Raw genomic sequence first — 57,671 nt, forward strand, 5'->3', positions numbered from 1 at the left:
TCCGCTATTTCGCGAATGGAATCATGCTGCTTAATTTGCCGGCAGGGGCTGAGGGAGCGGCAAGCATCGGCAGATCCTCTTCCATATCCTGTCCGTATAAAAGCACACTCATGGCAATGCCCATGCTGGCCATATTAATCAGAATCGAGGTTCCTCCATAGCTGATGAAGGGCAGGGTAATTCCCGTCAGCGGCATTAAACCGATATAAGCCCCGATATTCTCCAGAATCTGATACAGCAGCATGGCTACAATCCCTACGATGAGAAACGGCCCTGCCCGGTCCCTGCTGACAAGGGCTATCAGAATCAACCGGTGAATCAGGATAAAATAGAGCAGCAGCAGTACAGCCGATCCAACAAATCCAAATTCCTCCGCGATCTGCACAAAAATCGATTCCGAATACAAATAAGGCACCATATTGTTCTGCACGGAGCTTCCCTCAAGGTACCCCTCTCCGTTCATCCCTCCGGAAGCAATGGCAATCTTGGCATTCCGGGTCTGATAACTCGCATCCTTGCTAGCCACATCGGGAACGAGCCAAGGATCGAAGCGTCTGATAAAATGATCGCGCCCCAGGGTTTCTTTAATAAAAACTACTGCTTGATCATGATAGTTAATATAGGTCAAAATAAAACCGGTCGCCGAGCCTCCGATAATAAGCAGCCCAATCAGGGCATGTGAAAATTTAATATGGCCAATCCACAGGACGCCTAACAGAATTATGAGATAGCTCAGCGCATTGCCAAGGTCGTTCTGGCTGATGACGAGAAGAAAGGGGACCAGTGCGATCAGACTGAGCGGCACGACATCCCGCCAGAACAGCAGCTGATTTTTATTTTTGCGTACCAGCACAGCAGCCAGAAAAATAATTAAAATCAGCTTGAACAGCTCGGCCGGCTGAAAGCTTAATTCACCGACTCCGATCCACCCCTGGCCCCCGTTCTTCACCTTGCCAAAGAAGCTGACCATCAGCAGGATTCCAATGCCTATAATATAAATAAACAGCGCATATTTAACGAGCAGGCGGTAATCAAATATCATCAGCACGGCAAAGCCAACAAAACCCACCCCATAATATTTGATCATTCGAATATGCATTCCGCCCATGCCTTCTCTTCCCTGGGTGACACTATATATAGAAAAGATACTGATACACATCAACAAGAGCAGAATAACAATGATAACGCCGTCAATTTTTTTGAGCCTTTGCAGCATAGGGCGAACTCCTTAAGTTATCCGGATTTTGGACTTATGTACAACATAACCACACAGTAAAGCAGCCACTTATTCCCATTGTAAAACATTTTACAGCCCGGATACAATTTTATAGTTTAGGCCCATAATCTTCCTGATCACTCACACTCCCATTTCAAAGCTAATCATAGAAAAAAACCGCCGGAGTTCATCTGCATAGATGTTCTCCAGCGGTTTGTTATTTAGCAGTGAAACTATCCCTGCTTGGCAGGGGGAGGGTATAAAGTAGATGTCGGCAAATCCTCCTCAACATCCTGTCCATGCAGCCGCACGCTCATAACGAGGCCAATACTGGCCATATTAATCATAAGCGAGGTCCCTCCGTAGCTGACGAACGGCAATGTGATACCGGTAAGCGGCATTAAACCAATAAAAGCCCCGATATTCTCGAAGATTTGATACAGCATCATTGCGACAATCCCTACAATCAGGAAAGGCCCGCCCCGGTCTTTGCACTCCAGCGCAATCAGGATCATCCGGTGAATCAGAATAAAATAAAGCAGCAGCAGCAGCGCCGAGCCGACAAAGCCGAATTCCTCGGCAATCGCGACAAAGATAGAGTCGGAATAGGTGTACGGCACACGGTCCGTCTGTACGGAAGTCCCCTTCATATACCCTTCGCCGCTCATACCGCCCGAGGCAATTGCCAATTTGGCGTTTTTGGTATGATAACTCGCTTTGGCCGTTGCTTTATCGGGCACAAGCCAAGGATCAAACCGTTCAATCCAGTGTGAACGCCCAATATCGTCAAGGAACCCTTTAATCTCATCGTGATAGTGAATATAGCTCATAATCCCTGCGGTAGCAGCGCTGGCTATTACGAGCAGTCCAATAAGCGCATGTGAGAATTTGATATTGCCGATCCATAGCAGCCCCACCAGAATCACAAGATAAGAGAGCGCGTTACCCAGGTCATTCTGGCTGATGACGATCATAAACGGCAGCAAAGTAAGCAGGCCCAATGGTACGACATCACTCCAGAAGCGGAGTTTGTTTCTGTTCTTGCGGACAAGCACGGCTGCTAGAAAAAGAATCAGGATCAGTTTGAACAGCTCCGCGGGCTGTAGACTGAATCCTCCGAACTTAATCCAGCCCTGGGCGCCATTCTGCTCTGCGCCCACAAAGCTGACCAGAACCAGAATTCCGATCCCTGTAATATAAATATACAAAGCGTATTTAACGAGTATCCGGTAATCCACAAACGTCAGTCCGACAAAAGCAATAATGCCGAGCACATAAAATTTGATCATCCGGAGATGTGCACCGTCCAGTTTTTCCCTTCCATGCGTGACGCTGTATATGGAAAAAATGCTGACGACCATCAACAGCACTAGAATCATTACGATGACGCCGTCAATCTTTTTAATCTTCTGAAGCATATTCTGTCTCCTTACTCTGTACTGGTTCTTCCAGATTCATGCCTGCAGGGAAGTTCCGTCAAAATCTATTGTAAAGGAAGGGGCAGCAAAAATAAAATTCCATCTTCTAACACTTAACTTTCCTGCTTCCTATCGTGCGATGCCCAGCACATGGCGCGGAATTCCGGCGAGATCGTCAACGGTCACGATCTCGTTCCAGTGGCCCGCCGCCTCAAGCAGCGCGGCCACCTGCCCGGCCTGGCCTTGGCCGAGCTCAAAACCGACCAGCCGCGGCGGGGCCGGGAGCAGCGGCAGCTGCTCCATCATGCGGCGGTAAGGGTCAAGCCCGTCATCGCCGCCATCCAGCGCGGTGCGCGGCTCATGGTCGCGCACTTCGCGCTGCAGCCCGGCGATGTCGCCGCCGGGAATATACGGCGGGTTGGAGACGAGAATATCCGTCTCCATCCCCGCAAACGGCTCGAGCAGATCGCCGAGCCGCAGGTCCACCGCCGCGCCGTGCCGCACCGCGTTGCGCGCGGCCACCGCCAGTGCGCCCGGCGAGATATCGCCGGCGCAGACCACCCACGCCGGCGCTTCCGCCGCCAGCGTGACGGAGATCGCTCCGCTTCCGGCGCCGATATCGACGGCGGTCAGCGGACGGGCGGCGCGAGCGTCCCCTGCGCCGCTGCCGGGGCTGGCTTCTTTGCCGCCTGCCTCTGCGCTGGGTGCAGCCGCTTCAGCTCCTGCTGCACCGCCTGTATGCACGGAGCTGTCCGCAGCTCCCTGCGTTTCTCCCGCTCCTGCATTCACCATCCCGTCCGGCCACAGCTCCGCAGCGTAACGCAGGATGGCTTCGACGAGCAGTTCTGTCTCCGGCCGGGGGATCAGCACATCGGGCGTCACCTCAAAGGCCCGTCCGTAAAATTCCTGCTCGCCAATAATATACTGCACCGGTTCCCCCGCCGCGCGGCGGGTAATTCCGGCTTCCCAGGCATCCTTCACCGCTGCCGGAAAAGGATCAGCCAGCGCCATATAATACGCCGCCCCGGTCAGGCCCAGCACATGCTCCAGCAGAAGCTGCGCACTGCGCTGCGGCTCAACACATCCATGTCCGGCCAAAAAAGAAGAAGCCTCCGCAAAGGCTTCCCGGATGCTTTGCACGTAAGGCATGACATAAGAGTCGTGTTTCAAAGCATTATTCTCCTTTTTCCATCAATTCCGCTTGTTCCGCAATAGACAGTGCTGAGATAATCTCGGTAATATCTCCGTTCATTACTTGTTCCAGACGGTGCAGCGTAAGTCCGATCCGGTGATCGGTAACCCGGCTCTGCGGGAAGTTGTACGTACGGATACGCTCACTGCGGTCACCTGTGCCGACCTTGCTCTTCCGCTCGCCGGAATATTTAGCTTCCTCTTCCTGGCGTTTCAGATCTGAGATCCGGGCACGCAACACTTGCAGCGCTTTTTCCTTATTGGAGTTCTGCGATTTACCATCCTGACAGGTAGCCACGATGCCTGTAGGCACATGGGTTACGCGTACGGCAGACTTGGTAGTATTAACGGACTGTCCGCCTGCACCACTGGAGCAGAAGGTGTCGACACGGATGTCTTTATCATGAATCTCGATCTCAAATTCTTCAGCTTCAGGCATAACTGCAACGGTAGAAGTAGACGTATGGATACGTCCCCCTGATTCCGTCGCAGGAATACGCTGCACACGGTGTGCTCCGCTTTCGAATTTCATTTTGCTGTAGGCACCACGGCCGTTAATAAGGAAGATGACCTCCTTGAAGCCGCCCAGGTCATTTGTATTCACATCCATCAGCTCTACGCGCCAGCCTTGTGCGTCTGCATAACGGGTATACATGCGGTAGAGATCGGAGGCAAACAGAGCCGCTTCGTCTCCGCCGGCAGCGCCGCGGATTTCCACAATTACGTTCTTCTCATCATTAGGATCTTTAGGCAGCAGCAGAAGGCGGATCTTCTCCTCCAGCACGGTCTGGCGTGAGGACAGGTCGTCGATTTCCATCTTGACCATTTCCTTCATTTCATCATCGAGCTTCTCAGCCTGCATCATCTTTGCCGCTTCCAGCTCTTCCATTACATTCTTATATTCGGTATAAGCCTCAAAAGCAGGCTGCAAATCAGATTGTTCTTTGGAATAGTCCCTCAGTTTCTTACTGTCGTTTGCAACATCCGGGTCACAAAGCAGTTCACTGAGTTTCTCATAGCGGTCCGCCAGGGATTGCAATCGGTCCAACAAGGGAATTCACCTCTCCTGATTCAATTTCATATTCAATAAATAATGTTTGCATTATTAGATACAATAAAAATAGATATACGACTTTATATTATACCACCGATTATGCCAATTGGCTACAGTGCCCCCGTATAGATTTGAGGGATTTTTTAACACGGAGCTTCCGCACCTTATTATGCAGAACCTGCGGTGAGGTTATTCTCCCGTTCCAGCGAGAAATAGAAGGATAATTTATAGCTTGAAGCATATAAACACTTCTATTTTTTATAAAAAGGAGCCATCCGAAGGTGAACATTCACCCCGAAATGGCTCCCCTTCTTGACGTTTAAACGCAAAGCAAAGACTGTTTATACGTTTTATACGTTGAAACGGAAATGCATGACATCGCCGTCCTGTACCAGATATTCCTTACCTTCCAGACGCAGCTGTCCGCGTTCCTTGGCACCGTTCATCGAACCTGCGGCTACCAGATCAGCATACGCTACAACTTCCGCCCGGATGAAACCGCGCTCGAAGTCGGTATGAATGACACCGGCTGCGCCAGGTGCTTTTGTTCCGCGGCGGATGGTCCAGGCACGAACCTCTTGCACGCCGGCTGTGAAATACGTATACAATCCCAGCAGCTTGTAGGCTGCTTTGATCAGGCGGTTCAGGCCGGATTCCTGCAGGCCCAGCTCTTCAAGGAACATCGCCTTGTCTTCACCTTCCAGCTCGGCAATTTCCGCTTCCACTTTGGCGCTGATAGGCACAACCTCTGCATTCTCGGCAGCGGCAAACTCACGGACCTGTTGGACATACGGGTTATTGTCGGCACTGGACACTTCATCTTCGCCCACATTCGCCGCATACAGCACCGGCTTCAAGGTCAACAGATGCAGATCGCGCACGATCAGGAGCTCATCATCGGATAATTCTACACTGCGTGCTGGTTTATCTTCGTACAAGGCTTCCTTGATTCGTTCCAGCAGTTCAACTTCCTGGGCATACTTCTTGTCGCCGCCCTTGATATTTTTGCGGGACCGCTCAATCCGTTTCTCAAGGCTTTCCAGATCTGCCAGAATCAGTTCCAGGTTAATCGTCTGGATATCGCTGATCGGGTTCACTTTGCCGTCTACATGCGTTACATTCTCATCCACAAAGCAGCGTACGACATGAACAATGGCATCCACTTCACGGATGTGGGCCAGAAACTTGTTGCCAAGACCTTCGCCTTTACTCGCACCGCGCACAAGTCCGGCAATATCCACAAATTCAAAAGCAGTCGGAACTGTCTTGTTCGGCTGCACCAGCTCGGTCAGCTTATCCAGACGTTCATCCGGCACTTCTACAACACCGACGTTAGGGTCAATTGTACAGAAAGGATAGTTAGCGGATTCTGCTCCCGCTTGCGTAATTGCATTAAATAAAGTGGATTTACCAACGTTTGGAAGTCCAACAATTCCAGCTTTCAAAGCCATTTATATGACAACTCCTATTTTCGGTTGTATTGATCGCCCGCATAATTACTGACTTGATCTAAACCATTATATATTAGAACAAAATCTCCAGCAACAGCGGATGTCCGGGGGATGTGTCAGATAAAGGGCGGAGGCGGCAGGCTTTTTACTTGGAAGCAGCCAGCTCCAGTGCCTTCTGGATCGCTTCGTCTTTGTGCCATTCTCTGTTTTTTCCGGCATTCACAACAGCATCAGGCAAGGTCTTGAATTCATCATTTGGTGATCCATCTGCAGTCAGACCGAGCACCACCGGAAAGTTGAGCACAAATCCGCTATTGGGCAGAGCGGCGATAAGCGGTGTGGCCCCGATCCCGTCCCCGCCCGTTTTCTCGCCCACCAGGGTAGCAAACCCCGTGCTTTTGGCAAAGGTCGCAAAGCTCTCCGATGAGGAGTAAACATTCCTGTCAACGAGCAAATAGATCTCGCCTTTAAACCCTACCGGGTCGGGAGTAATATCATAGGTATTCACAAAATAAGATTTGAAATCCGTCATAGCTTCAGGTGGAAGCTTCGGCAGCTTTTCCTGCTCCAGTCCCTTAACGGGCACCTCCCCAAACCCTCTGCTTGCCAGAAACGGCTGCTCGTAATCCCCGCCTCTGAAGAGCAAATATTCTTTATACGGGAGTTTTTTATCCGTAAGCTTTGCTACAATATTGCTCATCCAGTACCACTGATCTCCACCACCGTTGCCCCGTATGTCGAGGATAAGCGTTGGATAGTCCTTGATCTCGCTTAAAAAATCCGCAATGGCCGGCCCATCCTGTTCTGTGTATTCCGTCCCGAAACTTTCCACCTGCAAATAAGCCGATTTCCCGGGTTCAAGGATTCGGTGGAAAAGGTTTAAGGATTGTGTGAGTTCAGCCTGACTTCCACGGCTGCTCTCCCCAGGTGTGGCCGCAGCTTCGACAGCTCCGTAACGATCCTTTACCTGTTTCTGCTCCAAGATATCGCTCCATGGTTTATAGACAGGATTGCCATCAAAGATCTGCCGGTAATACTGGTACATTTCTCTTTCCAGCATATAGGTATGTCCATTGTGCAAATCCGCGAGGATTTCATTTAATGCCCCATAGAACTGAAGGTCCGTCGGAGTTTCTTCAACTTTCTCCAAATACTTATCTTTGTCCGCCAGCCAATCTACACCATTTGCCCGCTTGTTCACTTCAAAAAACGGATAGTTTTCCTGCAGAATCTTGTACATGTATTCAAAATCCTCATGCTTCTGCTCCCTGGTCAAGGTGGATTCGGCCGAAAGTGCGGTTGCCGGAACTGCAGAAGGTGTAGCCGCAACCTCTGCCGCAGCGGTCCCGGAACCGGATCCTGAATCAGGATACGCGGCAGCACCATCCGGATTGCCCGAATTCCCGCCATTACAGCCGGTCAAGGCCAATAAGAGAATAAGGCTTGAACATACCGTTGCTCTGTTAGAATGAATTGTCTTTTGCATAATTTATCTCTCCTTAATAAAGACAATCATATTTTCCTTTTCATCCGAATTAAATCAGATAAGTCACATTTTTCTAATCCAAAGCGTTCTGGAGAACGCCAAAAAGACCCCTTTACGAGGTCTCTGTGTGCTGCGATGAGCCGGGCTTCTTAAAGCGTTTTGGACATGGTGATGTCCGTAACGAGGTAGCCCATCTTTTTGTACAACTCGAAAGCGCGGTTGTTCTGTCCGAAGACATGCAGGCCGATTTTGGAAACACCCAACTCCCGGGCGGACTCATCAAGCGCAAGCAGGGCCTGTTTGCCATAACCTTTGCCCTGATACGGCTCAAAAATATAAATATCATAGATGAAAGCTTCCCGTCCCGTGCGTGCTTCCGTTACATTAAACCAGATATAACCGGCCTGAGTATTACTTTCTGTTTCCATAACAGAATACAGGTAGGCCCCGTCGGTGTGAAGTCCTTTGGGCAGGAAACGCACCATCTCTTCCTGAGACTGCCTGAGCGCAGTCTCGGCATCCCATGCCCCCGCTTTGATCTTATCCTCCGCATAATCACGGGTCGATTGACTCCAGAAAAATTGAAAAGCAATTTCGTCCATTTGGACTAATTTAATCATGATTTGTAATCCTTCCTTACTCCATAATCTTCGCTCGCCCCTACTTGCGTATCAGGCGCGGGTTGCTGCGCAGAGCTGCAAGATCCGGCGCGCCAATACCGAACATCGCCGTCCTTAGCTCCAGCTCCACCTGTGCCAGCGCATGGTCCAGCGCTTCCTCAGACTGTACTGCCGGGCCCAGCAGATTCCGGCCGAAGCCGGCCAGATCAGCGCCAAGCGCCAGCGCCTTCGCCGCATCTACTCCATGCCTCAGCCCGCCGCTGCCGATAAGCGCGCCCTGCGGTGAAGCCGCCCGCACCTCGGCAATGCATTCGGCGGTAGGAATTCCCCAGTCGGCAAAGGCCTCCGCCGCCGCGCGCCGCACCGGATCGCTGCTGCGGAACTTCTCGACCTGGCTCCAGGAGGTGCCGCCTGCACCGGCCACATCGATAAAAGCCGCTCCGGCATTGTACAGCCTGACCGCTGTCTCGCCGTCGATGCCCCAGCCGACTTCTTTCACGCCTACCGGCACCTCAAGCGTCCGGCATACCTTCTCGATCTCTTGAAGCAGTGCAGCAAAACCCGTGTTGCCTTCCGGCTGAAACACCTCCTGCAGCCCGTTCAGGTGCAGCACCAGCCAGTCGGCGCCGGCAATCTCCACCGCCCGGCGGCATTCTTCCACGCCAAAGCCATAGCTTAGCTGCACAGCGCCAATATTGGCAATGACCGGAATTCCCGGGGCCATGCTGCGCACATGAAAGGTCTCGGCCAGCTCGGAGCGTTCCACAGCCGCACGCACCGAACCTACACCAAGCGCCCAGCCCCGGCGCTCGGCTGCTTCCGCCAGCCGGGCATTGATTGCCCCGGTAGCCTTGCTCCCGCCGGTCATGGAGCTGATCAGCAGCGGTGTGCGCAGCTCCCTCCCCAAGAAGGTCGTACGCAGCGCGATATCGTCAAAGTTCAGCTCCGGAAGCGCATTATGCCGGAACCGGTAATGCTCGAACCCGCTCGTTATCCCGGTGCCGCCGACCTCCTCGTTCAGGCAGAGGCGTACATGCTCAATTTTGCGCTCACCCGTTGTGGATGAAGGCAGCAGAGATGTATGCCCTGCACTGTCTGCAGTCTGCGGATCTCCGCCAGGCTCCGGGCTGAAACATTCCTTTACTTGCCGGTGCCCTTCATCCTGCGGCATATGATTCATCCTGACTCCCTCCATTTCCATAGCATGCTTCATTATAGCATCGCCGCAGAGCAATTTACAGAAAGGGGGCCCCCTTGTATCACGTCAGGACAATGGCATAAGGTATCAGAGGTTCAGCCAAACTATAGATTGGTCGATTTCGCAGCTGCTGCTTCACTTCTCCCCCACGGGCGTTAATAGGTTGTTACAATGCCAACGCAGGCTACAAGAACTGGCTTGACACTGCGGCACACTCAGGAGGATTAACCCATGAATCGACGCAAACATCCCATTATGCCCGGAACCCTTCAATCTACTTGTAATATGGAACTGGACTCATCCTTTGCTGCAAAAAAACGCCTCTTCCCACGCCGCCGCTTATGGCTGCTTGCTGCTGTGCTAGTGTTATGGTTAGCCGGTGTAATGATTTACCAGACCCATAAACCGTTGCCTCCGGGCCTTTCTTCTGAAAGCCCGGTGTACAAGGTTCAAAATGTGCACTTTTGGCATGATTTGACCTACCAGGGCGACAACGGGTCGCAGCACCGGGAAGAGCAGATCCTGCCGAGGATGCTGCAAATTATCGAAGAGTCGCGGGAGTTTCTGGTCGTTGACTTATTTCTGTTCAATGGGTATACCCATAAGGATCAGCAGTTTCCTGCGGTCAGCCGGGAGCTTTCCGATAAGCTTATCGCGCAGAAAATAGCGTACCCCGCTATGGATGTTGTCTTTATCACCGATGAGGTCAACACTAATTACGGCTCTGCCCCCAATCCTCTGCTGGAAGAGATGAGAGCCGCGGGAATCAAAGTCATTCTGACTGATGTAGACGCGCTGCGCGACTCTACTCCTGCCTACTCAGCCGTATGGCGGACCTTTATCCAGTGGTTTGGGCAGACCGGTACAGGCTGGATTCCTAATCTTATGGCCAGCGGAGGGCCTGATATCACAGCCCGCTCATATATGAAGCTGCTGAATGTAAAGGCCAATCACCGCAAAGTTGTAGTCAGCGAGAATACAGCTTTGGTATCCTCCGGCAATGTCCATGATGCCAGTGCTTATCATTCCAATATCGCGCTGGAGGTAAGCGGTCCCGTTATCGCTGATATCCTGAAGACTGAGCAGGCCGCAGCAGACCTGTCCGGAGCAGGTCCGCTGCTTGGCAAAGACCCAATACTCACGGGGAGCGAAACTGCAGCAGACGGTCCGCTGGAGGTACGATATTTAACCGAGGGCAAGGTAAACAAATACGCCCTTGAAGGAATCCGTGCGGCCCAGAAGGGCGACATCCTCTGGATGGGCATGTTCTATCTTGCCGACGACACCATTATTGATGCACTGCAGGAAGCATCCGCACGCGGCGCAGAGGTGCGCCTCCTGCTGGACCCGAACCAAAACGCCTTCGGCCGTGATAAAATCGGCATCCCGAACCGTCCGGTGGCCTGGGAACTGAACCGGCGTTCGGATGGCAACATTGCCATCCGCTGGTACAATACGGGCAAGGAGCAGTATCATACCAAACTCTTGTTCATTGCCAAAGCGACCGGCAACTCAATCGTCCTGGGCGGCTCCACCAACTTCACGGCCCGCAACCTGGACGACTACAATCTGGAGAATAATCTCTGGGTATCCGTGCCGCAGGATCAGCCGCTCTATGCGGAGATGGAGAGCTACTTCAACACACTTTGGAACAACGAGGGGGCGGAATACAGCCTGCCCTTGGAGGATTACCAAAGCGAGGTGACCTGGCTCAAATATATTATTTACCGTATGCAGACCCGCTTGGGTCTGACAACATTCTGATCTACAGAAACATCAAGCAGTTCCTGTTTCTTATATTTTCAAAAAAACGCCGGAAAGCTGCACTCAGCTTCTTCCGGCGTTTTTTTACTTGTCCGTGATCATTCCGTACTCAGAGCAGCGGCGACATCAGCCGGGCTGCAGATTCCAGCATCCGCTCAAGGAGACGTTTATTCATGAAGGTCTCATGCACAATCTGGCGGGTAGACAGCAGATCCCGTTCAAAATCAGCAACGATCCGGGAGACGCTCTCTGTCTGCAGCAGCAGCGCATTGACCTCGAAGTTCAAGTGAAAGCTGCGCATGTCCATGTTTGCAGTACCAATTGTGGCTATCTCGCCATCGGTAATCAGCAGCTTGGAGTGAATGAAGCCCTTCTCGTATTCGTAGATCTTCACACCCGATTCCAGCAAGGCCGGGAAGTAGGAATGCGACGCCAGAAACGGCAGCCATTTATCCGGTTTGGCGGGGAACAGCAGCCGCACATCAAGTCCGGACATTGCCGCTACACGCAGTGCGGTCAAGATATCCTCATCCGGAATAAAGTACGGGCTGGCAATCCAGACCGATTTCTCGGCGGAGGTAATCATGGAGAAAAAGATATTCTTCAGCGCACGCCGTTCGTTATCCGGTCCGCTGGCAATAATCTGCACAGCTCCATCCCCGGCTGTGAACCGCAGCTGTGGCGAGAGATAGTCCTGCTCCAGTATTTTCTCACCCGTTGTATGCATCCAGTCCTGCAGGAAGATAATCTGCATCGTACGTACTGCCTCACCTCTAAGCAGCATGTGGGTATCGCGCCAGAAGCCGTACGTCTTGCTGCGGCTTAAGTATTCATCACCAACATTAAGCCCGCCCATAAATCCGACATCGCCGTCTATGACAACAATTTTGCGGTGATTCCGGTAATTAACCCTGCTGGAGAAAAAAGAGGTGGAATTGCCGTATGAGGCAACCTGTACTCCTGCATCGCTTAATTCCTTAAGAAACGCTTTGGAAAGCTGAATACTTCCTACGGCGTCGTACATAAATCTGACCGTAACCCCCGCACGGGCCTTCTCAATCAGAATCTGCTGAATACGGGTGCCGATATGGTCGGCCCGAAAAATATAATATTCCATATGAATATGATGCTGAGCCTGCCGCAGCTCCAGCAGCAGGGTGCCGAAGGTTTCTTCCCCATTGGTAAGAATCCGCGTTTCTGAATTAAAAGAAACCGGCGTCCGAGCGAGCCTTTGTGATAATCCCAGCAGCTTCTGGTGGGCAGGATCAAAGACCGACCAGTCCTGGTGCATGCGCAGGGCATCATTTTCAATCCGTTCATAAGCCATGAGGTCCCGCTGGGCCTTCTTATCATATTTACGCCGTTTGAACACATTTTGTCCGAACAGGAAATAAAAGACGAGTCCCACTACCGGAATCAGCGCAAGCAGCAGAATCCAGGCCATCGTTGTGGAGGGGTTGCGATTCTCCATAAAAATCCCTAGCCCGATCGAGATGACGGTCAACGTGGAGAAAATACTGATGATCGTACCGGCGGTACTTCCAAGTAAACCAAAACCAAAATAATAAAATGCCAGCAAAGCCCCGATAATGATTATCGCCTGCAATCCTCTTCTCATATGCAACCTACCTTCTCTTTCTTCCGTACATCACTAAAATGACACATTTATATATTACATGAATAATCTCTTTCTTCCTACTGGAATCGTCTGCAAAACACAAATTACAATAATAAGCTAGACTCTCCATACAGAAATTTGTATTGCCGCAAAATATATAATATAATCGGCTTGACCTTAGAGTCATTTACAGAACCCAATAGTCAGGAAAGGAGTTATACCTCTTTGTGAATGACAAAAACGCAAACAAAAAAGAACAGATTATCAAAACAGCCATGCAGCTATTCGCTGTAAAAGGCTCATCCTCCACCTCCATGCAGGAAATTGCTGAACTATGCGGAATCTCCAAGGGCAGCCTGTACCTGGTGTTCAAGTCCAAGGAAGAGCTGGAACGCAGCATTTACATATATTGCTTCCGCATGATTCGTGATCCCCTGCAGCGCGAGGAATTGGAGAGCCGGAGAAGCCCACGGGAGAAGCTGCGCAACCAGGTCGAGATCCTGCTTAATCATGTATACGAGCTTCGCGAGTTTTTGCAGCGTCAAATTCAGGAATTTGCCGGAAAAGACGTAATGGAAGTGCCGGAATGGCTGCGAAAGAGCAACGCTCCCCTGCTGACCTGGTTCCAGAATAAACTGGAAACCCTGTACGGGCCCGATATTCTGGCTTACACAGGAGACCTAAGCCTGCTTGGGAGCGGGATGATCCACTCCTATATCCGGGTTATTTTCAATCAAGGGTCACCTGTATCAATCGCACGTATGGCCGACCATCTAGTGGATCTGCTGGACATCGTCGTCTCGGGCCTGCTCGCTGATAAGCCTGATCCACTGATCTCCTCTGCCTACCTCACACAGTGGCTCGAGGAACATGGGGACACCCCGCGCAAAAGTCCGCTGCAGCTGATTAAAGAAATGAAGGTCTTGCTAAGCGCTACTCCCGCCGTAGATACGCAAAGTCTGGAAGAAGGGCTTGAATCTCTGGGGATTCTGGAAAGTGAGATTCTCATGCCACATCCACGTAAGGCAATTGTCCGGGGAATGCTGGCCAACCTGCAGAGCTACCCTGCACTGGACAAGGAACTGCAGGATTTGAATAAGCTGATTTCTCCTTACATGCAGAACACATGCGGTTTATATTAGCCCATAAGACCAAAGGAAGTGGAAACAGAGAGAGGAAGTCCGGATAGGCAGTACCAGTAAATTATAAATAGAGGCTTTCCATAGGAAAGTCCGAGAGGAGCAGAAACACTACTTATGAAAAGCTTAATTAATTTCTCGCTTAAGAACAAATTCGCGATATGGCTGCTAACCATTATTATCGTATTCGCCGGTTTGTACAGCGGCCTGACCATGAAGCAGGAAACCCTGCCTAATATCAGTATTCCTTATCTCAGTGTAACAACGATTTATCCAGGTGCGGCACCGGAGGGTGTTGTGAATGATGTCAGCAAGCCGCTGGAGCAGAAACTCCGCAATGTGGATGGCGTCAAGATGATCACTTCCACCTCGCTCGAGAATGCTTCCAACATCCAAATCGAGTTTGATTACGGTGCGAATCTGGATAATGCCACAGCTGCCGTTCGTGAAGCCCTGAACGATGTCGCTCTGCCGGATGATGCCCAGAAGCCGACCATTTCCCGCTTCAGCCTTAGCTCACTGCCGGTTATCTCGCTCAGTCTGTCCGATGACAAATCCGGGGATCTGGAAGAGCTGACCCGCATCGCGGAGAATGATATCCGTCCTGCCCTGGAGGATATCGAAGGTGTTGCTTCCGTGCAGATTTCCGGACAATACGTCAAGGAAGTCTCCCTGAAATTCAACCAGGACAAACTGAAGCAATACGGGCTGACAGAGGATACCATTAAAGGCCTCGTTCAAGCCTCCTCTCTGCGTGTTCCGCTGGGACTATTCGAAATGGAGAAATCACAAAAGGCCGTTGTTGTAGACGGCAATATTACCACAGTAGACGATCTTAAGAATTTGACAATTCCGCTTGTGCCTTCAGCTGCGGGCGCACAAGCAGGTGCTGGTGGTGCTGCTAGTGCCGGCGGTGGTGCTGTTGCCGGTGGTGCTGGTGCAGCCAGTACTGGTACTGCTGGTACTGGTGCCGCTGGAACAGGCGCGGGCGCAGGTGCTGCAGTACCAACAGGCCTGCCGACGGTGAAGCTGGGTGAGCTTGCCTCCATTGAGGTTATCGGCAAGTCCGAATCCATCTCCCGTACCAACGGCAAAGAATCTATCGGGATTCAAATTGTTAAGTCCAATGACGCCAACACCGTTGAAGTTGTAAACAGCGTTAAAGATACAACGAAAGAATTGAAGCAACAGTATAAATCTATGGATCTTACGGTTCTGCTCGACCAAGGCAAGCCGATTGAGGATTCCGTAAACACTATGCTGTCCAAGGCAGTCTTTGGCGCTTTGTTCGCCGTACTGATCATTCTGCTGTTCCTGCGGAATATCCGTTCAACTATCATCTCGATCATTTCTATTCCCTTGTCGCTGCTTATCGCTGTTCTATGCCTGCGTCAAATGGATATCACGCTCAACATGATGACGCTAGGCGCGATGACCGTCGCCATCGGGCGGGTTGTCGATGACTCGATTGTCGTCATTGAGAATATATACCGGCGTATGACGTTGTCGGGTGAGAAGCTGCGCGGCCGGGAGCTGATAAGCGCGGCTACAAGCGAAATGTTCGTGCCGATTATGTCTTCTACAATTGTAACGATCGCCGTATTCCTTCCGCTTGCTTTTGTCAGCGGCATGGTGGGCGAACTGTTCCTGCCGTTTGCACTGACCATGGTATTCTCCCTGCTCGCTTCTCTGGTTGTGGCGATTACACTTGTGCCGGCACTGGCGCATACGCTGTTCCGTAACGGACTGAAGAAAGGCAAGAAAAACCATGAAGAGAAACCGGGCAAAATGGCTCTGGGTTATCAGAAGATTCTGAACTGGTGCCTTTCCCATAAGCTGGTTACTTTCGGGGTTGCGGTTCTGTTGCTGGTTGGCAGCTTGTTCCTGATCAAACCAATCGGGGTAAGCTTCATGCCTTCACAGGAAGATAAGAGTGTCATCATGACCTATGCACCTAAAGCCGGACAAACCGCTGAAGATGTCCAGGAACAAGGACTGAAGGCTGAGAAGTACATTCTGGCCCAAGAGCATATCGACAACATGCAATATTCCATCGGTGGCGGTGGATTTATGGGAATGGGCTCCAGCAATTCAGGTCTCTTCTATATTACCTATGACAGTGATACTCCAGATTTCGACACAGTTAAGGAAAATCTGATTGAAGGGCTGACCAAAGAGGTGCCGGAAGGCGTGTGGGGCGATATGTCCGGCATGATGGGCGGAGGCCTTGGCGGCAATACGCTGACCGTGAATATTTTTGGCGACACCCTGGATCAGTTGAAACCGGTAGCCGATGAGATAGCAGGCATCGTGAATGCAGATACCGCTAATTTCAAGGATGGGGAAACCAGCCTTGCTGAAGGTTACGAACAATACACCGTGGTTGCCGATCAAGCGAAGCTAAGTTCGCTTGGCCTCACTGCCGGACAGATTGCCATGAAGCTGAGTCCGGTTAATGCCCGCCCTGTAATGACAGAGGTGGAAGTGGATGGCAAAAACTATAATGTCTATATTGAAGCCGACACTCATACGTACAGCAGTATTCAGGAAATGGAAGAGGCTACGCTAACCTCACCGCTGGGCTTTACAGTGCCGATCGGCGAAGTAGCGAAGATTGAGAACGGTACATCGCCGGACTCGATTACCCGCATTGACGGTAAAATGAGCGTTAATGTGACCGCTGAAATCATTGCTACCGATGTAAACAGCGCTTCAAATGACGTGAAGGAAAAGATCGAAGCCCTGGAGCTGCCTGACGGAGTTACCATCTCCTTCGGCGGCGTTACCGAACAAATCAATGAAACCTTCGGCCAGCTCGGACTTGCGATGGCGGCCGCTATTGCCATTGTATATTTTGTGCTTGTTGTTACTTTCGGCGGCGGTCTGGCACCGTTCGCGATCCTGTTCTCACTGCCATTCACTGTGATCGGAGCACTCGTCGCTCTGTTGCTGGCAGGAGAAACCCTGAACGTCTCTTCACTGATGGGGGCACTGATGCTGATCGGTATCGTCGTAACGAATGCGATCGTACTGATTGACCGGGTTATTCACAAGGAAAAAGAAGGAATGTCTACCCGTCAGGCACTGCTTGAAGCCGGAGGCACCCGCTTGCGTCCAATTCTAATGACGGCACTCGCCACGATCGGCGCTCTGCTGCCGCTGGTTACAGGACTTGAGAACAGTGCCGGCATTATCTCTAAAGGACTTGGTGTGACCGTTATTGGCGGTCTGATCAGCTCCACCCTGCTGACACTGGTCGTTGTACCTGTAGTCTATGAATTCCTGATGAAATTCCGCAGCAAAAAGGTTATTGAATAGAACTTAAGAACACTAACCAAAAGTTCATAAATAAGGCGCCTTTCCACAATTGGAAAGGCGCCTTTTGTTTGTGCTTAATATGAAAGTAAACATAGTCTATAGATAGCGGCCGGTTACCGTTACTTGGTCCAGGCTAAACCATGGCTGCCGCGCTGCTCTCCAGCGAAGACTTCCAGGCGCGCAGCATCTGCAGATCCTGCGGCAGAAATTCCTCCAGCATATGGCTGAGTCCCAGATATAAAGGACTGTCTGTAGCTGCATTCAGTCTTTCGCAGAATTGTGGTGTCCATCTCAGTAAGTGCTCTTCCAGGAAGTTCTCCTGGATTTCCAGCAATTCCATGGCACTTCTCACCGAGAAGCTGTTATACAGCATCCGTTCATGCAGCACGGCCATAAATTCCAGCTCAATAGCGATATGGTCATCGGCTTCGCCGCCGCATTTCTTGAACACTATCCCCGCCGAAGCGTACACATCGGAGAGCACGTTGCAGAATTCCTGCTCACGGCCCAACTGGGCAGCTTCACGCGGCAGTTCGTTCATCAGCCGCTTGTATTCGCGGTTCTCCTTCTCGCAGATCAGCGGAAGCTGGGCAGGCTCCTGGCTACACAGATAACGCTTCAGCTCTCTTCCGCCCTCCGTCATTTCCGCCGCTACGCTCATTTGGCGGTTGCGGCTCCACTGGGCAACCAGCGAAAGCGTTGGTTTTCTCCCGTAAAAATCAACTAAAATCTGATATATTAATCCCCGGCTCTCCAGCCAGCGGCTAAATGCCTCCGGCACGACAAGTGATGGAACTGTTGTTATCGTCATTTTGCAAATCCTCCCTACTTGGTTTGACCGGATGCTGCACCCGTTGTTATTACCACGTGCATGCCCCGGTATCATAGCTGTGAGCTGCGCAAAAGTGAACATAGAATAGAGATGAATCTTTCACACCTAAATTATATCGAAATTGTAAAGCGCTTTCAGTGAGCATTTTATGACCATTCCCCGTAATTGTCGTACTATTGTCAAATTTAGACTTTGCCGTTCCTCTTTTGTCCCCTATTATTTAGGTTGTCCTTTTTGCCTGCCGTACAGCAGTTACTCCCCCGCAGAGCGTACGGAGAGAGAGCTAACAACGTATAGCACCATTGACGGCAGCGAAAGCAATCTTTAAAATTTAAATAAGATACACCAATGAAGGGAGCAACGCTATGGAACCGCTGACGGACCCTTTTGGACGTTTACATGACTATATCCGCATTTCGGTTACAGACCGCTGCAACCTGCGCTGCATTTATTGTATGCCGGCGGAAGGAATGCAATTCCAACCGCAGGACGAGATTATGAGCTATGAAGAAATTACCGCTGTGGTGGAGGCGCTGGCGCCCCTGGGTCTGAGTAAAGTCCGGCTGACCGGGGGAGAACCGCTGGTCCGCAAGGATCTGGAGAAGCTTGTCTCCATGATTTCCGCCATACCGGGTATTAAAGATATATCATTAACCACGAATGGTCTCATGCTTCCGGCTAAAGCTGCCCTGCTAAAACAGGCAGGCTTGTCGCGGGTGAATATCAGCCTCGATTCGCTCAAACAGGAGCGCTTCGCGATGATTACCCGCGGCGGAGATGTCGCCAAGGTGCTGAAGGGAATAGAAGCCGCTGAAGCAGCGGGGCTCTCCCCGATCAAGCTGAATGTTGTGCTGATGAAAGGCATCAATGATGATGAAATTAAGGATTTCATCTCGCTGACCCTGCACAGCCCGCTGAATGTGCGGTTCATCGAATATATGCCGATCGGCAGCGCAAGCGATTCCTGGCGCCAGACTTATTTGCCGCTGGAGACGGTCGTAGAAGCCTGTACCGAAGCAGGCTGGGCAACCGAGGAAGCGGAGTTGCCCTCGGGCAACGGCCCTTCGCAGAACCGGCGGGTGGTCGGAGCGCAGGGAACCTTCGGGCTGATCCACCCGGTCAGCGAGCATTTCTGCGATAACTGCAACCGGCTGCGGCTCACTGCGGACGGTCATATCAAAGCCTGCCTGTATTGGGCGGATGAGTATAACGTACGGCCCCTGACCGCTGATCCGGCGGCGGTGCAAGCCCTGTTCCGCCAGGCGCTCGGCAACAAGCCGCATAACCATGAGATGGCGCTGGCGCTGGAGAAAAAGGCGCAGAGCCATACTCCGACGGTTCGCCGCATGTCGCAAATCGGCGGCTAGCCTTTATGATTGCAAGTCAAAACGGATACCCTGCAGGCAGCAGGGTATCCGTTTTTTCAGGAAAACAACTTACAGCAGCAGATTTGGAGCTAAAAGCTTACCCACAATTGAAAGCCCATATAGAGGGCAATTCCCCAGATCAGCACCGCCGAAGCCTTGTTCATCAGCCTGACCGCCTTGCCGGAGGAGTCGGCTTTCCCGAGCATTCTCCCTGCTGCCGCTAGTCCGATGAACCATACCCAGGATACCCCTGCGGCAGCTGCCGCGAACACCCAGCGTTCACTCCCGGCATATTGCAGTGCATTGGTGCCGATAACACCAACCGTGTCCATCAGAGCATGCGGATTCAGCAGGGATACCGACAAAGCATAACCCACCTGCCCTTTCAGCGATAGCCGTTTTGCTTCTCCTTTTGCCGGAGCGGCGGCCCATATTTTCCAGCCCATAAAACAAAGAAATAAGGTGCCCGCCCCCAAGACGACCGGCGTCAGCCAATCCAGTGAGAGCAGAACCAGCGACACCCCGCCGACAGCAGCAGCAATAAGCAGACTATCGCACAGGGCAGCCGTCAGAATAACGGGCAGGGCACCGCGAAACTGCGGATGCAGCGCCCCTTGGTTAAAGACGAATATATTTTGTACCCCCAGCGGTAAAATAAGCCCAAATGCCAATATTATTCCATGCACTATTGCTTCCGTCATCATCCGGCTCCTTCCAGCCTGCTGTCTATTTCAAATCAACGTATGGCAGCAGCATACACGTCCTTCGCTGCACTATTGATCCTACTCCCCCTAACGGTTCAGGTAACCCTCCAAGTCCAGAGGATACTACCCAACCAAATTAAGAAGCCCGGACGAAGCGTGGTATACTCCAAGTAACAAATCTCTTATTCCATCAGCATTTACACCCTATAAAAAGGAGCTAGTCCTTTGACGCGCCAACGCCGATCAGACCATCCACTTACAGCCTCACCCTCGGCAGTTCCCCCTGTCCAATCCGCTTCCCTTGATGATTCTGCAAGTTTAAGCGGCCATTGGAAGCCGGATCCCTCTTCACCGCTGCCCCTGCACAGACAAATCTCAGCCTATTTCATCGGCAAAATCTCCAGCGGCGCCTGGCCTCCCGGCATGCGGCTTATCCCGCAGCGCGAGCTATGCCGTCAGCTTGGCGTCAACCGCAGCACGGTTGTCACCGCGCTCGGGCAGCTCGCTGCACTCGGCTTGATCGAAGGCAGTCGGGGCGGAGGAACCCGGGTTACCGCTTCAAGCAGGGCTGGAGCCTCCGGGCCGGATGCAGCGGCCCGCTCCACTGGAGCTGCGGGCCAGTTTGGCGGCAACTGGAATGACTACGTGGAGGAAGGCATCCACTACCCTAACCTGCCTGCGGTACAAGCCATCAACAGGCTTGAATATGAAGCGGGGCTGATCCGTCTCGGCACCGGTGAGCCTGCGCCCGGGCTGCTGCCCGGCGAGTCGATGCGCCAGGTGCTGCTCGAGCTGGCACAGAACCCGCTTCCGCCGCTCTCTTACGAAGAGCCGCTTGGCAGCCTTAGTCTTCGCAGAGCGGTCAGCCAGGAGCTGTCGAAGAACGGAATAGCGGCCGATCCGTCTTCCATCCTCATTACCTCGGGCGCGCTGCAGGGTCTGCAGCTCATTGCGCTGGGCCTGCTTCCGCGGGGCTCGACGGTGCTGCTGGAGAAGCCCTCCTACCTGTATTCCATCCACGCCTTCCAGTCGGCGGGGGTGAAATTCAGCGGCCTGCCGATGGACAAAGATGGCCTCTTACCGGATCAGCTGGCAGCCGCAGCCATCCGTAGCAAGGCGGCCATGCTCTACACCATCCCTAGCTTCCATAATCCCACCGGAATTGTAATGGATGCGGGACGGCGGAACGCCTTAATGGACATTGCAGGCGGACTTGGACTGCCCATTCTCGAGGATGGGGCTTATCAGGATCTATGGCTGGATGATCGCCCGCCCAACCCCCTGAAAGCCCGGGACCGCGAGGGAAGAGTGCTCCACCTGGGCACGCTGTCGAAGGCGGCAAGCCCCGGCCTGCGCATCGGCTGGATTGTCGGCCCGGAGCCGGTAGTCCGCCGGCTGGCCGATATCAAGATGCAGACCGATTACGGCGCAAGCTCCCTGTCGCAGCTCGCCGCCGCGCGCTGGCTGGAAGGCGGTTATCATGAGCAGCATCTCATCCTGTTACGCGGAAAACTGCGGCGGCGGCGCGATTTCATGCTGCAGCTGCTTGATATCCATTTTGCGGGGCTGGCTTCCTGGAGCATTCCGGCCGGAGGTTTCTACATCTGGCTCTCCCTGAATGGAACTCTTTCGCTGCGCCGGCTCTTCAAGGCTGCACTACAGGCTGGAGTACTCCTGAATACAGGGGATCTGTATGACCGCAGCGACAGCAGACATCTCCGCCTGTCCTTCGCCTATGCCTCTGAGGATGAGATGGAGCACGGAATAGCAGCCTTGGCAAATATCATAATTAATCAAATGACATAAATTAATATTTGTCATTTGTCATCTACCGTGTTAAGCTGTACCTACCGAAGGGAGAATCCACCCGTGAACAAACCAAGCGCTTTTTTAAGCAAGACGGAAATATTGGACGCCGCTGAACAGACCTTGCGCAGGTTCGGCCCTGACAAAACCTCAGTGACCGATGTAGCCAAGCTGCTGGGCGTCAGCCATGGTACCTTGTACCGGCATTTTCCCAGCAAAGCGGCATTGCGGGAGGCTGTAACGGAAAGATGGCTGGACGAGTTGATTCTTGCCCCTCTGACAGAGATCGCGGCAGCTGCAGCAGCCGGAAATGCTCTGGAGCAGCTAAGGAAATATATCGCGAAGCTGATCGAGCTTAAACATCACTACGCCGAGCAGGACAGCGAAATGTTCAAGATGTATGCATCTGTTACGGAAGAAGCCTCCGAGCTCATTGACACTCATATTCAGCGGATTATCAGCCAGATGGGCAGTGTAATCGACAAAGGCATTCAGGAAGGCACGATTTCGCCAATCGCCGGTACGGAGATGATTGCCCGTTCACTTTTTTACGCGACGGCACGGTTCCACCATCCTTCCCATGCCTATGAATGGCATAGCGGGAGCATCGGACAGGAATTCGAACAGCTCTGGACAATACTTGCCAGAGGCCTCGCGGCTGTCACCAGTTAAACCCGGTATCTTATACAAAACTAAGTAAATGCTTCCGAAGCCAGTTTTGTCCGGAGCAAATTCTTATGATGTGATGCTAACAAAACTAAGTGAATGCTTCCGATGTCAGTTTTGTCCGAAGCAAATTCTTATGATGTGATGCTAACAAAACTTTGAGGAGGAACAATTCATGAATCAAAACCTGCAGGGTAAGGTAGCTATCATTACGGGGTCCTCTAGAGGGATCGGACGGAGCGTTGCGGAGAGATTGGCGGAGCAAGGGGCCGCTGTAATCATTAACTATTCCAGCAGTCCTAAACAAGCTGAGGCTGTGGTGCAGGGTATCCAGGAAAAAGGCGGAAAGGCAGCCGCCCTTCAGGCCGACATCAGCAAACCCGCGCAGATTGAGCAGTTGTTCAAGGATACCAAGGAGCTGTTCGGCAAGATTGATATCGTGGTCAACAACGCCGGAATCATGATAAACAGCCTCATCGGCGCAGCTACTGAGGAGGAATTCGACAAGCAGTTTGCCATCAATGTCAAAGGGACCTACTTCTCCTGCCAGCAGGCTTTCTTCCATCTGGAAGAGGGCGGCCGGGTCATTAATTTCTCCACCTCGGTCAATGGCCAAATGTTCCCGGCTTACAGCATCTATGCCGGAACGAAAGGTGCAGTAGAACAATTCACCCGCCAGCTCGCCAAGGAATTCGGGGCCAAAGGCATTACGATCAACGCAGTTGCGCCGGGGCCGGTTGCCACGGATTTATTCCTCGAAGGCAAATCCGAGGCACAGCTTGAAGGGCTGAAGAAAGCCAATGCTTTTGGCCGCCTGGGCCAGCCTGAGGATATTGCCGGAGCCGTCAGCTTCCTCGCTGGGGAAGAGTCCAAGTGGATTACCGGACAAACGCTGCGCGTAAACGGCGGATTTATTTAAGCCGCAATGGCAGGCTCACCGTACAAGCCGTCCCCTCACCGGGACGGCTTGTTACGTTTATCGTCCCGTTATGCAAATCTACGATTTTCTTCACCAGTGACAATCCCAGTCCGCTCCCGCCTCCGCTGGCGCTTCTCGCTTTATCGGCCTTGTAGAATCGTTCAAAGATGCGGGGCAGCTCCTCCTCGGCGATGCCTATGCCGCTGTCCCTGATTTCCACAATGGCTTGACCCTCTGCGTGATGCACGCGTATAGTGATATGCCCGCCCTCAGGGGTAAATTTGATACTGTTATGCAGCAGATTGGTCCATACCTGGCTCATCAGATCCTGCACAGCGTCCACCGAAACCTCCTCCAGCTCGGCTTCCAACTCGATCTCTTTATCCAGCCACTGCGGCTCCGAGGCCAGAATCATATCTTGCAGCTGTTTGTCCAGCCGGTATGACTTCACTTCAAACGGAAAGCTGCCCGCCTCCAATGCCGACAGCTTCAGCAGATTGTCGCTGAGCCCGGAGAGCCGGCTGCCCTCTGCTTCGATGATGTCCAGATAATGTCTCCGGTTGTCTGCACTAAGGCCCTCTTCCCGCAGCGCACGGGCGAATCCGCGAATCGAGGTCAGCGGCGACTGGATCTCATGTGAGACATTGGAGATGAAATCCTGGCGCATAATCTCCATCCGGCCCAGCTCGCTGGCCATTTCATTAATCCCCTCCACGATTCCGCCAAACTGCCCGTAACGCTTGCTGTTTTCCAGCTCCACCTTGAAATTGCCTTTGGAAATTTGCCGCATTGCTGTCAGGATGGGAATATAGAAAGCTCTCTCATCCCCCCTGGCATGTCCGATAAGAGCTACGCTACCGCCCACAACGAAAAGAATGAGAAACTGCAGCGCCATAACAAGCAGCCCCGATCCATAAGGGGACAGAGACCATTCAAAATGTCCCGACAGCAGCTTTACTCCGTAATATCCTCCATTCCAGGAAACATAGAGGGCAGCGATCAATATCCCCATTCCAAGGATCTCTCTCACAATCCTGCCAAGTCTTCTCATCCATTAACCACCTCCAGACGGTAGCCCAGCCCACGGACGGTACGGATATTGAAGCCATATTTTTCCCGGGGGAAACGTTCGCGCAGACGGCCCACATGCACATCCAGCGTCCGTTCATTGCCCCCAAAATCATAACCCCAGATTTCTTCAATCAGCCTGTCGCGCGTCAATGTCTGCCCGGGATAGCTTGCCAGCTTGAACAGCAGCTCGAATTCCTTCAGCGGCAGCGTGATTTCCCCAAACTCCGAGAAGGCTTCATAAGTCTTGCGGTTCATCCGCAAATTTCCGACGTTTACACTCTGTGCGGAGGAAATCTGGTACCGCTTCAGCAACGCTTTAACTCTGGCGATCAGCACCAGCGGTTCAAACGGCTTCACCAGATAATCGTCCGTACCCAGCTCGAATCCTTTAACAATTTGTGAGGTTTCCCCTTTGGCTGTCAACATCAGAATGGGAAAATCATAGCTTTCCCGCAGCGCGCGGCACAGCTCCCAGCCATCCATCTTGGGCATCATCACATCGATGATCGCCAGATCCACGCTGTTGTCCTCAAGCAGCCGCAGCGCCTCCACCCCATCGGAAGCGCCGTAGACCTCATCCATCCCCTCAGCTCTCAGAAACAGCTCCACCAATTCGCGGATGTGCGGATCGTCGTCCACTACCAGTATTTTGGCCATATTCTGCTGTAGCCTCCTCTTTGCCGCCCTCCAAAAGCTGCGGTGTGTTCATTTGCAGCTGCTGTTCCGCGAATTCCCGGTACAACTCGTGACTGCGCAGCAGCTCTTCGTGCGTTCCTTTGCCGGTGATCCGGCCTTTCTCTATAAAGATAATCTGATCCGCATTCACCACGGTTGCCAGTCTGTGGGCAATCACAATCGTGGTCCGGCCTTGCATAAGGTTCGATAACGCACTCTGCACCACTGCTTCGGATTGACTGTCGAGACTGGAGGTAGCTTCGTCCAGCATCAGAATCTTCGGATCACGCAGCAGCGCCCTCGCGATGGCAATCCGCTGGCGCTGTCCGCCGGACAGCTTCACGCCCCGTTCCCCCACATCCGTCTGATAGCCGTCAGGAAGCTCACGGATAAAGCCGTCGGCATAGGCCATGGCTGCAGCACGGCGCATCTCCTCCTCGCTGATCTTCCGGTCAAGCCCATAGCCGAGATTATCGGCAATCGTGCCGGAGAGCAGCGGGCTTTCCTGCGAGACATACCCGATCAGCTTGCGCCAGGAACGCAGGGAAAACACCGACACTGGCTTCCCGCCCAGCTTGATGACGCCATGCTGCGGTTCATAGAACCGTTCCAGCATTGAGAATAACGTCGTTTTGCCGCCTCCGCTTGGTCCGACAATCGCCGTAACCTGACCCGGCAGCATGGAGAAGCTGACCTTGTCCAGCACCTGCTCACCTGTTTTATAGCCAAAGCTTAAATCCTCTATTGCAATCGGTCCCTGCAATCCATCCGCTTCCTCTGCCCCTTCGTAAATCTCCTCTTGCGCAGCCAGTGTTTCAATGATCCGTTCCGAGGCACCTTTGGCCTTCTGCACCTGGGTGAAGAATTGGGTCAGCTGGGTGAGCGGCATCACGATCTGGATCAAATACAGAATAAAGGCTACCAATTCACCTGCAGTCAAGGCACCCGAGGACACCTGCATGCCGCCATAGCCGATAATGACGACCAGCAGCATCATGAACACAAACGAGACTAGCGGACTGATCATCGCACTGATTTTGCCCTCCCGGATGCCGAAGGACAGCAGATTCATAATTCCGGTCCGTCCGGCTTCATATTCCCTTTGCTCCGCGCCCGATGATTTCACCAGCCGGATTTCGGACAGCACACCGCTCAGTGTAGCGGTAAAGGACGCTGTTTCATCCTGAGTGCCCTTGGAGATTTTGTACATCTGCCGGCCCAGCGGCACCAGAATGAGTGCGGACAGCGGAAGCACCGTGAACAGCACCAGCGTCATTTTCCAGTTCAGATACAGCAGCACCGATATCGAACCGACGATGGAGATTACCCCGGTAAACAAGCTGGCTAAATGCTCGGAGATCAGCGTCTTGAGAATTCCGGTATCGTTCGTCATCCGGCTGACGCTTTCACCTGTGCGGTTATCATTGTAGTAGGCCACCGGCAGCACAAGAAATTTGCGCCACAGCCGGTCGCGCAGTCCCGCAACAATCTTCTGCCCTACGTAGTTCAGCAAATAAATGGAGACGCCTCCGGCAATCGTCTGGGCTACAAAAGCTCCGGCAATTCCCGCAATCTGCAGCTTGCTGATGGAGGCCAGCGAGAAGCCGTCCACCAGATTCTTGGTGAACATAGGAATGACCAGGCCCACCAGCGTCGATATCATACTAAGCCCTACCGCCAGAGCAAGCAGCCCGTAGGAGGGTTTCGTCTCATGCAGCAGCTTCAGAAACGGCTTCAAGGCCGCTCCCTGCTTCCGTGAAGATTTGGATTTATTCATAGAACTTCCTCTTTTCTGACGGATAGATCTCGGAGCTGTCCCGCTCCTGTCCGTCTTCCTCTCCACATTAACGCCGCTTTGTAAACTGAAGTTAAACGAAGGAAAAATTAGTGCTCTCAGCAAGGACCCTTGAACTGTGGCAGCAGCTTGACAGCAGCCAAATAATCATCCGTTGTATTCATATTGTACAAAGGGGAGGGCGCCGGCTGGCTAGGCGTAAAGCCGGATTCTGGAACATATAGAACGTCCAGCTTCTCCAGGCACTCCATGACTTTGAACCTTCCACCGCTCAGCGCTGCTTCCAGCGCCGGAAGTGTCCGCTTATGGTACAGCCCTAGCAGGGGCTGCGTCCGGCCGGAGGCGGACACCGGAACAGCGGCAGACGCGCCGAAACCGGCTCTATGACTCACTGTCTCGGGATACGCTGCCGCATGGCAGCTGAGTATGTACTGCAGAAATAACGCCGAAGCAAACGGCAGATCGCAAGCCGCCACCAGATTCCATTCCGTTGATGAATGGCTGAGCGCCGCATGAAGACCGGCCAGAGGGCCGCAGCCTTGATAATGGTCCGTAATCTGGGGAAGCTGCAAGAAGTCGTACTCCCTGCGCTCCCGGGGACCGCAGGCAATGACCGTACTTTCGGCGAGCTTGGCCAACTCGTCCGCCAGCCGGGCAATCACAGGTTCTCCGGCAAGTGTAAGCAGCGCTTTATCGCTGCCCATCCGCCTCGAAGCCCCCCCTGTCAGAATAATTCCCGTGTATTGTGTCATTTTTTCCTCCCGCTGAAATCTCCTGTTCTCTATGGGTATCGTATCAAACTTTACAGCGCGAAAACAGCAAGGCTGGCGTGTTATCACTTCAAATATTCTTTGCTGCAGGAAAGAAATGAAATTTATTACGCGGGCGAACTTTTTCAAAATTCGAAAAAATATAGACACTGGTTGATTTTGCGGAGGTCTGTGCTAGACTCTAAATTCAAGGCCTCCTAAGCGCCGGTTCCGGCAGCTGCCTAAGGATAAGCGAGGCTCATTCCATAAATGTTCACGTAAACATTGTGGAGATCTTATCTGCAAAAAGGAGTTATTCCATGAAACGTTACCTCGTAGACAGGCCGATCCAATCGAAGCTGTTAATCTGCTTTTTGCCCATTTTGGTCTTATCCGTCGTGCTGACCGGATTCTTCTCTTATCTTTCGTCCAGTCGGCAATTAAAAGAAAACGCTTTCTACGCCCTCGCCGACACCACTCATCAGACAGCCCTGTTCATGAACGACAAATTTCTCACAATCTTCGAACAGCTGGTGCGCCTGGAGGATAATGATGCCCTGCAGAGCATCCTTTCGGGAGAAGGCCAGGAGGCCGACCAGAACCGGTATGACGATCTCATTAAGCTGCACGACCAGCTTGACGATGTGTACCATTCCTATTTCCAGATGATCGATTCCATCTTCGTCGCGTTCAATAACGGAAGATCCTTCAACCTGCAGCAGGAATATGTCCCCCGGCAGGTCCATATTGATCTGAACGATTGGCTCAGACGCTATAATACCTCGCAGAAAGGCTACTATTGGCTGAACAGCCATAAGGATACGATCTTTGAGACGGTGGAGCAGCGGAGAGTTATGAGCAGCTTCAAAATGATCGGCACCGAACATTCCCCCGCCAGCGGCATTGTCCTTATTAATTTACGTGAAAGCTATTTTCTCGAGATTATGGAGAATGTAAAGATCAGTCCGGGCGGGACACTGATGCTGATCAGCCCGGAAGGCGAGCTGTACTCCAAGACCTTGGATGCCGAATATGAACTCAGCAGGGAAACCATTAACGCACTAAGAAACGGATCACAGGACAGCGGCAGCCTGACAGCCGACAGCAAGGCGGGCCGGAAAATGGCCATTGCCTACAATACCCTGCCGCTCAATCATTGGGTGCTTGCAGCGGTTGTGCCGGAGAAGGATATTCTGGAGGGAGCAACCCGCATTAAATACATCTCCCTGGTTCTGATCTTGTTTATCCTAATTGTGTTCATCGTGGCTGCCGCGGTTGTCGCCCGCAACCTCAGCAACCCGCTCCGCTACCTGTCCAAGCAGGTCAAACGCTTCGAGCGGGGAGACCTCGGCGTCAGCTTTGAGCTGGACCAGCATAATGAAATTGGCGTGTTGGCCCGCGGGCTCTCCGGCCTGGTGGCTTCGGTAGCCCAGCTGCTCGAGACAGTACGCAGTGAGCAGGAGAAGAAACGCCAGATCGAGCTGCAGGCTATGCAGGCCCAGATCCAGCCCCATTTTCTCTACAACACGCTAAGCTCCATCAAACATCTCATTGATATGAATGAGCGGCAGCGCGCTTCCACCATGGTCAGTGCATTGACCTCCTATTTCCGGATCAGCATCAGCAAAGGCCGTGAGATTATTCCGGTCCGTGAGGAGATGGAGCATGTGCGCAGCTATCTGATGATACTCAACATCCGGTACAGCCAGGAATTTGACTTCGAGATTAAAGTCGAAGACGAGCTGCTTGAGCTTCCCATTCTCAAGCTTACGCTGCAGCCGCTGGTGGAGAATGCCATTTACCATGGAATCAAAAACAAGCACGGTCATGGCTTCCTCTCCATTTCCGGCCGCCGTGAGGGGGATTATGCTGTCTTTGAAGTGTATGACAACGGGCACGGGATCAGCCGGGACAAGCTCTCACAGCTCCGCGCCTCGCTGGAATCAGAGACGGTAGGACATGAAGCGATTACCTACGGGCTGTGGAACGCCCACCGCAGGATTGTCCTGCATTTCGGCAGCCGCTATGGATTAAGGCTCGACAGCGAAGAGGGCCTGTACACACAGGTAACGGTGTACCTCCCTTATACAGGCGATACGAAAGGAGAACGATTATAATGCTGAAACTGCTGATTGTGGATGATGATAAATGGATCCGGGAAGGCATACGGGCCAATGTGAAATGGAGTACTGAGGACATCGAGGTGACCGGAACCGCCGCGAACGGGGAAGAGGGCTGGCTGCTTGTTCAGCAGCTCCGTCCGGATATCCTGCTGACCGATATTCAGATGCCCCTGCTGGACGGGCTCCAGCTGGCGGAGATGGTGAACAGGGCGTATCCGCTGACCCGGATTATTTTCCTGACCGGCTATGATGATTTCTCCTATGCCAAGAAAGCTCTCCACCTGCAGGCTTCCGACTACATTCTGAAATACGAGGACAATGATACCATCCTGAAGTCCGTGGCTGCGGCCGGGCGCAGTCTGCTGCAGGAGCTGCGGGAATCTGAGAAGGCTCAAAAAAGCCAAACCCTGATTGAAAACAAGTTCTTCTCCGATCTGCTGTCCGGTGTTCCCAGCATCGACTGGGCACGCCGCGAAATGGATCTCCTCGGCATCCGCTGGGAGGGGAACTACTTCCGGGTCGCGGTGATCCAGCCCGAAGATCTGCGGCGCTTCTCCCGGCCCGGCATTGAGGAGAACGCCGAGCTGCTGCTGTTCTCCATCCGCAATATAGGCGTTGAACAGTTCAGCGGCCGGGCTCCAAAGCCTTTTTTCGTCCATTACAATCACAGAATCAATATTCTCTTTAACCTGGAGAACCCGGGCGAGGCGGATCAACCGGACGGTTCCTTTGCCCAATTGCTGGAGGAGATGAGGAATACGATTGAGGCCTGTCTTAAAATTCCGGTTAGCATCGGTGTAGGCAGCGTGTGCGAAGGTTTCGCCCAGATCCCCTACTCCTACAATAAAGCCCTGACGGCTGCGCATATGAAGGATGTTGCCGGCGAACCCGGCCTGTTCTTCTGTGATGAAATGCGCCATTCACAGCATTCGCACCACATGCTGCTGAAGCAAATGGAGCAGTATATTATCAAACATTACGCTGATGAGAAGCTGAGTCTCGCGGCAATTGCCGGTGAAGTTCATATCTCACCATCGTACGTAAGTACTCTCTTCAAAAAATACAGAGAGATCAACGTAATCGAATATATCGCCGGCATCCGGATGGAAAAGGCGGCGGAGCTGCTGAAGCAGACAGATTACAAATCCTATGAAATTAGCGAAAAGGTAGGCTACCCTAATCCTCAATACTTCAGCGTGCTGTTCAAAAAGCACTTCGGCATGTCCCCTTCGGACTACCGTAAGGCTCAGCAGGGTTAAGCCGGCAGCCGCTAACTTATACGCAAACTGTTAAAGAAAACAAACAACCTTTGAAATATATCTTATTCAGCTGATCCGTTATCTGAATTACGATTGTTTTGGAGGTGCAGTTATGGATATTACGCGACAAACCGGGGGCAAGCTTGCCTTATCCAAACCGGGAAAAAGAAAACGCATCAAAGGGGACGGGTGGCTTCCCTATTTGCTTATCGCCCCCACAGTCCTGCTCATTGCGGGCATCCTGATCTTTCCGATATTCCGGGTATTCGACCTGAGTGTTCAAAGCTACGATTTCACCCGCCTGCAGGAAGCAGGCTATATCGGACTGGAGAATTTCCGCCATATCTTCACGGAAGACGATTTGTTCTACACCACACTGGTCACTACGCTGAAATGGGTGTTTTCCGAGGTGGCCCTTCAGCTGGTCTTCGGGCTGATTGTTGCCCTGCTGCTGAACCAGTCCTTCCGGCTGCGCGGCCTGGTCCGCTCGCTGGTGCTGGTTCCCTGGGCCGTATCCGGTGTGCTAACGACCATGCTGTGGTCGCTCATGTTCAACCAGCATATCGGGATCATCAACGATATCCTGATGAAGCTTGGCATCATTGATGAAGCCATCGCCTGGCTGGCTAATCCGAGCACTGTGTTCGGCTCCGTAGTCTTCGCCGAGCTGTGGCGGGGTATTCCGTTCTTTGCGATCACCCTGCTCGCCGCGCTGCAGACCATTCCACACGAAGTGTACGAATCCTGCGAGGTGGACGGTGCCGGGCCCCTGAAGAAGCTGTTTCATATCACTCTTCCATATCTGAAGGAGAGCATTATTTTCGCCACCCTGCTCAGAGCCATCTGGGAATTCAACTCCATCGACATGATCTTTACGATGACGAACGGCGGCCCGATGGATATGACGACAACGCTGCCGATTTATATGATGAAGACCTCGATCCTTGAGGGCAACTACGGATACGGCTCGGCGCTTGGCGTCGTCACCTTCCTGTTCCTGATGCTCTTTGTCATTCTGTACCTGAGACTCAACCGGGGAGGAATGCAGGATGAATAAGACTACCGGCCGCAAAATAGGCAGCAGGCTGCTCTTTTACATTCCGCTGGCCTTAACGCTGATCTTTGTACTCGTTCCTTTTCTATGGGCTATCTCCACCTCTTTAAAAAAAGAAACGGACATTATGAGCTCGACAATTCAATATCTTCCGTCTCCGCTGACCTTCGAGAATTATATCAATGTGTGGAACGATAATAATTTCTCGCAATATTTCCTCAACAGTGTGCTGGTCTCCATCCTGTCGGTGATCGTCATTACACTGCTGTCGGTGATGAACGGTTATGCGATGAGCCGGTTCAAGTTCAAGGGAAAAAGCGCCTTTATGCTGATCCTGCTGGCTACACAGATGATGCCCGTCATCCTGTTTGTAATTCCGCTGTTCCTGATTTTCAAGAACCTCGGGCTAATCAACACGCCTTACTCGCTAGTCCTGTTCTATATCGTGCTGCAGGTCCCGTTCAATACGATATTGATGCGCGGCTTCATCGCCTCCACTCCGAAGGAGATTGACGAAGCGGCCATGGTCGACGGTGCGGGAAGATTCCGCATTATCTTCGCCATTATTGCGCCGATCGTGCTTCCGGGCATCGTGGCAACCAGCGCCTTCGCATTCATCGGCGTCTGGAATGAATTCCTGGTCGCGTTCTCGTTTATCACAACGCCGGACCGCTTCACAATTCCTATCGGGCTGAAATTTATGATCGGCGAATTCAGTGTGCAGTATGCCTCACTGGCAGCGGGAAGCATTATCGGGCTGATCCCTCCTGTGCTGCTGTTCATGTACATCCAGCGTTATTTGGTGGAAGGCCTCGGCGGTGCCGTCAAGGGCTGAATCCGGCTCCAGTCATTAAGGACGGGGCCGGAAAGGCTTTTCCCGGAAACGTCCTTAATATATACAACAATATAACTTTCAGGGAGGTCTAAAGATTTATGAAGACAAGAAAATTACGGAGTTCCGTATTGGTGGGCGCCTCGCTTCTGCTGGCATTGACCGGCTGCGGCTCGAACAAGGCAACGAACTCCGCCTCATCAGGCGAAGCCAGCAAGAACGGGGATAAGGCTAAGCAGACAACCATCAGCTTCTGGGCAGCTGCGGTGACTACGGAGCGCAACGCTTTTTTCGAGAAGATCATCAAGCAGTTTGAGGAAGAGAACCCGGATATTAAGGTGGATTATCTCGGGGTTCCCGGTGATTTGTCCGCTTACGAGCAAAAGGTAAATGTCGCGATCTCCGCAGAACAGGCACCGGATATCATGAATGATTTCAAGGCCGACCTGCTCGCCAGAGATGTGCTGGAGCCCCTCGATGCCTATTATGACAGCTGGGCCGACAAGGATCTGATTTCCGCTGAGCTGATTGCCAGTAACCGTAAGCTGGATACCAAAGAAGGAAAATTGTATGCGCTACCATACAGCTCCCAGACCTGGAATCTCTGGCTGCGCCCTGACTGGTTCAAAGAAGCCGGCCTTGCGCTCCCCGATACCTGGGATCAATTCTTCGAGGATGTTGCCAAGCTTACCGATAAATCCAAAGACCGCTACGGGCTCAGTATCCGCGGTGGTGCCGGAAGTGCCAATACGCTGGAAATGCTGATGTACTCCTACTCCGGAATTGCTGATTATTTTACGCCTGAAGGAAAAGCAACGATCAATGATCCCCTTCACGCAGAGTTTCTGGAGAAATATTTAGGCGCCTATAATGTCTATACTCCAGAGGATGATCTCAACAAGGGCTGGAGCGAGCTCGCCGCCACCTTCCAATCGGACAAAGCGGCTGTTGTTGTGCATAACCTCGGCTCGGCAAGCTCCCATGAGAAAGCATTCAACGGAGACTATACCAAGTTTGAAGCCGTTCCGTTTCCGAAGGGTGTCAACGGCTATCGTGAACATCCCGGCCTCATGCCGCTGGGTCTGACCATGACCAAAACCGCCGAAAACAAAGACGCGGTATGGAAATTCATGACCTTCTATCTGTCTCATGACATCAACAGCCAGTACGCCAAGCTTTATGGTGAAATCCCTGCCAATCAGGAGGCGGCGGCCGATGCCTGGATTCAGGACATTCCTTATATGAAATCCGCTTCGGAGCTGCTGAATTCAGCCGATACGCATTTTGCCGGCACTCCGTATTATTTACCGGGCTACAGCAATATCCAGAAAAAGATCGAGCCTATGATTCAAAAGGTGATGGCCAAAAAAATGACCGGAACAGAAATGCTGGACGAATGGGCTAAACTGCTTGAGGCAGAGAAACAGTCCTATGATCAGACTCAAAAATAATACGCCGCCGCGAATGGGAGGGCTGGAATGAATACTCATGCTGTTACAGGTTCCGGACGCTGGATTCCCGACCAGGGAGACGGGACTTACAGAAATCCGATCATCTATGCCGATTACTCTGATCCGGATGTTATCCGTGCAGGCGATGATTTCTTTATGACCGCCTCCAGCTTTGCGCATACACCGGGTCTGCCGATCCTTCACTCCCGTGATCTGGTCAGCTGGAGCATCGTCAATCATGCGCTGCCGCAGCTGGAGCTTCCCGGCTATGAGCGGGTGCAGCACGGCAAAGGCGTGTGGGCGCCCAGCCTGCGCTTTCATGACGGGCAGTTCTGGATCTTCTACGCAACACCCGACGAAGGCATCTTCATGACCAAGACGGATAACCCGTTTGGTGCCTGGGAACCACCGCATCTGGTGAAGGCCGCCAAAGGCTGGATCGATCCTTGCCCTTTCTGGGATGAAGACGGGCAGGCCTATCTGGTCCATGCCTTTGCCCATAGCCGTTCCGGCCTGAAGCATATTCTGAGCCTCTGCAGGATGTCCCCGGACGGCAGAAGCCTGCTGGATGAAGGCCGGATTATCATCGACGGCACAGTAAAGCATCCTACACTGGAAGGTCCGAAGCTGTACAAAAGAAATGGCTATTATTATATCTTTGCCCCCGCGGGCGGAGTGCCCACAGGCTGGCAGGCGGTCTTCCGCTCCACCGCCATCGAAGGGCCTTATAAGGATAAAATCGTGCTGCATCAAGGGGATACCGCGGTGAACGGCCCGCATCAGGGAGGATGGGTTGAGCTTGCGTCCGGCGAGTCCTGGTTTATTCATTTCCAGGATAAAGGCGCCCACGGGCGGATCGTCCATTTGCAGCCCATGGAATGGCAGGAGGATTGGCCGCTGATGGGCCGGCTTGCACCCGGGCAGGACATCGGAGAGCCGGTAGAGCTCTGGAGCAAGCCCAATATCCGTGCCGCCGGAGAAATTGCCGTTCCCCAAACTGCAGATGACTTCCGCGGACCGTCGCTCGGCCTGCAATGGCAGTGGCAGGCCAATCCGGCCACCGGCTGGTACAGCCTGAATCCCTGGGGCGGATTGAGACTGTATGCCGCAGCACTTCCAGAGGGCTGCCGCACTCTTTATGACGCCCCGCAGCTGCTCATGCAGAAGTTCGCCGCTCCCGTTTTTTCGGCAGCCGCACAGATTACACCCAGCTTTGCCACCTCCGAAGAACGGGCGGGCCTCGTGGTCTTGGGACAGCGGGCCTTCTATCTGGCCTTGTCTATGGACCAGGACGGAGCGCTCCGGCTGACCCAGTATGAGAGCCGTAGTATTACAGAGAACCTCACAGAAGCCGGGGATATTAAAAAAGCTGAGATACTCACCGGTGCAGACAGCCTGCACTTAAGGTTCAGCTTGGGGGAAGATTGCCTTTGCCGGTTCAGCTTCAGCCAGGACGGTTCACAATACACCGATTTCGGTGAGCCGTTCACGATTGCTGAAGGACGGTGGGTCGGAGCCAAAGTTGGCCTGTTCGCAGCCTCCTTTGCCCCGGTCCAGTCCGGGGGCTTTGCGGACTTTGACCATTTCCATATCTAAGCTAAATTCTTCGCCGATATCCCAGGATATCGGCTTTTTTCCACTTAAAAAGCTGGCGGGAGCAGAAATTAGACAGCTGGATGGAAAATCATTCAAAACTTGGTTTGTATCCCTTTTCAACAAGTGTTACAGTGTTAGAAACGGCCTATTTTAAGGCTGAAGCAAGGAATGCAAGACATCTGGCGGGAAAGGAGTGCCCAATTTGCGGGAGTACCTTAATAAGCATCCATCCTTCAGCTCTCTGAAATGGTTCAATTTCTTCGTATATGGAACCGTGGTCCTCTTCACCAGCTTCTTCCCACTATATCTGCAGGATGTAGGGATGAATAAGTTGGAGATCGGGAGCTTAATGTCGGTAGGAGCACTCGTTTCAATTATTGCCAATCCTTTCTGGGGCATATGGAGTGACCGTTATCAGAATATGCGGCGGATTGTCCTCGTCATGCTGACGGGAACACTGGTATTGTCTCAGCTTGTATTTCAGGCGCATACATATGAAATGATTTATGTTTCCATCCTTTTCTTCTATTTCTTCCAGGGTCCGCTGTTCGCCCAGAGCAACACGATGATTCTTAGCTATATTGACGGCACGAATCACAAGTTCGGCTCTTTCCGGCTCTGGGGCTCGCTCGGATGGGCGCTGACCGCGATCCTGGCCGGGCCCGTTATTGAGTGGGCCGGCGTATCTATCTTGTCTTATCTCTTTGCTGCACTGCTCTGCGCGGCCATGCTCTCGCTGGTTGCCCTGCCGAGGCTCGATCATTCCATAGGTGTTGCGCCATTGCCGTTCAAGGGCTTCCAAAAAATCTTTTATAATCCGTTTTTTCTATGTTTTATCTTCTTCGGCATTCTGGTCTCCATCCCCAATACGATGAACAACACCTTCGTGTCGCTCTACATTACTGAGCTTGGGGGCAGCAAAACAATGATCGGCCTTGCCGTATTCCTCTCCTCTATCCTGGAGGTGGGAGTGCTGCTGCTGTGCGACCGTTTCCTGAAACGCAAAGTCTCGGTGCTGCTGGGCTGGCTGGCACTCGTGAGCGTCTTATTTGTCCTGCGCTGGTGGCTGATGGCCGGTGCGACAACACCGCTTCAGGTAGCTTTTATTCAAATTCTGCACTGCATTACGTTTGGCGGCTTCTTCTATGTGGGAACGCAGCTGACCATGCTGCTGGTCCCACGCCCCTACCGTTCCTCTGGACAAGCCCTCTACACTCTGACCTGGAGCGGCATTTCCGGCATTCTGGGCGGTGTCCTCGGCGGTTGGCTGTATCAGACTCTCGGGGCCCAGAGCATGTACCAGTCCGGTGTATTCCTCTCGTTCATTGGAACGCTTGGCTTCGGCTTAATGTGGCTGTTCGTCAGCCGCGGCGACTACCTGAACCCGGCGGAGCAGGAGGAAGAGCTGGCGGGCCACGAGTAATAGTCTCATAAGCAGCGGATACACCCTATAGGACATAACACAAAAGCAGGCTTGGACTTCCCGATAAGGAAGCCAAGCCTGCTTTTATGTTAGCCTGCCAGATTACAATTCTATGAATTAGCCCTGCTTAGGCGGCTGGAATGAGCTTTTGAGGGATACCACAAGATTGAACACGAGATGTCCCGGCGCGGAGTATTTGCTGTCCACGTTAAAATAGCCATGGCGGAAGAATTGGAACTTGTCCTGCGGCACGCTGTCCTTCAGACCCGGCTCCACAAAGCCCTGCAGAATCTCAATGGATTGCGGGTTCAGCTGATCGAGGAAACTCGGCTCCGGTTTGTCGGCCACAGGCTCCATTCCTTCAATCTCAGCCTCCGCATCCGCTTCTTCAGCGGAAATCAGCGGCTCATAGAGGCGGAATTCCGCCGGTACTGCCTGGCTGGCATCCACCCAGTGCAGTGTTCCCTTGACCTTGCGGCCGGTAAATCCGCTGCCGCTCTTCGTCTCGGGATCATACGTGCAGTGCAGCTCCACAACCTCGCCATTCTCATCCTTGATGAACTCGTTGCACTTAATGAAATAGGCGTTCTTCAAGCGCACTTCGTTGCCGGGAAAGAGACGGAAATATTTGTTCGGCGGAATCTCCATGAAGTCATCGCGCTCAATGTAGATTTCACGGGAAAACGGAATCTGCCGGTTACCCATTTCCGGATTCTCCACATTGTTCTCAATCTCGAAGTATTCGGTCTGACCTTCCGGATAGTTGGTAATGACCACTTTCAGCGGCCGCAGCACGGCCATTGTCCGGGGAACGGTCAGCTTCAGGTCTTCACGGATGAAATGCTCCAGCATTTGCAGGTCCACCAGACCCTGGCTTTTGGAAATGCCTGTTTCGTGCACAAAGCTGCGGATCGCTTCCGGAGTGTACCCGCGGCGGCGCAGCCCGGAAATCGTCGGCATACGGGGATCATCCCAGCCGTCCACATGGCCTTCGTCCACCAGCAGTTTCAGCTTGCGCTTGCTCGTTACCGTCTGGGCCAGGTTGAGCCGGCCGAATTCATACTGATGCGGCACAGCCGGCATCTCGCATTCTGCTACCACCCAATCATAGAACGGGCGCTGATCTTCAAATTCCAATGAGCAGAGGGAGTGGGTTACACTCTCAATAGCATCTTCCAACGGATGTGCAAAGGTATACATCGGATAGATGCACCATGCATCGCCGGTATTATGATGATGCGAGTGGGAAATACGGTAAATGACCGGATCGCGCAGGTTGATATTCGGCGAGGACATGTCAATTTTGGCACGGAGCACCTTTTCGCCGTCCTTGAATTCCCCTGCCCGCATGCGGCGGAACAGATCCAGGTTCTCTTCGATTCCGCGCTCACGGTGAGGGCTGTTCTGCCCCGGCTGGGTCAACGTACCGCGCAGCTGGCGGATTTCGTCGGCGCTGAGGTCATCGACATAGGCTTTGCCTTTTTGGATAAGCAGTTCTGCCCGCTCGTACATTTCTCCGAAATAATCGGAGGCAAAACGCAGTTCATCCCATTCATAGCCTAGCCACTTTACATCCTCTTGAATGGAATTCACATATTCTGTATCCTCTTTAAGCGGATTGGTGTCGTCAAATCTCAGATTGGTCTTTCCGCCGAATTCATCAGCCAGTGTAAAGTTAATCCAGATCGCCTTGGCATGTCCGATATGTAAGTAACCGTTCGGCTCCGGCGGAAAACGGGTGACGATCTCCTTAACCTTCCCCGAGCTCAGATCTTCAGTAATGACATTCTTAATAAAATTGGAGGGTGTTCCACGGTTCTCCACAGCTATCAACCTCTCGTTCTGTATTGTTCTACTTCCTTGTATGAACATGTTTCCTACTAATATACCCGTTAACCGTAGAATGTTCAATAAAATGGGTGACTCACTCAGCCTTGCCGAATGCTTTGACTTCTCTCCCGGCGATAGAGTAGCATGGAAATTATAAGGCATAATTAACGAATAACTTAACAATGGGGGACTCATTCTTATGAAACCGATGAAACTGCCTAAAGAGCAGCGCGACATTATTACAGAGAACATCCGCACTTACTTCGAAGCCGAACGCGGAGAGACCATCGGCCATCTCGCAGCCGACAATTTGCTGGATTTCTTCCTCAAGGAGCTAGGACCTGCCCTATACAATGGAGCGCTGAGCGATTGCCGCGCCCTTGTAGGACAGCGGATGCAGTCGCTGGAAGAAGATATTTACGCTCTGGAATGGAAGAAGCGTTAATCAGTACATCCGGCCCTAGTGGCACAGAGGGAGGCAGCCGCTTGTTTAATTATGTCATTGATGAAGAGCTTGTGCTGAAACTGTTGATGCCGGAGCAGGCCCGCCACATGTTCGCGCTGGTAGAGCGCTCGCGGAGCAGGCTCAGGCAGTGGCTGCCTTGGGTTGACGGAGTCACCGAGCAGGACCACATCGCCACATTTATCAAAAATGCCGTTAAGCAGGGCAGCGACAACGGCGGCTTTACCGCCGGACTGTGGGTCCGGGGAGAACTGGCCGGCATTATCGGCTATCATGAGATAGACTGGCAGAGCCGCTCCGTCGGAATCGGCTATTGGCTTGGCGAAGGATATGAAGGCAAAGGCTACATGACCAGCGCCTGCCGGGTTTTCGTAGATTATGCGCTGCTGGAAATGGAGCTGAACCGCATTGAAATCCGCTGCGCCACGGGCAACAAGCCCAGCCGGGCGATTCCCGAGCGGCTGGGTTTCGTATTCGAAGGGGTTCTGCGCCAGGCGGAGAAGCTGCCCGAGGGCTATGTGAATCATGCGGTATACGGCCTGCTGCGCAGTGAATGGAAGCTGCTGAGCTAAACAGTGGGACATATACAACCCGGCCGGATGTAACGGAATTTTAGATCTTTTATAACAAACCAAGCCCCCCGTAACAGGCGTCCGGGGGGACTTGGCATACCATCAAATTCACCGATTTTGGATATCAGCAATCGTTAGCTCTCCGCAGCCTCAAGCCAGCTCCGGAACTTCATCCGGGTTCCCGACGCCAAGGTGTCCAGTTCCGATAGCTCAGCCAGACCGTTCTTGTCCTTACGGCCATGTTCCATCAGATAGAGCACCCGCTTTACAGGGTAGCCTCTCGCACCGGATTCCTTCTTGACGATTCGATCACCGGCTGTAATCTGACCTTCACGCAGTACACGGAAATAAAATCCGCTGTATCCGGTAGCCAGCACTTTGGCTGGCATATCAGCCGGGCCATGCTTCTGCGAGAGCTTAAAGCAAGGAAACCGCGGCTGGCTGACCTGCAGCAGAGTCGAACCGATCTCATACACATCACCGATGCAGACCTCGGTCTCCAGCAGCCCGCTGACTGTGATATTCTCGCCGAAGGCGGAGAACTCCAGTTTCTTCCCGAGCAGCTCCTCCCAAAAGGCATAATGCTCAATCGGATACACACAGACCGCTTTGTCCGGCCCCCCATGGTTCACCAGGTCCGCTTGCCCGTCACCGGCGAATCCCTCAAGATGAAGCTGTACCGGTCCAGCCGCCGGCATTTTATAAATCCCCGTTTCCAGCGGCTTACCACGGTAATCTACCGTTACAGGTTTGCCCACATTAAGCGAAATGACTTCCATTTCCCTTCCCTCCAGTCAGCATGCAGCTCATAAATACCTCATCTACATAATGTCCGCCAAGATAAAACTCTTCCCTGAGCCGGCCCTCTTCCTCAAATCCGCATTTCCGGTAGAACGAGAGCGCAGGAGTATTGCTGGACAGCACCCGCAAGCGGAGTTTGCGTATCCCGTTCTCTCCGGCATGCTGCTTGATCGCCTCGATCAGCTGTCCGCCGATGCCAAGCCGCTGGAACTTCGGATGGACAGCGATGTTCACCTCGCACACATGGCGGTTGCTCACCATCCCGCTGGGACAGCCGAAACCGACATACCCGCATAGTTCTCTTTCCTGCAAAGCTACAAGCTGGGAACCGGGAGGGGCATGGAGCAGATAATCCTCACGCGAACACCACATTAATGGACCCGGTGTGGTCTCCTCCGTCCAAATCATGTTATCGAGAATAATCAGCTCACGGGTATCCTTTAACTCCGAGGGACGAATCGTGAGCGAGCCTCTAATAATTTGTTGCATAGCTCTTTGCACTCCTTGACTTACCTTTAAGTGATTCTTCTACAGACCATTATACCCCATTTTGTTCCAGTGCACGGCCAGAACGGTTGATGAAGGCATGGACCGCGAAGAATCCTACCGCCAGCAACGCCATTCCGCAAGCCAGCCAGCCTGTCGGCGCAATGCCTCCCCGGTCATACAGGCTGCCCATCATATAGGGGCCGAGAACTCTGCCAACCGCGCCGATCCCACCGCTAAGCCCGAGATAGAAGGGCGCACTGCGGTCCGCATGATCGGAAATAAATGAAGGCATCGCCGGAGAAATAAGCATCTCTCCCAGCGTGGTCAGCAACATCGCCAGCACCAGGCCGGGATAGCTTGGCATTAACAAGATCACTGCATATCCACTCAGGTAAAAAACAGCGCTTGCCGTCATCTGCGCCGTCGAGGTCTCCGCGAACCAGCGTTTGATCAAACTTACCAGCGGCTGCGCGGCAAAGATCAGAATCCCGTTGAGCGTCCAAAGAAGGCTGTAGGTGCTCTTAGCCCAGCCTTCCGAAATAATAAACGGAGAAACTCCCGTATTCCAGATCGAGTTGCCGATCAATAAAAACATCGAACCTAAGGCCATATACAGATAGATTCGGGTGTGGCCTATAAGCTTCCAGTTCGACAGCTCTCCGGGGCCGTTTCTCCTATGCGGCTCGGCATGGGCCGGCTCTGTGCCAACCTTCCGCAAATACACAAAGAAAAATGCGGCAAACACCGCTGAGGTCAGCCCATTAAGCACGAAACTCAACAGATAGGAAATATCGGCCAGAAAACCGGCCAGCATCGTGCCCAGCGCTACCCCAATATTATTGGCGACATAAATTACATTAAAAAGCTCTCCGCGCTGTTCTGCGAAGCGGAAACCTATAAAGGCCTGAATGGCCGGCAATGACAACGAATTGAACAGACCCACCAGTCCCATCACCAGTATGAACATGTTCCAGTTCACGCTTGCCGCCGGCAAGGTAAACAAGGCCAGGGCATTCATGGCCAGCGCACCGACGATGAGGCGTTTGACACCAACTTTATGATAGAGTGATCCACCCAGCAGTTGTCCGAATATGCCTCCGAGGGATTGAATAACAATAACGAGTGCGGCATCTGTCATACTGCGGCCCAGTTCATCAAATACATACATCGTGACAAGCGGCCACATTAGTGCGCTGCCTGTTGCATTAATAAGACTGGCAATCAGGAATACTTTGACTTCCTTTGGATAAGCTTGTAAAAACCTCATGACTTGTCTTTCAACCCCTGTAATATATGTGTCATTAATTTCATCCAGTATCATCCCAAAACAGGACGAAGAGCAAGCATTCACACTGACGCATTATCGCGTCACTCAAACACAATATCCCCCATGATTCTTGACCAAAACCTGTGGACAGCCTCAGCAGTAAAAAGCCTGTCCAATCGGATCTTTATATTTTATAACTGCTGCCACCATGCGTAAATAAAATTGCTGAACAGAGACTGATTCGTTCTTCGTTTGCCCGGGTAATAGAGCATATGAAACACTCCCTATTAATTCGCCGTGAGCCCGATTTCGTTCCCCCGAGTCGGATATGCACGGCGAATTTTGTGTTGTGCGCCCCTATTTCACCTCACAAAAAAACACCCCGAGAACCTTCCCTCTTGAGCCGTTAGCTGGAAGAGAGAAGGTTACAAGGAGTGTCTATTGCCGTTTAAGACTGCATTTAATTAGTAAGGATTAAGCGTGTTTCTTCACTCCGACAGAGGATACACCCTCTACGGATTGCACAGCCGCCGGCCCTTTGCGAAGGTAAGCCATATAATAGGCTGCGGCTACGAAGATGGCTCCGCCCGTAAGGTTGCCCAGCCATACCGGGGCAAAGTTGCCGAAATATTGTGCCCAGGTAAAATGCCCCTCAAATATAGCAGCAGGAATAAGAAACATGTTGGCTACAACGTGCTGGAATCCGATGGCCACAAATGCCATGGTCGGGAACCAGATACCGAGGATTTTGCCGCTGAAATTATCCGCCCCGTAAGAGAGCCACACGGCCAGAGCTACCAGCCAGTTACAGCCGATCCCGGAGACAAAGGCCTGCAGGAAGGTTGCATCAATCTTATGTTCAGCCATATCGACCAGTTTATCGAGATACACTCCGTCTGCGGTGAGGCCGACAACGTGGCCGAAGAAATAAGCAACGAACAACGCGCCTGCCAGGTTGCTGAGCGTGATCAGCACAAGGTTCTTGATGACTTCCCAGAAGGAAATCTTCTTCGCAATAAATGCCAGCGGCACGGCCATCATATTGCCTGTCAGCAGTTCCCCGCCGGCCAGCAGCACCAGGATCAGTCCTACCGGGAACACCGATGCCCCGATAAAGTTTGCGATGGAGCCCCATTCCGCCGGAGCACCGGCAATGACACGAATATCCAGTAAAAATCCGAGCGCAATAAACGCTCCCCCCAGAAAACCGAGAATAAGTACGGTGGCAAGCGGGTTGTGAGCCTTCTTGATTCCGTTCTCTACCGTTACCTCGGCAATCTGCTGCGGTTTGTTATAAGCCATGATTCCTATCCCCTTTTAATACTTAAAATTTGTTCCTTTATGCCATTGTAGCGTGATCGCAATCACATTTACGTGATAAAAGTCACGTCTAGGAAAACTAAGTGAAAGTTTTCACTGACATGTCAAATTTACCTTATCTACACAATTCAGATTAACTTAATCACAAAAACATTTCTCGCCATACATCCCATATCACGCTAAATATTCGGGCCGATTGTACCGATAGTGGAGTAAAAGAGGTGGTGATCGTGTTCCCGTAAACACAGGAAAAAGCACATACATATTGATAGACAACCTGAGGCGTGTCAGCCTGGCACTGCTATGTCTGATCCTAATCGGAACTGCTGCTGTCACTCCAGCTGCAAGGGCAAATAGCGCTCCATTTGTGGATACTGAGCGCAGCTATGCCCATCAAGAAATTGCACAGCTGTTCTCCAGAGGGATCGTTCAAGGCTATGGCAACGCAACGTTCAGACCCTATCAGCCGATTTCTATTGCAGAGATGGGCACCATGATGTCAAGGGCATTATCCATTCCCATTCCTAGTTCGGACTATCCGCTAACAACGGAAGCGGCACCGAATTGGGCCATCCCCTCCATACGCTCGCTTTTGTCTGCTGGCATTATACAAGACCAGACAATAGCATGGAGAGGTGAATTAACACGCGAGAGCTTGGCAGTATGGTATATCCGGGCCTTTGGAGTGTATGACCAGGTCCAAAAACAAGGGGATATGGCTTCGTTTAAGGATAGTCACTCTATCTCGGAAGAAGCCCAAACAAGCGTCTGGGCAGCCCAGCAGCTCGGGCTGTTCCAAGGAGATGAATATCAGCGGTTTAACCCAAAGCAATCCGTTGACCGTCAAAGCGCAGCTATGGTAACTGCTCGTGCATGTCTTCTGCTTGAGGATGCCAACCGTATACAAGATTTGCTTGAGCCTGGTAGTGACTTGCCTGATTATCCTGAAGTCCCCAAAGGCGCACCTTTAGAAGATAGCGAGATCGCTTATCCAAACGCTTCTTCTACAGATCTCGTAACACCAGTTTCACCGGCTTCACCGGATCCAACAATGGTTCCATCGGCTTCACCGAATCCAACGCCGGTTGCATCGGCTTCACCAGTTCCAACACCGGGGCCATCCGCTTCACCGGCTCCAACACCGGGGCCATCCGCTTCACCGGCTCCAACACCGGTGCCATCCGCTTCACAGGTTCCAACACCGATTCCATCGGCTTCACCGGATCCAACAATGGTTCCATCGGCTTCACCGAATCCAACGCCGGTACCATCCGCTTCACCGGCTCCAACACCGGGTCCATCCGCTTCACCGGATCCAACACCGGTGCCACCGGCTTCACCGAATCCAACACTGGTGCCATCGGCTTCACCGGCTCCAACATCGGTGCCATCCGCTTCACAGGTTCCAACACCGGTGCCATCCGCTTCACCGAATCCAACACCGGTGCCATCCGCTTCACCAGTTCCACCAAAGGTTCCATCGGTTTTACCGGTGCCACCAAAGGTTCCATCGGTTTCACCGAATCCAACACCGGTGCCATCCGCTTCACCGGCTCCAACAACGGTGCCATCGGCTTCGCCAGATCCAACACCGGGTCCATCGGCCTCACCGGATCCAACAACGGTGCCATCCGCTTCACTGGCTCCAACAACGGTGCCATCCGCTTCACCAGCTCCAACAACGGTGCCATCCGCTTCACCGGCTCCAACAACGGTGCCATCCGCTTCACCGGCTCCAACAACGGTGCCATCCGCTTCACCGGCTCCAACAACAGTGCCGCCAGTATATGAGGCAGTGGATTCTGTACAGGTAACCACCGATACAATTGACGTTTCGTTTAATGTATCTATGGAGGATTGGAAGCTGGCTTATGTGACCTTGGATGTATACGGAAGCGAAATCATGCCGGAGCATTTGCCGCCAGACCTCAAAGTGCTGGTTACTGATGATTACTCTGTACTGGCAGAGGATGGGACGGTAGCAAACTTTTATAACATCCCGAAGCCTGGGACTATGATCCATGGTCGAATCCTGCTCAGTTCCGAGATCGCCGACTTTAGCATCATCAGCAACTTCGAGCTTGAGGTACTATCGCCTCAATACAATTCAACAGCTTATTTCACTGTATCCTTGTTGCTGGAAGATACAGGAGCAAACGCTACAACAGTTGCCGAAATGCAAACCATGCGGAATACACTGGCAACTATTGATCCCGATTTGCGGGTAACCTGGGCCATGGACAACCGATTTGTGTTCGATGATGCACAGCGCCCTCAATTGCAACAGGTGCTTAACTACGTGGATCTATATGGAGATGAGGTAGGGATCGCATCCGGCTATCCGAATGATAATTTCAACCTGGCCCAATGGATTGTAGAGATGAACTCGTGGCTGTACATGTACAGATATAATGCGCTCAATTCCCTGCACCAGGGGGGCACCAACGGAGATAGCTCCGTATGGGAGAGTATTCCTGACAAGTATCGTCCCAAGTCACTGTCCACCTATGCCATCAATCCCGAGCAGGCTGCCTGGTTAAAAGACAACTTCCGGATCGATGCGTTTATGGGCTGGGCTGCAACACAGTATAATGTAGGCCAATTGTCTGCTGAAGGATCACCGCTGATGCCATACTGGGCACATACCGCTAATCCGATGCTGCCCGCACAGGATGCTGCTACTAACAGTAACAATGTATTTATGAATGCCCTAAGCATAGATCCCATCGGCTCCCGCTATATTACAGGGGCATCCAGATGGACATTGCATCCGGCGGATCCGTTTGTAAACGATACGAAGGCAGAACCTCAGCTGCATCTGGCCTCTCAGTATCTCAACAATCCTTTTCAGAACAGAAATACGGTTAATTACCTCTCACTGGTAATTGGTACCAATTGGGTGATGAGGTCACCCAACCTATTCGCAACCTGGCAGGACTTCATCAGCAGGTTCCCGAAAGATGCCGGCGTTGAAATATTGGGTGTTCATGGACTGGCAGAGATCTACAAAACAAAAACAGCCCACAGCAATGAACATTCAGAGTTCACTCTGATGTTCCGGGGGGCTGGATACACTACGGTCAGTGGAGAGAATTCTCCGGGGGATTTAAGGTATCTGTGGACAGAAACTGCAACAGAGCGTATTATCCTTGCCAAAAGAGACGGAGCCCCCCTCTGGAGCATCATTGACTTCACCGATTACTCCAGATCGCCTGTTACCAAGCTTCCATATACGTCCAATGGAGCGGCGGACGATATAAGCTACATCACAGGGAGAAACTACAAGCTGACTCCCGCGGCTCCGTTAACCTCAACAGAAATCGAACGTATCCGTGCCCGGCTGGATATCATTGATTTCCATGAAGATATCGACTACCAATGACCAATAAGCCATGCCAAGTGGAAACGGCTTCGCCGTCCTCAAAAGGACGGTATCCGTTTCAGCGAGAAATAGAAGGATAATTTATAGCGTGAAGCATATAAATTCTTATCTTTTTAAAAAAAACACGCCCTGCCAACCTTTTCGAAGGATTGGACAGGGCGTGTTTTCTTAGCTGTTATACCGTCACTGTTTCTTTATGTGTCACACTCTTTGGCAATGCCTGAAGGCCGGCAGTGTTCAGGAAGTTCCACGGCTTGTTGTAATGCGGCTGGAAGAAGAAATCAATGAAGGCCAGCTGATCCACCGTCATTTTGTTCTGGATGCAGACAGACACGGTATTGATCGACTGTGTCAGATCCATCTTGGACATAATCTGCGCTCCGAGAACCCGGCGGGTGGCGCGGTCAAATACTACTTTTAACTGAACCTGCTCAAAAGTCGGCATAAACTCCGGACGGTAGTTGTCGATCAGCAGCACGCTCTCGATATCCATGCCTTCGGCTTTGGCCGCGTCTTCCGTCAGTCCTGTTCCGGCGATGTTATCCTCATAAATCTTAATCCCCGATGTTCCCTGCGTACCCATGTATGGGATCGTATTCGCCACCAGGTTGCGCGCTACCAGTGTTCCCATACGTACGGCATTCGTAGCCAGCGGAATATAGGCATGTTTGCCGGTTGGGTTATAATGAATCGCACAGCTGTCGCCGGCGGCATAGACATCCGGGAGGCTGGTCTGCATATAATCATTGACGATAATCGCCCCGTTAGGCAGCATATCCACTTGCCCTTTCAGCAGCTCTGTATTCGGACGGAACCCGATGCAGAGAATAACCAGATCGGTCTCATGCTCCCCTTTGCTTGTGATCACCTTGGTCACTTTACCGTTCTCTCCGGCAAACGAGCTGACCTTCTCACCGAGCGCCAGCTTGATGCCGTGATCCTCCAGTGTCTGCTGGATCGGTGTAGTGAATTCTTCATCCAGATATTTGCTCAGGATCCGGTCCTCACCATCGATCAGCGTAACCTGTTTGCCGTTCATTTGAAAAGCCTCCACCAGCTCGACACCGATATAACCGGCTCCGACAACGGTGATTCTGTCCACCTGCTGCGCTTTTTCGATAATGGTGTTGGAGTGATTGTAGTTCTTCGAGAGCAGGATGCCATCCAGCTCCATGCCTTCCAGCTTTGGCACAATCGGCCACGAGCCGGTAGTCATAATGAGTTTGTCGTACGTATCTTCAACTTCCTGGCCGTTTGCCAGATTACGGGCTTTTAAGGTTTTGCGGGCTGTATCCACATTGATCACTTCATGGCGCATCTTTGTATTGACACCCAGTTCAGCGAGCTTCTCAGGCGAAGAATAAAATAAGCCTTGCGGATCTTTAACCACTCCGCCGACATATAGAGCAATGCCGCACGACAGGAAGGAAATATTATCATTGCGTTCGTACACCGTAATTTCGGCATCCGGGTAAAGCTGGGCGGTATTAACAATTGCTGCGGTTCCGGCATGGGTACATCCAATGACTGCTACTTTCATGATTTCTTCCTCCTCCAAATTGGCAAGCATATTTTTGTCTGTTTGTTTGTGATATATTTCACTTTATATATTGATTATATTGTGATTAATATCACATTGCAAGCCCTTTGGTACATCTTCTCATATTGTTCACATTTGAAATGTATGAACTGCACCGTTTTTCGGCACTCTGCGGCTTCCTTTAGCTTTTCCCCGGCGGCAAGACATTATGTCTTAAAAATGCAGGAAGCAGCAGCCAGCCTAGGATAACAGCCGCAGCGCAGCAGGATAATATCAATCCAGGAAACCCGTCACGCAAAAACCCCGGCACCCGCGCAAATTACGCAGCGGGTCCGGGGTTTCGGCCATACTAAAAGATATAGAGACTACTCCAAGCCGTGAATTACACCGTCTTCGTCGACGGAAATCCCTTCGGCGGCCGGCTTGGCCGGGAGCCCCGGCATGGTCACAATATTGCCGGTAATCACAACAGCGAAACCTGCGCCCAGCGACAATGTAATATCACGCACACCCATCGTGAAACCTTCCGGCGCACCCAGCAGTCTTGGCTGATCTGAGAAGGAATACGGTGTTTTGGCCATGCACACCTGAAGCTGCTGTAAGCCCAGCCGTTCGATGATGGCCAAACTGCGTTTGGCCGCAGGGGAGAACACGACTTCCGCACCACGGTAAATTTCGGTGACGATTTTATTGATTTTGGACGGAATATCCAAATTCTCTTCATACAGTGGGGTATAACTCCCTGCATCTTCACGATCCAGCAGTTTCTTCAGCTCCGCTGCCAGCTCGAGTCCACCGGCACTGCCTTCTGCCCATACCTTGGAAACGGCCGCAGGCACGCCAAGGCGGCTGCAGGCGTTCAGCACCTCTTCAATCTCCGATGGCGCATCACCTTCAAAGTGGTTGAGCGCAACAAGCACAGGTACGCCGAATTTGCCCAAATTCTCAATATGGCGTTCCATATTGGACAGCCCCGAGAGCAGTGCCGCCCGGTTGCCTGCATACAGCTCTTCTTTACGGACACCGCCGTTATATTTCAGCGATTTCACCGTCACGACCAGCACAGCCGCAGAAGGGGCAAGCCCGGCCTGACGGCATTTGATATCCATAAACTTCTCCGCGCCGAGATCAGCGCCAAACCCCGCTTCGGTTACAACCACGTCACCCAGCTTCAGCGCATAACGGGTCCCGATGACACTGCTGCAGCCATGGGCAATATTCGCAAAAGGTCCACCGTGTACAATGACCGGTGTCCCCTCCAGTGTCTGCACAAGGTTGGGCTTCACCGCTTCCTTAAGCAGCGCGGTCATCGCTTCCACCGCCCCGAGATCCTTGGCCGTTACCGGCTGCCCCAACTGGTCATATCCGACCAGCATACGGCCTAAACGCAGCTTAAGGTCAGCAAGGTTATCGCAGAGACACAGCACAGCCATAATCTCCGATGCTGTTGTAATCTGGAAGCCGCTCTCCCTAACCGTTCCATTGCCGTCGCCCAGCCCCGTCACAATGCTGCGCAGACTGCGGTCATTCATATCCATAACCCGCTTCCAGACGATGCGCTGCGGATCGAGGCCCAGCACATTCCCTTGGAAGATATGATTGTCGATCATCGCAGACAGCAGATTATGCGCTGAAGTGACTGCATGAATATCTCCTGTAAAGTGCAGATTAATCTCATCAGCCGGAACGATCTGTGCCTTGCCTCCGCCGGTTGCCCCGCCTTTCATGCCAAGGCATGGCCCCAGCGAAGGCTCACGCAGTGCCGCTACTGTCTTCACCCCCGCTGCATTCAGCGCCTGGGATAGTCCAATGGTTGTTAAAGTCTTGCCTTCACCTGCCGGTGTAGGATTAACCGCAGTAACCAGAACCAGCTTGCCATCGGGCTTGTGCTTCAGCTCATCCCATAGCGTTGGCGCCAGCTTGCTTTTATATTTGCCGTACAGCTCCAGATGCTCTTCACTAATCCCTGCTGCCGATGCTACCTCTGTTATTAACCTCATGCCCTTATAAAACCCTCCTGCCGTTATTATCCTGCTTCGTACTGCGCATTATGCGCTTAATGTGTTTTATGTATGGTCAACGATGATGTTGCTCTCTTCAAAGGATACAGCGTCTCTGAAAAGCGTCAAGGATTATTTTCATAGTATATTTCATAGCGCAAGCCGTGGCAAAGGATTCAGTGCCTGCTTTCACCAGAGATCAGCTGAGGCTAATCAAATAAAAGCCCTCCCAAAATGTGGTTTGCACCGGGTTTCGGGAGGACACTGAATTTGCACTAAGGCGGACTTGGTCCGGGTTTACAAATGCTGTTTACAGCAAAGATTCTATGAGTCCCTTCATCGTTTCAGGGGATTCCTTCGGCTCCACGCGGGCCACAACCTTACCGCTGCGGTCAACCAGGAACTTGGTGAAGTTCCACTGGATGTCACTGCTCTCGGCTGTACCTGGCTGCTGGCCCTTCAGATATTGAAAGAGCAGGCTTGCATCCGGTCCATTGACATCCACTTTGGCGAAGACCGGAAATTTGACGCCATAATTAATCTGGCAGAACTCCTCCGCTTCTTCACTCGTTCCCGGCTCCTGGCCGGCAAATTGGTTGCAGGGAAAACCCAGCACGACAAGACCTTGGCCGCCATATTGCTCATAAAGATTCTGTAGATCTCCGTATTGCGGGGTAAGTCCGCATTTGCTGGCCGTGTTGGCGATCAGCAGCACTTTGCCTTCATAATCCTTAAGCGGCACTTCTTTACCGGAAGGCGTTACTCCGGCAAAACTGTAAATAGACATCCTGCATCCCTTCCTTTCGGGTGTATGTTAATAAATGACCGGCATTGCAGCGAAATGCCCAGACTGGGACTTTGCATTTCATTTCCCATCTTACCTTATCGGAAACGGAAAACAAAACTCAGCAGATTATTTATTATCCAGCGTCTGAGCCCCGCGGGGACAGCCCGCAAGCCTCAGCGATAAGCCGGAGGGAGTTCAGCCGGTCCTCAAAGCTATGCATAAAACTTGCAAACATAATCTCTTCACATTGATATTGTTCGGCAAGAGCCTGGAACTGGCGCCGGATATCCTCCGGCGCCCCCACAACCATCCGCCTGCGGTTTTCCTCAATACGAAACCGGTCATACGGAGCATAATTATAGCGGAGCGCGGCTTCTACGGAAGGCGTGCCTGTGGAGACATGTCCTTTCTCCAGCAGTACAAGCGAAAGATCCATGCTGGTTGCCAGCCGGTCTGCCTCTTCAGCGGTTTCGGCACACACAGCAAATACGGAAACCAGCGCACGCGGCTTCGCGGCAGCGTGAGACGGCCTGAAGCTCTGCCGGTAGGCACTTACCGCTTCAGAGCCTCCGTTGCCGTTAATAAATTGGGCGAAGGCGAAGCCGGTCCCTAGCTTCGAGGAGAGTTCGGCACTGTCTTTGCTTGAGCCGAGCAACCAGATTTCCGGCGCTGTACGGACGGCCGGAGTGGCCTGCAGTCCGGCAAAACGGTGCCCGGAATCCACTGTGCCGTGCAAATAGGCAATGAGATCCTTAACCTGCTCCTCATAACGGCTTATGTCGTCTAACCGGTTCTCTTGCAGGGCGCGCACAGCCAAAGCCGCACCTCCCGCTGCCTTGCCCAGTCCAAGGTCAATCCGTCCGGGATACAGCCCTTCCAGCACGCGGAAATTCTCAGCCACTTTAAAGGTACTGTAATGCGGAAGCAGAACGGCACCGGAGCCAATCCTAATGGAAGAGGTCACAGCAGCCAGGTGGGCCATGAGTACTTCCGGGCTGGATCCGGCCAGTCCGGGAGCCGCATGATGCTCCGATACCCAGAAACGGTGATAACCCAGCCTCTCCGCCTCCCGGGCGAGCATGGACGTTTGGGCCAAGGCCTCGGCGGGGGAGCTGCCCTCGGAGACCGGAGACTGATCCAATATGCTTAATTTCATATTCCAAGCCACTCCAATGATAAGATTTGAGTTATCCAGATACTTCCTCCATTATATCCTGAACGTTCCTTATGTACCTATTCCCCAACAGCAAAAGTCCTTCTCCTGCGAACCGGAGAAGGACTTTACCTCGCTATATACCAGCGCATGCACCGATAGAGCTGCGTACCCGCTTAACCAGCCTGTGGGCAAGCTTTGAATTACTCCTGAACCAGCTTGACCAGCATGTGCGCCAGACGATGCCGCTCTTCCTTGCTGCCAACCTTCCACAGCTCCAGCAGCAGTTTCTCCTCGCTGTTGCGGGGCTCTTCATAAGCCGCCAGATAATCAGCGATTTTCTCGGCTGCTAGGGCCAGCTGCTCATCGCTGAGCCCGATTTTTTGGGCAAGATGAATCCGCTTACTTAAGTAGCTTTTAAACTCCTGAAAATTGTTCAGAATAACCTCTTTCTGCTCAGGTTCAATCCGGTCCAGCGCGTCATTGACACGGTTCATGGTTACACTTCCATCCTTGCTTACCACATGGTTATGTTCGGACACGTGATGCGCCTCCTTATGAAAACTAATTAGTTTCCCACTACTTAACCATCGGCCGCATAGCTGAACCATAGCATTGTAGGAAGCAGACGTTACGCATTGGCCAATCAAAAAAGCGGCCCCGTTATCCCGGGACCGCTGATGGAGCTGTTGCTAAACATATAGTGAGCCTACTTTTTAATAAGATGGCTTGCAGCCGGTTAATTCGATACGGGAACAGCATCAAAGTACTCTTCCAACGTAATACCTTTCTCTGCAATGGAGGCGGCAATCTCCTTGCCTACATAGCGGACATGCCAAGGCTCGTACTTATAACCGGTAATCGACTGCTTACCTTCCGGATAACGGATAATGAATCCGTACTCCGCAGCATGGCTAGCGAGCCAATCAGCTTCAGGCGTACCCGCAAAGCAGCTCTCGGCGGCGCATTTGCCGTCACTGCCGGAAATGTCAATCGCCAGGCCCGTCTGATGCTCACTATGGCCGGGAACTGCGCTGTAGGTGCGGGCTTTCTCTTCCCCGTCTCTGTCTACATAGTTGTTAAATAGCCTGGTCTGGGTTTTCTCGGAACGGTAGGCCGAAACACCGGCCAGCTGTATGCCGTCCTTCTTCGCCCCTGCGAACATTTCCTCAAGCGCACCAGCTGCAGTGCGGCGCATCATCCGCTTCTCAATCTTCTCCGAGAAGAGGAACCGCACATTCGGATATACCAGATCCGAAGGCTTATACTTATCCGGCAGCTTGTACTGCTTGTTGACCATGACTGACATGCTTTCGGGCTCTGCGGCAGTCAGTTCGGCTACATTATTGCCTGAGTCCGGCGTGCCCGGCTTATTTGTAACAACAGAAGTTGGATTGGTAGCCGTATCCCCGCTATCGTTCTCTTCCGGATCAGCCGTAGCAGCCGGAGACCCTTCGGCTCCCGTGTTGTTTCCAGAAGTCTCCTGGTCCTGCTCGTCCGGGTTTACACTGGCAACTGGCGAAGGTTCTGCACTTGCATCCGGCTGACCCTGAAGGGCACTGCCGTCGCTTACTACTGTTCCTTCTTCCTCTGAAGCGGATGGAGCCGACGTATATTTCCCGATTCCCCAACCGATCGCAATCACGACAACGAACAAAATAACTATTTTGGCGGTCTTGGACATATGATGTATGTTTCCTCCTATACTTGTTGGCATCCTGCTTCCGATCCGTCTGTACGAAACCAACAGTTGCCTCATTCTCTGCACTCCTGCAGCTGGCACTCTATTTATCTATTAGACAGGCTAAAGGGCAAAAAAGTTTCAGTCGTATAAAACAAATGTTACCACAGGTCGTTAGCGGATACGCCAACTGCCCTATGGTAACAAGTTTCATCTATAGCTGTCGAGCGCCTTTATCTGGATGAGCCGCGTCCGCCGCGGGAACCGCCGCCGGAGCTCTTGCCACGCCCGCCGCGCGTTGCACCGCCACCGCCGCCGCTGTTCCGTCCGCCGGAGCTGTACCCGCCTTTGCCGCCCTTGGAGCCACCGCGCGCACCTTTGGGAGCTGCCGCATTGTAGCCGCCTGCTTCACTGCTGCGGGCTACATTGGCTCTGTGTTTAGGGCTGGCTTGCGCACCGCCCGGATTATAGCCGCTTCCGGAGCCTGCGCCTTTGGAAGCGCCATAGCTGAAGCCGCCAGCTTCCATTCCTCTGGTGACGTTGGAGCTGTAGCCGCTGCTCGGGCCGCCTTTGGATGGGGCGGCCGTTCTGCTGCCGCCACGCCCGCCGGCGGCATTGCCGCCTGCCCCGTAAGCTGCAGCCGGGCTGGCGCTTCTAGGGTCAAAGGCACCGTAGCCGCCGCCCGGTCTTGGCTTCGCCGCGCTCTTGCCGGCGGAATCGCCGCCTCTGGGCGCTGCCGCCTCATAGGCGCTGCGCTTGCCTCCAGCCGCTGCACTGCGGCTGGTCTTCTCGGCAGGCGCGCCCCAGCTGCCTGCTTCCTTGTTGCCGCCGCGGCCGCGGCCGCCCGGCCGTGCTCCGGCTTCGGCGCGCGGTGCTCCGCCGCTGCGCCCTTGCCCGCGCCCGCCGCGGCCGGCACGCGCCGCTTCAGGCGCTGCGTTCTGGCGTCCGCCGCGCGGGGAGCCGCCGCCTTGCACGGAGGTGAATTCGCCTACGCCGAATTCATCCTTCTCGTAGCGGCGACGGTCCAGCCGCTGGGAAATGCCGTGCTCGATCAGCTCGAGCCCGGCGCGTTCGCGCGGCGAGGAGAAAGTGATCGCGAGGCCTTTGCCTCCGGCGCGTCCGGTCCGGCCGATCCGGTGAATGTAGCTGTCCGCATCCAGCGGCAGATCGTAGTTGAAGACATGGGTAATCCCTTCAACGTCCAGACCTCGCGCGGCAACATCCGTAGCTACCAGCAGCTGCAGCTTTGCATCGCGGAACCGCTTCATCACCGCTTCGCGTTTGCCCTGGGACAAATCGCCGTGCAGCTCGTCGCAGTCATAACCTGCTGCCTGCAGCGCTTCGTTCAGCTTCGATACCCGCCGTTTGGTCCGGCAGAAGATAATCGCCAAATACGGACGGTCGCGTTCGATCAGCGCCTGCAGCGCTTCTTCTTTGTTGCGGTCGGAGCACTCTACGACCTGCTGGCGGATATTGTCCAGCGGAATCGGCGAGCCGCTCTTGATCACGATGTCCAGCGGTTCCTTCATGTAGTTGGCGGCAAGACGTTTAATCGGATCCGGCATTGTGGCGGAGAAGAGCATCGTCTGACGGCGGTAAGGAACAGCCGTAATAATCGTCTCCACATCCTCCAGGAAGCCCATATGCAGCATCTGGTCCGCTTCATCCAGGACGAGCATCTTCACGCCCCCAAGATCCAGCGTTTCCCGCCGCAGGTGGTCAAGCAGTCTGCCCGGGGTTCCGATAATGAGATGTCTTCCGCCCTCCAGCTTGCGAAGCTGCTTCTCTACATCCTGGCCTCCGTAGACAGCCAGAATCTTCACACCCGTATGCCGTGCCAGCTTGCGTGCCTCTTCCGTAATTTGCAGGGCCAGCTCACGCGTCGGCGCGAGGACCAGCGCCTGCGGATAAGCCGCCTCCACCCGGATTTTGTCCATAATCGGCAGCAGGAAAGCGAGCGTCTTTCCCGTTCCCGTCTTCGCTCTGGCGATAACATCCAGACCCTGCACCACCGGCGGAATGGCTTCCTCCTGCACCGGCGTTGGTTTTACAATGCCTTGTCCTTTGAGCAAATCATTCAATAATTCAGAAACTCCTAATTCCTTAAAACCCGGCAATTTCTCCACCTCACTAATTCTCTAATTTGCTTTACTGTGCAGCATAACTTATAGTCATCCATTTTCGGGAGTAATGTACGCATCCATACGGCCTCCGCCGGAGTGGCGGCACAAGCTTATTTCAGGCGAAAACGGCATATTTTCAAACAAAAGCGGAAGAACCCCGTCACCGGAGTCCTTCCGTCCCACTTGCCGATTCTGGCCCTGCAGACGTGCGGTCCAAGTCGGTTTCAGGGGCAGCAGCGATCCACCGGACATTCAGACGGCACTCCATTTGCGTTCCATTACATACTATACGATAGCCTGTCCTGCCTTAAGGGGCAGAACAGTGACCTTAGAAAGTTATCTTTATATTGTACTTGATCCTGGGGCGTTTGTGTGCAACTGGCGAAGAATAATTATTCTTCCCTGCAGGGCTAGAAGCGGCCCGATTTAAAAATCGAGAAGAGCAGCCACAGAATCATCAGCAGCGCA

At 52.7% G+C, this 57,671-nt stretch carries 47 protein-coding genes and 1 pseudogene (1 of these 48 running past the window's edge); 18 read left to right on the forward strand and 30 right to left on the reverse strand.

Annotation, left to right across the window (positions count from 1 at the left end; translation table 11 throughout):
• Positions 1-4 precede the first annotated feature (4 nt).
• The 8 genes from H70357_RS31665 to fni all read right to left on the reverse strand — a co-directional run bounded on the left by H70357_RS31665 (position 5) and on the right by fni (position 9,607).
• A complete protein-coding gene (locus H70357_RS31665) occupies positions 5-1,216 on the reverse strand; it encodes an FtsW/RodA/SpoVE family cell cycle protein (RefSeq protein ID WP_038597448.1) in 1,212 nt (403 codons plus the stop codon).
• 233 nt (positions 1,217-1,449) lie between these two features.
• A complete protein-coding gene (locus H70357_RS31670; RefSeq protein ID WP_038597451.1) occupies positions 1,450-2,634 on the reverse strand; it encodes an FtsW/RodA/SpoVE family cell cycle protein in 1,185 nt (394 codons plus the stop codon).
• Between the two features lie 129 nt (positions 2,635-2,763).
• Positions 2,764-3,783 carry a N5-glutamine methyltransferase family protein gene (locus tag H70357_RS31675; protein WP_038600999.1) on the reverse strand — a complete coding sequence of 340 codons (1,020 nt, stop codon included), beginning with the start codon at positions 3,781-3,783 and terminating at the stop codon, positions 2,764-2,766.
• A 25-nt stretch (positions 3,784-3,808) separates the two neighbouring features.
• Positions 3,809-4,876: a peptide chain release factor 1 gene (gene prfA, locus H70357_RS31680; protein ID WP_038597454.1), complete on the reverse strand. Its 1,068-nt coding sequence runs from the start codon at positions 4,874-4,876 to the stop codon at positions 3,809-3,811.
• A 353-nt stretch (positions 4,877-5,229) separates the two neighbouring features.
• Positions 5,230-6,330, reverse strand: a complete 1,101-nt coding sequence (ychF, locus tag H70357_RS31685; protein WP_038597457.1) for a redox-regulated ATPase YchF — start codon at positions 6,328-6,330, stop codon at positions 5,230-5,232.
• 145 nt (positions 6,331-6,475) lie between these two features.
• Positions 6,476-7,816, reverse strand: coding sequence for a S41 family peptidase (locus tag H70357_RS31690; protein WP_052092355.1), 1,341 nt, complete (start codon positions 7,814-7,816; stop codon positions 6,476-6,478).
• A 149-nt stretch (positions 7,817-7,965) separates the two neighbouring features.
• Complete coding sequence (locus H70357_RS31695) at positions 7,966-8,436, reverse strand: GNAT family N-acetyltransferase (protein ID WP_038597459.1); 471 nt, start codon at positions 8,434-8,436, stop codon at positions 7,966-7,968.
• Between the two features lie 40 nt (positions 8,437-8,476).
• Positions 8,477-9,607 carry a type 2 isopentenyl-diphosphate Delta-isomerase gene (fni, locus tag H70357_RS31700; protein ID WP_052092745.1) on the reverse strand — a complete coding sequence of 377 codons (1,131 nt, stop codon included), beginning with the start codon at positions 9,605-9,607 and terminating at the stop codon, positions 8,477-8,479.
• A gap of 312 nt (positions 9,608-9,919) precedes the next feature.
• Between fni and H70357_RS31705 the strand changes: the two genes are divergently transcribed.
• On the forward strand, positions 9,920-11,398 hold the full coding sequence (locus H70357_RS31705; protein WP_038601005.1) for a phospholipase D family protein: 1,479 nt from the start codon (positions 9,920-9,922) through the stop codon (positions 11,396-11,398).
• Between the two features lie 109 nt (positions 11,399-11,507).
• Here the strand turns inward: H70357_RS31705 and cls are convergent, their stop codons facing one another.
• Positions 11,508-13,016 carry a cardiolipin synthase gene (gene cls, locus H70357_RS31710; RefSeq protein WP_038597465.1) on the reverse strand — a complete coding sequence of 503 codons (1,509 nt, stop codon included), beginning with the start codon at positions 13,014-13,016 and terminating at the stop codon, positions 11,508-11,510.
• A 227-nt stretch (positions 13,017-13,243) separates the two neighbouring features.
• Here cls and H70357_RS31715 point away from each other — a divergent pair, with 227 nt between their 5' ends.
• Positions 13,244-14,158, forward strand: a complete 915-nt coding sequence (locus tag H70357_RS31715; RefSeq protein ID WP_052092356.1) for a TetR/AcrR family transcriptional regulator — start codon at positions 13,244-13,246, stop codon at positions 14,156-14,158.
• 114 nt (positions 14,159-14,272) lie between these two features.
• A complete protein-coding gene (locus H70357_RS31720; RefSeq protein ID WP_038597468.1) occupies positions 14,273-17,473 on the forward strand; it encodes an efflux RND transporter permease subunit in 3,201 nt (1,066 codons plus the stop codon).
• A 133-nt stretch (positions 17,474-17,606) separates the two neighbouring features.
• Here the strand turns inward: H70357_RS31720 and H70357_RS31725 are convergent, their stop codons facing one another.
• Positions 17,607-18,284: a TorD/DmsD family molecular chaperone gene (locus tag H70357_RS31725; RefSeq protein ID WP_038597471.1), complete on the reverse strand. Its 678-nt coding sequence runs from the start codon at positions 18,282-18,284 to the stop codon at positions 17,607-17,609.
• A 386-nt stretch (positions 18,285-18,670) separates the two neighbouring features.
• Here H70357_RS31725 and moaA point away from each other — a divergent pair, with 386 nt between their 5' ends.
• Positions 18,671-19,672 (forward strand): GTP 3',8-cyclase MoaA, encoded by a 1,002-nt coding sequence (moaA, locus tag H70357_RS31730; RefSeq protein ID WP_038597474.1) that lies wholly within the window; start codon positions 18,671-18,673, stop codon positions 19,670-19,672.
• A gap of 89 nt (positions 19,673-19,761) precedes the next feature.
• Here moaA and H70357_RS31735 read toward each other — a convergent pair whose 3' ends face one another.
• Positions 19,762-20,373: a LysE/ArgO family amino acid transporter gene (locus H70357_RS31735; protein WP_038597477.1), complete on the reverse strand. Its 612-nt coding sequence runs from the start codon at positions 20,371-20,373 to the stop codon at positions 19,762-19,764.
• A gap of 228 nt (positions 20,374-20,601) precedes the next feature.
• On the opposite strand from H70357_RS31735, the gene H70357_RS31740 reads away from it, so the two are divergent.
• The 3 genes from H70357_RS31740 to H70357_RS31750 all read left to right on the forward strand — a co-directional run bounded on the left by H70357_RS31740 (position 20,602) and on the right by H70357_RS31750 (position 23,767).
• Complete coding sequence (locus tag H70357_RS31740) at positions 20,602-22,182, forward strand: aminotransferase-like domain-containing protein (protein WP_081966022.1); 1,581 nt, start codon at positions 20,602-20,604, stop codon at positions 22,180-22,182.
• Positions 22,183-22,245: 63 nt separating this feature from the next.
• The gene (locus H70357_RS31745) at positions 22,246-22,854 is read left to right on the forward strand and encodes a TetR/AcrR family transcriptional regulator (RefSeq protein ID WP_038597480.1); all 609 of its coding nucleotides are present in this window, start codon (positions 22,246-22,248) and stop codon (positions 22,852-22,854) included.
• A gap of 169 nt (positions 22,855-23,023) precedes the next feature.
• On the forward strand, positions 23,024-23,767 hold the full coding sequence (locus H70357_RS31750; RefSeq protein WP_038597483.1) for an SDR family oxidoreductase: 744 nt from the start codon (positions 23,024-23,026) through the stop codon (positions 23,765-23,767).
• Here H70357_RS31750 and H70357_RS31755 read toward each other — a convergent pair.
• The 4 genes from H70357_RS31755 to mobA all read right to left on the reverse strand — a co-directional run bounded on the left by H70357_RS31755 (position 23,760) and on the right by mobA (position 28,060).
• Positions 23,760-24,818: a sensor histidine kinase gene (locus tag H70357_RS31755; RefSeq protein WP_038597486.1), complete on the reverse strand. Its 1,059-nt coding sequence runs from the start codon at positions 24,816-24,818 to the stop codon at positions 23,760-23,762. The two genes, H70357_RS31750 and H70357_RS31755, sit on opposite strands and share 8 nt — an antisense overlap.
• Positions 24,815-25,495, reverse strand: a complete 681-nt coding sequence (locus tag H70357_RS31760) for a response regulator transcription factor (RefSeq protein ID WP_038597489.1) — start codon at positions 25,493-25,495, stop codon at positions 24,815-24,817. The genes H70357_RS31755 and H70357_RS31760 overlap by 4 nt, the downstream gene beginning before the upstream one ends.
• Positions 25,425-27,290 (reverse strand): ABC transporter ATP-binding protein, encoded by a 1,866-nt coding sequence (locus H70357_RS31765; protein ID WP_038597492.1) that lies wholly within the window; start codon positions 27,288-27,290, stop codon positions 25,425-25,427. Before H70357_RS31765 ends, H70357_RS31760 begins: the two co-directional genes overlap by 71 nt.
• A gap of 116 nt (positions 27,291-27,406) precedes the next feature.
• A complete protein-coding gene (mobA, locus tag H70357_RS31770; protein ID WP_052092357.1) occupies positions 27,407-28,060 on the reverse strand; it encodes a molybdenum cofactor guanylyltransferase in 654 nt (217 codons plus the stop codon).
• 317 nt (positions 28,061-28,377) lie between these two features.
• On the opposite strand from mobA, the gene H70357_RS31775 reads away from it, so the two are divergent.
• From H70357_RS31775 to H70357_RS31805, 7 genes are all read left to right on the forward strand, one after another.
• Entirely contained in the window at positions 28,378-30,174 is a 1,797-nt protein-coding gene (locus H70357_RS31775) for a sensor histidine kinase (protein ID WP_038597495.1), read from the forward strand.
• Entirely contained in the window at positions 30,174-31,439 is a 1,266-nt protein-coding gene (locus tag H70357_RS31780) for a response regulator (protein ID WP_038597498.1), read from the forward strand. Before H70357_RS31775 ends, H70357_RS31780 begins: the two co-directional genes overlap by 1 nt.
• A 112-nt stretch (positions 31,440-31,551) precedes the next feature.
• On the forward strand, positions 31,552-32,496 hold the full coding sequence (locus H70357_RS31785; protein WP_052092358.1) for a carbohydrate ABC transporter permease: 945 nt from the start codon (positions 31,552-31,554) through the stop codon (positions 32,494-32,496).
• Entirely contained in the window at positions 32,489-33,328 is an 840-nt protein-coding gene (locus H70357_RS31790) for a carbohydrate ABC transporter permease (RefSeq protein ID WP_038597501.1), read from the forward strand. Before H70357_RS31785 ends, H70357_RS31790 begins: the two co-directional genes overlap by 8 nt.
• A gap of 98 nt (positions 33,329-33,426) precedes the next feature.
• The gene (locus tag H70357_RS31795; protein WP_038597504.1) at positions 33,427-34,776 is read left to right on the forward strand and encodes an ABC transporter substrate-binding protein; all 1,350 of its coding nucleotides are present in this window, start codon (positions 33,427-33,429) and stop codon (positions 34,774-34,776) included.
• Positions 34,777-34,803: 27 nt separating this feature from the next.
• Entirely contained in the window at positions 34,804-36,372 is a 1,569-nt protein-coding gene (locus H70357_RS31800) for a glycoside hydrolase family 43 protein (RefSeq protein WP_038597507.1), read from the forward strand.
• Positions 36,373-36,574: 202 nt separating this feature from the next.
• A complete protein-coding gene (locus H70357_RS31805; RefSeq protein WP_038597510.1) occupies positions 36,575-37,795 on the forward strand; it encodes an MFS transporter in 1,221 nt (406 codons plus the stop codon).
• Between the two features lie 117 nt (positions 37,796-37,912).
• Here the strand turns inward: H70357_RS31805 and H70357_RS31810 are convergent, their stop codons facing one another.
• A complete protein-coding gene (locus H70357_RS31810) occupies positions 37,913-39,619 on the reverse strand; it encodes a glutamine--tRNA ligase/YqeY domain fusion protein (RefSeq protein ID WP_038597513.1) in 1,707 nt (568 codons plus the stop codon).
• A 205-nt stretch (positions 39,620-39,824) separates the two neighbouring features.
• Here H70357_RS31810 and H70357_RS31815 point away from each other — a divergent pair, with 205 nt between their 5' ends.
• Both H70357_RS31815 and H70357_RS31820 read left to right on the forward strand, forming a co-directional pair.
• Positions 39,825-40,070 carry a DUF2164 domain-containing protein gene (locus H70357_RS31815; protein WP_038597516.1) on the forward strand — a complete coding sequence of 82 codons (246 nt, stop codon included), beginning with the start codon at positions 39,825-39,827 and terminating at the stop codon, positions 40,068-40,070.
• A 41-nt stretch (positions 40,071-40,111) separates the two neighbouring features.
• Positions 40,112-40,660, forward strand: coding sequence for a GNAT family N-acetyltransferase (locus H70357_RS31820; RefSeq protein ID WP_038597519.1), 549 nt, complete (start codon positions 40,112-40,114; stop codon positions 40,658-40,660).
• A 134-nt stretch (positions 40,661-40,794) separates the two neighbouring features.
• On the opposite strand, the gene H70357_RS31825 is transcribed toward H70357_RS31820, so the two are convergent.
• The 4 genes from H70357_RS31825 to H70357_RS31840 form a co-directional block, all read right to left on the reverse strand.
• The gene (locus tag H70357_RS31825; RefSeq protein WP_038597522.1) at positions 40,795-41,439 is read right to left on the reverse strand and encodes an MOSC domain-containing protein; all 645 of its coding nucleotides are present in this window, start codon (positions 41,437-41,439) and stop codon (positions 40,795-40,797) included.
• Positions 41,420-41,950 carry a GNAT family N-acetyltransferase gene (locus H70357_RS31830; RefSeq protein WP_038597525.1) on the reverse strand — a complete coding sequence of 177 codons (531 nt, stop codon included), beginning with the start codon at positions 41,948-41,950 and terminating at the stop codon, positions 41,420-41,422. The genes H70357_RS31825 and H70357_RS31830 overlap by 20 nt, the downstream gene beginning before the upstream one ends.
• Before the next feature lie 49 nt (positions 41,951-41,999).
• The gene (locus H70357_RS31835) at positions 42,000-43,217 is read right to left on the reverse strand and encodes an MFS transporter (protein ID WP_038597528.1); all 1,218 of its coding nucleotides are present in this window, start codon (positions 43,215-43,217) and stop codon (positions 42,000-42,002) included.
• A gap of 474 nt (positions 43,218-43,691) precedes the next feature.
• Entirely contained in the window at positions 43,692-44,519 is an 828-nt protein-coding gene (locus tag H70357_RS31840) for a formate/nitrite transporter family protein (protein WP_038597531.1), read from the reverse strand.
• 385 nt (positions 44,520-44,904) lie between these two features.
• Here H70357_RS31840 and H70357_RS37255 point away from each other — a divergent pair.
• Positions 44,905-45,381, forward strand: a pseudogene (locus H70357_RS37255) (S-layer homology domain-containing protein); the annotation flags it as partial.
• A gap of 143 nt (positions 45,382-45,524) precedes the next feature.
• Here the strand turns inward: H70357_RS37255 and H70357_RS36830 are convergent.
• A complete protein-coding gene (locus H70357_RS36830; protein WP_231578350.1) occupies positions 45,525-46,355 on the reverse strand; it encodes a serine-rich family protein in 831 nt (276 codons plus the stop codon).
• Here H70357_RS36830 and H70357_RS36835 point away from each other — a divergent pair.
• Positions 46,333-47,919: a DUF3863 domain-containing protein gene (locus H70357_RS36835; RefSeq protein WP_052092360.1), complete on the forward strand. Its 1,587-nt coding sequence runs from the start codon at positions 46,333-46,335 to the stop codon at positions 47,917-47,919. The two genes, H70357_RS36830 and H70357_RS36835, sit on opposite strands and share 23 nt — an antisense overlap.
• A 175-nt stretch (positions 47,920-48,094) precedes the next feature.
• On the opposite strand, the gene H70357_RS31855 is transcribed toward H70357_RS36835, so the two are convergent.
• The 9 genes from H70357_RS31855 to H70357_RS31895 all read right to left on the reverse strand — a co-directional run.
• Complete coding sequence (locus H70357_RS31855; protein WP_038597537.1) at positions 48,095-49,459, reverse strand: FAD-dependent oxidoreductase; 1,365 nt, start codon at positions 49,457-49,459, stop codon at positions 48,095-48,097.
• 365 nt (positions 49,460-49,824) lie between these two features.
• A complete protein-coding gene (locus tag H70357_RS31860) occupies positions 49,825-51,459 on the reverse strand; it encodes a formate--tetrahydrofolate ligase (protein ID WP_038597540.1) in 1,635 nt (544 codons plus the stop codon).
• Between the two features lie 310 nt (positions 51,460-51,769).
• Positions 51,770-52,246 carry a glutathione peroxidase gene (locus H70357_RS31865; RefSeq protein ID WP_038597543.1) on the reverse strand — a complete coding sequence of 159 codons (477 nt, stop codon included), beginning with the start codon at positions 52,244-52,246 and terminating at the stop codon, positions 51,770-51,772.
• Positions 52,247-52,379: 133 nt separating this feature from the next.
• A complete protein-coding gene (locus tag H70357_RS31870; protein ID WP_038597546.1) occupies positions 52,380-53,402 on the reverse strand; it encodes an LLM class flavin-dependent oxidoreductase in 1,023 nt (340 codons plus the stop codon).
• Positions 53,403-53,602: 200 nt separating this feature from the next.
• Entirely contained in the window at positions 53,603-53,941 is a 339-nt protein-coding gene (locus H70357_RS31875; RefSeq protein ID WP_038597549.1) for a DUF3243 domain-containing protein, read from the reverse strand.
• Positions 53,942-54,138: 197 nt separating this feature from the next.
• Complete coding sequence (locus H70357_RS31880) at positions 54,139-55,083, reverse strand: M15 family metallopeptidase (RefSeq protein WP_038597552.1); 945 nt, start codon at positions 55,081-55,083, stop codon at positions 54,139-54,141.
• A 230-nt stretch (positions 55,084-55,313) separates the two neighbouring features.
• The gene (locus tag H70357_RS31885; protein WP_038601024.1) at positions 55,314-57,197 is read right to left on the reverse strand and encodes a DEAD/DEAH box helicase; all 1,884 of its coding nucleotides are present in this window, start codon (positions 57,195-57,197) and stop codon (positions 55,314-55,316) included.
• A gap of 54 nt (positions 57,198-57,251) precedes the next feature.
• Entirely contained in the window at positions 57,252-57,455 is a 204-nt protein-coding gene (locus H70357_RS31890; RefSeq protein ID WP_038597555.1) for a hypothetical protein, read from the reverse strand.
• Between the two features lie 158 nt (positions 57,456-57,613).
• Positions 57,614-57,671 carry the final stretch of an ABC1 kinase family protein gene (locus H70357_RS31895; RefSeq protein ID WP_038597558.1) on the reverse strand. 1,613 nt of this gene lie beyond the right edge of the window, so 58 of the gene's 1,671 nt are visible here — the last part of the coding sequence; its start codon lies off the right edge, out of view — the gene reads right to left on this strand; the stop codon is at positions 57,614-57,616.

Source organism: Paenibacillus sp. FSL H7-0357, assembly GCF_000758525.1.
Lineage (GTDB): Bacteria > Bacillota > Bacilli > Paenibacillales > Paenibacillaceae > Paenibacillus_AQ.

Excerpts from the sequence above, each read along its gene's own strand:
- fni (WP_052092745.1), bottom strand. The coding sequence starts at position 9,607 with ATGCCGCAGGATGAAGGGCACCGGCAAGTAAAGGAATGTTTCAGCCCG.
- H70357_RS31675 (WP_038600999.1), bottom strand. The coding sequence starts at position 3,783 with ATGCCTTACGTGCAAAGCATCCGGGAAGCCTTTGCGGAGGCTTCTTCT.
- H70357_RS31665 (WP_038597448.1), bottom strand. The coding sequence starts at position 1,216 with ATGCTGCAAAGGCTCAAAAAAATTGACGGCGTTATCATTGTTATTCTG.
- H70357_RS31760 (WP_038597489.1), bottom strand. The coding sequence starts at position 25,495 with ATGGCCAAAATACTGGTAGTGGACGACGATCCGCACATCCGCGAATTG.
- H70357_RS31815 (WP_038597516.1), top strand. The coding sequence starts at position 39,825 with ATGAAACCGATGAAACTGCCTAAAGAGCAGCGCGACATTATTACAGAG.
- H70357_RS31835 (WP_038597528.1), bottom strand. The coding sequence starts at position 43,217 with ATGAGGTTTTTACAAGCTTATCCAAAGGAAGTCAAAGTATTCCTGATT.
- H70357_RS31800 (WP_038597507.1), top strand. The coding sequence starts at position 34,804 with ATGAATACTCATGCTGTTACAGGTTCCGGACGCTGGATTCCCGACCAG.
- H70357_RS31825 (WP_038597522.1), bottom strand. The coding sequence starts at position 41,439 with ATGGAAGTCATTTCGCTTAATGTGGGCAAACCTGTAACGGTAGATTAC.
- H70357_RS31840 (WP_038597531.1), bottom strand. The coding sequence starts at position 44,519 with ATGGCTTATAACAAACCGCAGCAGATTGCCGAGGTAACGGTAGAGAAC.
- H70357_RS31690 (WP_052092355.1), bottom strand. The coding sequence starts at position 7,816 with ATGCAAAAGACAATTCATTCTAACAGAGCAACGGTATGTTCAAGCCTT.
- H70357_RS31735 (WP_038597477.1), bottom strand. The coding sequence starts at position 20,373 with ATGACGGAAGCAATAGTGCATGGAATAATATTGGCATTTGGGCTTATT.
- H70357_RS31725 (WP_038597471.1), bottom strand. The coding sequence starts at position 18,284 with ATGACGATAACAACAGTTCCATCACTTGTCGTGCCGGAGGCATTTAGC.
- cls (WP_038597465.1), bottom strand. The coding sequence starts at position 13,016 with ATGAGAAGAGGATTGCAGGCGATAATCATTATCGGGGCTTTGCTGGCA.
- H70357_RS31880 (WP_038597552.1), bottom strand. The coding sequence starts at position 55,083 with ATGTCCAAGACCGCCAAAATAGTTATTTTGTTCGTTGTCGTGATTGCG.
- moaA (WP_038597474.1), top strand. The coding sequence starts at position 18,671 with ATGGAACCGCTGACGGACCCTTTTGGACGTTTACATGACTATATCCGC.
- H70357_RS31855 (WP_038597537.1), bottom strand. The coding sequence starts at position 49,459 with ATGAAAGTAGCAGTCATTGGATGTACCCATGCCGGAACCGCAGCAATT.
- H70357_RS31695 (WP_038597459.1), bottom strand. The coding sequence starts at position 8,436 with ATGATTAAATTAGTCCAAATGGACGAAATTGCTTTTCAATTTTTCTGG.
- H70357_RS31790 (WP_038597501.1), top strand. The coding sequence starts at position 32,489 with ATGAATAAGACTACCGGCCGCAAAATAGGCAGCAGGCTGCTCTTTTAC.
- H70357_RS31860 (WP_038597540.1), bottom strand. The coding sequence starts at position 51,459 with ATGAGGTTAATAACAGAGGTAGCATCGGCAGCAGGGATTAGTGAAGAG.
- H70357_RS31795 (WP_038597504.1), top strand. The coding sequence starts at position 33,427 with ATGAAGACAAGAAAATTACGGAGTTCCGTATTGGTGGGCGCCTCGCTT.
- H70357_RS31830 (WP_038597525.1), bottom strand. The coding sequence starts at position 41,950 with ATGCAACAAATTATTAGAGGCTCGCTCACGATTCGTCCCTCGGAGTTA.
- H70357_RS31870 (WP_038597546.1), bottom strand. The coding sequence starts at position 53,402 with ATGAAATTAAGCATATTGGATCAGTCTCCGGTCTCCGAGGGCAGCTCC.
- H70357_RS31890 (WP_038597555.1), bottom strand. The coding sequence starts at position 57,455 with ATGTCCGGTGGATCGCTGCTGCCCCTGAAACCGACTTGGACCGCACGT.
- H70357_RS31755 (WP_038597486.1), bottom strand. The coding sequence starts at position 24,818 with ATGAGAAGACTTGGCAGGATTGTGAGAGAGATCCTTGGAATGGGGATA.
- ychF (WP_038597457.1), bottom strand. The coding sequence starts at position 6,330 with ATGGCTTTGAAAGCTGGAATTGTTGGACTTCCAAACGTTGGTAAATCC.
- H70357_RS31765 (WP_038597492.1), bottom strand. The coding sequence starts at position 27,290 with ATGAATAAATCCAAATCTTCACGGAAGCAGGGAGCGGCCTTGAAGCCG.
- H70357_RS31780 (WP_038597498.1), top strand. The coding sequence starts at position 30,174 with ATGCTGAAACTGCTGATTGTGGATGATGATAAATGGATCCGGGAAGGC.
- H70357_RS31775 (WP_038597495.1), top strand. The coding sequence starts at position 28,378 with ATGAAACGTTACCTCGTAGACAGGCCGATCCAATCGAAGCTGTTAATC.
- H70357_RS31750 (WP_038597483.1), top strand. The coding sequence starts at position 23,024 with ATGAATCAAAACCTGCAGGGTAAGGTAGCTATCATTACGGGGTCCTCT.
- H70357_RS31705 (WP_038601005.1), top strand. The coding sequence starts at position 9,920 with ATGGAACTGGACTCATCCTTTGCTGCAAAAAAACGCCTCTTCCCACGC.
- H70357_RS31720 (WP_038597468.1), top strand. The coding sequence starts at position 14,273 with ATGAAAAGCTTAATTAATTTCTCGCTTAAGAACAAATTCGCGATATGG.
- H70357_RS31670 (WP_038597451.1), bottom strand. The coding sequence starts at position 2,634 with ATGCTTCAGAAGATTAAAAAGATTGACGGCGTCATCGTAATGATTCTA.
- H70357_RS31865 (WP_038597543.1), bottom strand. The coding sequence starts at position 52,246 with ATGTCTATTTACAGTTTTGCCGGAGTAACGCCTTCCGGTAAAGAAGTG.
- H70357_RS31785 (WP_052092358.1), top strand. The coding sequence starts at position 31,552 with ATGGATATTACGCGACAAACCGGGGGCAAGCTTGCCTTATCCAAACCG.
- mobA (WP_052092357.1), bottom strand. The coding sequence starts at position 28,060 with ATGACACAATACACGGGAATTATTCTGACAGGGGGGGCTTCGAGGCGG.